This window comes from Paenibacillus lacisediminis (assembly GCF_046567315.2).
Map to the genome: position 1 here is coordinate 1 of NZ_JBKIAX020000005.1, position 57,671 is coordinate 57,671.

Sequence of the window (57,671 nt, forward strand, 5' to 3'; positions counted from 1 at the left end):
CGGAAACGAAGCGGTGGTGGAACTGGAATTGCCGGAGGAAGCGGAAAGAGGAGAAGGGTACGCATACGCGCCGGGGATGGTAGACGGAGCGTTGCAGGCGCTGATCGGGGTAATGGCGAGCGATCCCGGAAGCGGAGAAGGAAAAGCGTACCTGCCGTTTTTTACGGAAGAGGTGAAGTTCCTGCACCGGTTGCCGCGGCGGTGCATAGGGCATATCCAGTTTACCGGAAGCCTGGACGATGGCGGCATTCTGCGGAGCGACATCGGTATTCTGGACCAAGAGGGCCGAGAGTTGGTATTGGTGCGCGGCTTCTGCGTTAGAGCGGCGGGAATAGCTTTCGGCCTTGAGGGTGTTGCAGCTTCCGAACGCGCATCCGGAGGGACAGCAGCATCTTCGAAGCCGGCAAAGCCGGAGTACACAACTGCTGAAGAAACGCTTCCGGCCTTGCAGAATGCGGAGTCTCGTCTTTTATCTCCGGCGCGGCTCCTCGGCCAGCATCTTCGGAAAACCGTGGCCCGCAGACTTGACAGCGCTGCAGATCAACTTTCCGGCAAGGATACGTTTTTGTCCGTAGGACTGGATTCCGCAGATCTGGTGGAGATGGCTGGGGAACTGGAGCGAACGTTTGCTATAACGCTTTTTCCAACCGTTTTTTTCGAATATCAAACCATGGACGCACTGGGCGAGTACATGCTTGAAAATTTCGGAGATCAGGTCATCTCCACACTGGAACGGTTGGATGTAATGAATGATGTGCCAGCCGCTCCTGAAACGGCGTCTGCCTTACTTTCATCGTCGTCCTCCAATCCGCCGGACCATGCTATTGAGAATGATGCCCCGTCCGATTCGATTTGGAACACTTCCGAGGCGCAGTCCGCGGCCGAACAGCGGGAAGAACAACTTTACGGTGAAGGAGCCCGGGACGAAATTGCTATTATCGGCTTGGCCGGGATGTTCCCGAAAGCGGCCAGTTTAGAGGAATTTTGGCGGAATATTCGCGACGGCGTTGATTGTATTGAGGAAATTCCGGAGTCCAGATGGGAGATCGATCGCTATTTCAGCTCCGACAAACAGGCGGAAGACGGCATTTATATCCGAAAAAGCGGGTTTATCCCCGGACTGGAGCAATTCGATCCTGCTTTCTTCAATATTTCTCCGAAGGAAGCCAAAGAGATGGATCCGCAGCAGAGAGTTTTTATAACGGTATGCTACCAGGCACTGGAAAATGCGGGCTATGGCGGGTCTAAGCTCTTCGGAACCCGGACCGGCGTTTATGCCGGTATGGCCTATAGTCAATACAAGGATCAATTTGACCGGATGGGACCTTTTACGGGGATTGGAAACCACGAAGCGATACTGTCCAACAGGGTGTCCTATTTTCTCAATCTGCAGGGTCCGAGTTTGACTGTGAACACGCTGTGTTCCTCATCGGCGGTGGCGATACATTTGGCTTCCAAATCTTTGCTCAACGGTGAATGCGACTATGCATTGGCCGGCGGCGTCTTTGCCGTACTGAATCCCAATTATTATCTGGGCGGCAGCAAGCTTCAAGCCTTCTCTCCGGACAGCGCCTGCAAAACTTTTGACCGCAAGGCAAACGGTTATGTACCCGGAGAAGGAGCCGGGGTGCTTTTGCTTAAACCCTTAAAAAAGGCCATTCGTGACCGGGACTTCATTCATGCGGTGATCAAGGGATCAGCGGTTAATCATGACGGGCGATCCAACAATCTTACCGCGCCGAATGCCCAGGCCCAGGAACAAGTAATCGCTATGGCGCTTAAGGATGCCGGAGTCCATCCGGAGTCCATCAGTTATATGGAAGCCCATGGAACGGGGACATCCCTCGGCGATCCGGTGGAAATTTCAGGTCTGACTAGAGCCTACAGACAATTCACGGATAAGAAAGGATTCTGTGCCATCGGTTCCGTCAAGACGAACATCGGACATCTGGAGCCAGCTGCCGGTGTTGCCGGCATTGCCAAAATCGTAATGGCGATGAAGCATGAAATGATTCCGGCCAGCCTGCATTTTGAGGAGCCGAACCCGTTTCTCAATTTGGCTCAAACACCTTTTTACGTGAACGACAAACCAAGCCGCTGGGTAAGCCAGGGGCCGCTGCGGGCGGGTCTAAGCTCATTCGGGATGGGAGGAACGAATGTCCATCTCATTCTGGAGGAATACCGCTCAAACCGCTGCAGCGATAAAACCCAACCGCAACGGAATCTCTTCGTTTTGTCGGGGAGAAGCGAACAGGCGTTGCAGGCCTCTGTCGATCGTTTCGTGAACTTTCTTGATTCCGGGAAAAATCCGCCTTCATTGAAGGATATTTGCTATACGGCATCAACCGGCAAAGGTCACTATGCCCATCGTCTGGCTGTGTTCGCGAACTCTGTTGAAGAACTGCTTGAAAAGTTGCGCAGGGTCCGGCAGTCCATCGCGCAATCATTTACGGTGGGCGGAGATGCTCAAGGGTTGATTTATTACTCCGGGGGGCGGAAACGGCCGGTATCCTTTCATTTCGGCGGGCCTTCCATCCTCCCGGCCGGGCGGATCGCAGAATGGCTTCCTAACATGAGTGACGCCTACCCTGCCGTGAAAATGGCGGCAGATGTTTGCACCGCCGTTTTGCAACAGATGGGAGAGGAAGGAATCGTTGCGCGACTGAAGCGGATCCGCGGCGGAGCTGCCGAAAGTATGCCAGAACAAGTTCTGCTGTCTTTTGCGTGGGAATATGCTTGGACCTCGCTCTTTGAATCATGGGGAGTCCGTACCGTTTGTGCGACGTACAGTGAAGGTGGAGAGTTTGCAGCCGCCGTGGCGTTGGGTTTGCTTAGCCCTGAAGAAGCGCTGCAAACGCTGATCCGGGGGATGGGGAAGGCCTCTCCCGCACTACGGCAGGCGCTGAACAAAAACCTGCCCGGCGCGGAGGATTTGATACTGTGTGCAGGCGGAAATGCGGCTGGATTCGACCGTGACCGGTTAGTCTGTCCCGTATTGACGCAACACACCGATCCTGTCCGGTATGCCGAACAGGCCATCGCCTGTCTTTATTGGGCTGGGGCAGAGGTCGATTGGGAGGCGTATTATGCCGGAAGCATATGCTATAAGACAGAACTGCCGGAGTATCCGTTTGACACGAGCGCTTACTGGACAAACAGCTTGAACGCGTGCACAGAAACCGATAAATTGGCGCGAAGCGTCGAGATACGCGAAAAGCGCCGCTTCCTGAAGCCCGCGGAAAATCCGGTTTGGAACGACCATCGGGTTAGGGGCATGAGGGTGCTTCCCGGCGCCGCGATTCTCGATTTTGCGGCTTCGGTTTTCCGGAACGAAGGAAACACGGAAACACTTGTATTTGAGGATGTGGTATTTCATCAACGCTTCGAGGGCGGCATCGGTGAAGAAGCCGGACTGGAATTAAAAGCGGACAACATCCTTCAGGACGGCCGCGGCGTCCAGTTTCAGGTTATAGGTATCGACCGTAATCGCAGCGAAAAGGAAGAAAACGTATGTATGTCAGGCAGAGTTCTGCCAGTAACCGTGGAATCGGCAATATCGCTCTCGTTGGAGGATATCCGTGAACGATGCAGCCATGTGGCCGATCCCGAGACGATGTATGCGATGTATGAAGGCATCGGTATCACCTATTTGTCCTGGTACAGAACGGTTAAGGATCTGCGGGTCGGAGACGGGGAACTGCTCGCGCGGATCGAACATGAACACGATGCCGATTCTCTCCTGCACCCTGCTGTTTTGGACGGCGCATTGCAGTCAATGCTTGGGCTGTTCATGGCCAATGCCGCAGACGACAGGACAGGATACCTTCCATTCCATATCAGGCGAATGACAGTACACCGTCCTCTTCTTCGGGAATGTTATTGCTACGCCAGGCAGACTAGAGACGGGAGTCCGGCTGGAACCGGGGTATTGGCAGACATCTGGTTATCGGATCGGGCGGGGAATGTGCTGGTAAAAATCGAAGGCTACCGCATGAAGATGTTCGGTACCGGTCAGTCTGCGCCTTCTTCGGATCGCCCGGCGACGAACCGGCTGTTTCATGGCATAAACTGGGTCAGGATAAACCCCGATATCGCAGTAGAGCCATTCCGGCCCGCAGGATGGATCATTTTGGGTGAATCGTCCGGATTAACCGGTTTGTTGGCGGACAGATTGGCGAAAGCCGGCTCCCCCGTTCATTTTCTTTCCCCAGGGGAGACATTGCCCGCTGTACTGGAAGAATTGGGAGAAAGCACGGCTGTTCTGGATGTTCGGGCGTTTACCGAAGCAGCTGTTGGGAATGTGCGGGACCAAGATGGGGAGGAGCGGTTTTTGCTGCCATTATTTCGCTCTCTGAAAGAACTATCCAGCATCAGGCGAACCGGGCCGCTTCATTATTATCTTGTTACGAACCGCGGGGTGTATTTGCCGGGCAGAACGGAGGCCCTCGAGCCGTATAAATCTTCGCTATGGGGGTTGGCCAAGGCTGCAGCCCTGGAAAGCGCGGCTTTGCGCATGCATTGTGTGGATGGTGAGTACGATAACCGCAGACTGGACAGCCTGCTGGCGGCTTTGTTGAAAGCGCCGGAGGCTGCGGTGTGTAGAGAGGGTGAAATCTATGTTCCGCAAATTACGGCAGCGGTGACGCAAGATCCTCCGGCTTCGGCAGCAGACTTGTTTAAACCGGGCGGTGCTTATGTAATTACCGGCGGGCTTGGGGGCATTGGCTTGGAGACGGCCAAATATTTGGCCGGTAAACAAGCGGGATGGATTGTCTTAGTGAACCGATCGCCCCTGCCAAATCGAAGCGAATGGGACCGCATGCTTGCTGCGGGGAACGACAACCAAGATCTGATCCGGAAGATCCGAGCGATTCGGGAAATCGAGGCTTCTGGGGCGAAAGTGATTCTGCTGCAGGCGGATGTGGCCAATGCCGCCGGACTGCAGCAGGTCCTGACACAGGCGAGAACTGTCACCGGCCCGTTTCACGGCGTATTTCATGCAGCGGGATATATTAAGGACAGCTTGATCCGATTCAAGTCTGAAAATGACTTCCGCAGCGTTCTTCTTCCCAAGATTAACGGTATACAAAATCTTAACAGTTGTACTGAGAATGATCCGCTTGCTGTATTTGTCGCCTTTTCTTCCATTGCTTCGGTAACAGGCAGCGTGGGGCAAACTGATTATTCAGCGGCAAATGCCTATATGGACGCGTTTATCGCCGCTCGCAGATTATCTGGAAAGCCGGGTATATCGCTGAACTGGTCGATCTGGGGAGAGGTCGGCATGGGCACTGCGTTTGCGGAAATCCACCGTTCGCGGGGAGTAAGACCGCTAGGTACGGAAGAGGCGATGGAAGCCTTGGAAAGCAGTTTCTTCCGGGAGGATTATCAGCTGATCATAGCCGATCTGATGGATGTGCCGTGGGTAGTGCGGCAGCCGGAAATTCAGCTGCCAAAGAACCCGCAGATACCCGTTCCCGAACCTGGCGAGGAGCTCCCGGAAGCCGGCGAAGCGTTGGAATCGCTCGCGCTCGACTTTGCGGAACATTCGATTAAGACGTTTTTGAGCGAAAATCTGGATTACCAGATAGAGGATATCGATCCTCATGCCGCTTTTACCGAACTGGGCGTGGACTCCATCCTTGGCGTAAAACTAGTCAGACATCTGGAAAAACTGGCCGGAGCGCCGCTTGAATCCACGCTGTCATTCGATTATCCCAATGTATCCAGGCTTGCGGAGTTCCTGGTGGAGCATTTCGGGCCTTCCTTTGAAACCGCGGCGATCAAATCCGGATACAGGAGACCCTTAACGGCCCAGCATGAAGCCTTGGGATCGGGAACAGGGCCTGACTCGCTGATGAACGGCTTGTCTGAAAGCCCCGCCCCCATCAAAATAATTGCGGATGCCGCAGATGCTGTAAGTGCGGGAAGTAACGGGGGCACGGGACTGGCCGACAGAGAAGAAGATATCGCTGTAATCGGGATGTCATGTCGCTTCCCCGGAGCTGATTCGCCGGATGAATACTGGGATTTGCTCCGCAACGGCAAGCACGCCATTTTCCCGTTTCCGAAGGAACGGATGCATGATGGGAGGCAGCGCGAACTGCTGGAATTATGTACTGGCGGTTACATCCGGGATGTATATCATTTCGATCCCCATTTCTTTCATATCTCTCCTAAAGAAGCGGAGTTCATGGATCCGCAGCAGCGGCTCCTACTGAAAACAGTGTGGGAAGCGATGGAAGACGGAGGGGTGGCAGGCCGGATAAACGACGCTGAGGTGGGTGTTTTTATCGGTGCAGGCAGCAATGATTATAAGGATCTGGCTGGCAGCTTCGATTCGGCTATTGGCACGGGAAGCGCATTGTCCATTCTGGCTAATCGCATTTCGTATATGTTTGACTGGAAAGGGCCTAGCATGGTCATTGACACGGCTTGTTCCTCTTCGCTAGTTGCCATCGATTCGGCCTGCGAAAGCCTTCGTAGGGGCGATTGCAAGATGGCTGTGGCCGGAGGGGTCGGGCTCATTCTGACTCCGTTTACTACCATGGTGTTCCGGGAAGCCGGGATGATTGCTCCTGACGGGAAGTGCAAGACCTTCGACCGTTCGGCTAACGGTTATGTTAGAGGGGAAGGGGCAGGAGTTCTGCTGCTGAAGCCGGTGCACCGGGCGCTGGCCGATGGCGATCCCATTCATGCGGTAATTAAGGGCAGCGCGATAAATCAGGATGGCAAAACTAACGGCTTGACCGCCCCGAACGTATTCTCGCAGAAGGAAGTTATCGCCAAAGCTCTCAAGCGTGCTGGCGTTACAGCGGAGGAAATTTCATATGTCGAAGCTCACGGTACCGGCACTTCATTGGGAGACCCGATTGAAATCAAAGGTTTGAAGGAGGCCTTTGCCCCTTTTACCTCCAAGCGAAATTTCTGCGGAATCGGGTCTGTCAAGACGAATATTGGCCATCTAGAGACGGCGGCGGGAATCGCGGGCGTCATTAAGGTGATATTATGCTTACGGCACAAGGAACTTCCGCCGACCCTGCATTTCAATACCCTTAATCCGATGATCGAACTAAACGATTCGCCGTTTTATGTGAACGATAAGCTGCGGTTCTGGGACACTGAGAAAACACGGAGAATCGCATCCATCAGCTCATTCGGATTCGGAGGAACGAATGCCCATGTCGTTCTTGGCGAAGCCCCTGAGCGGGGGACCGAAGAAACCAAAGAACAGGAATGCGATAGGCTATTTGCCTGCTCAGCCCGTTCCCGTGACGGTTTGATACGGCAACTGCGCAGATACGAGACATTTCTCGGCAGCCACCAAAAACTCTCTTTGGCGGATGTCTGCTACACGGCTCTGGCTGGCAGAAAACATTTTCCTCATCGGGTTGTCGTTACGGCAAACAGCGTGGAAGATCTGCATGGGAAACTTGGACGTTTACTGGTGGAATTCGGGCCCGGAGGCTCCGATCCTGTGTGTTATGCTCACTGCAAAATTCCGGAGAAGAGAAGTGACGCATTGTCGTCCAAGCAGGCGATTGACCGCTACTTGGAGGAATGGTACGCCTTCGGAGGACCGGATCGGCGGAAACTGCTGATGGGAGAGTTGGCAAATGCCTATCTCAAAGGTGTGGATATCTCTTGGGGCGGTTTTTTCCGGGGGGAGAACTGTCGTGTAGTACCGCTTCCGGGATATCAATTCGAGGAGGAGGAGTATTTTTGCGCTCTTCCCGATGGACAAGGACGTTCAAAAAATGTGGCACAGAACGGGAGTTACTTGGAGCGGGCCAATGAAGACGAGACAGTATCCCCAGCTTTGGAATTCCATGAGCGTTCTCCCAAGCCGTCGCTGCTGCCGAATGAAGAGTTGGTGCGGCGGATTGCAGGAATCTTCGAACGGGAGCTTACGGAACGGTTGAAGTTTAAACCGGATGATATCGATTTGGATGCGGGCTTGAACGAGTACGGTTTTGACTCCATTTTTGCTGTCCAGGTCCTGAAGGTGTTCGAAGATTACGCCGGAGTGCCCTTGGACCCTACATTGTTGTTTGATTTTTCCAGTATCCGGTCGTTCTCGGCGTACTTGGCGGATGAGTATGAAGAAGCCTTTCAAACGGTATTCGCATCCGAACGATTTGCCGCACTGGTCGTGCCGGCCGGCGAAGAGTCGGGAAACGATGAGCAAAAACCAGGTCCTGCCGGATGCCGGGAGCCGCAAGTTCCGGATGAGATTAATCAAGTTCCGGCGGTTCAGGCCGACTCTGGGAAATGTCCAGGTTCAGACTCAGATAAACCTTCTGTCTTCGGGGAATGGTCGGATTCTGATGGACTGTCAAAACCCATGCAACAGTTTGCACCATTCCAGGTTCGAACCACTGATGTGGCCGTTATCGGTATATCCGGGAGATTTCCTGGTGCCGACTCACTGCAAAGTTTCTGGGAAGCACTGGAGCGAGGATATGACGGAGTGAGGGCGATGCCGCTTTCGAGGCTTGATGGACTGAAGCCGGAAGCCAGGCGGCAGATGGCGTTGGCCCAGGGCGGGTTCCTGGAAAATGTGGATGCTTTTGATCCTGCATTTTTTGGAATATCGGACGAGGAAGCCAAGTATATGGATCCGCAGCAAAGGCTTTTTCTTGAGGTTGTATGGGAAGCGATAGAGGATGCGGGATATGGAAACAGACAGTTGTCCGGCACGAAAACCGGCGTATATCTGGGTGTCAGCACCAACGACTACGGCCATGTCATCGCTTCGGGGGCCAATGGCGAATTCAGCCCCCACGCGGGAACAGGAAATTCTTTCTCCGTGGCGGCAAACAGGGTTTCCTATCTTCTGAATCTGAAGGGCCCCAGTATGGCAGTGGATACTGCCTGTTCCTCTTCGTTGATGGCCGTACATTTGGCTTGCCAGGCCCTGAAATGCGGGGAAATCAGCACGGCGATCGCGGGCGGAGTAAATCTGATCTTAAGTCCCGGCCCCCAGAATATTTTCGAAAAGGCGGGCGTCATTTCCCAAAACCAGCGGTGCAGGTCATTCGACGATTCCGCGGACGGATATGTTAGGGGCGAAGGCGCAGGTGCGCTGGTGTTAAAACCGCTGGATAAGGCTTTGGAGGACGGAGATCACGTGTACGCGGTCATCAAAAGTACGGCTGTCAACCAGAACGGGAGCGCTAATCGTCTGACGGCTCCTAACGGCAGCGCTCAAACAGATGTAATCTGCGAGGCATGGGATGCCGGCGGCATCGATCCCCGGACGCTCACTTATTATGAGGCGCACGGCACGGGCACTAGCCTTGGCGATTCAATTGAATTCAGGGGAATTACCCAGGCTTTTCGCCGATACACTGATCAGTCGGCCTTTTGCGCATTGGGAACTGTCAAGACGAACATCGGTCATCTGGAGCCTGCCTCGGGGGTTGCCGGCATTCTGAAGATCATTTTGATGCTTAAGCGAAAACAGATTCCGCCAACTCTTCATTTCTGCAAGCCGAGCAGTAAAATCAATTTTGTGGAGTCCCCAATATATATCAACGACACGCTTATGGAATGGTTGGCGCCTACGGGAGTGTCGCGGCGGGCTGCGATCAGCGCCTTCGGCTTCGCCGGCGCCAACGCCCATCTTGTAATCGAGGAAGCCCCACCTGCTTTCCCGGCCGAAGAGGAGAATATTCCGACAGAGCAGTTACTGACTTTGTCGGCAAAATCGACGGAAGCGCTAAGAAGCAGAATGAGGGACCTGCTCAAGGCAGCGGAGCCGGAGCCTGGAAGCACGTTACACGATTTATGTTATTCCCTTAACAGGGGAAGAGACCATTTCAGACACAGGCTGGCCTTAGTCTTGCACAGCACCGCAGATCTAAGGCCAGAATTGCAGCGGTGCCTGGCATCTCCGGATCTGGCCGGGCTGAAAGAATACAAGGATTCCCGGCAAGCTCCAAGGAAAACCGTGTTCATGTTTACAGGACAAGGCAGCCAGTTTAAACAGGCCGGAGCGGAATTGTACCGAATTGAACCTGTATTCAGGGCGGCGATGCAGAAATGCCAGCGGATCCTGGAATCTCAATTGAAGCTGCCGCTTACGGATTATCTGTATGAATCTTCCGTTCCGGGAAAACTGCTCAACAGTACCTCCATTACGCAGCCGCTCATTTTTTCCATCGGCTACTCGCTGCTGGAGCTATGGGATTCATGGGGAATCCGGCCGGACGCCGTTATGGGGCATAGTCTGGGAGAGTATACGGCAGCCGTCGCTGCGGGTGTCATGTCTCTTGAGGATGGGCTGCATCTTGTTGCTACGCGCGGGAGACTTATGGAGCGTTTATGTCAACCCGGCGTTATGTACACGGTGTTTGCATCCAAGGAGAAAGTTGCCGGCTGGCTTGAGCGTTACGAGGGACATCTCTGGGCGGCAGCTTATAACGGACCGCAGAGCACGGTCATAGCCGGCGGGAAGGAACAGGCGGAAGCTCTGGTCTCTGAACTGAAACAACTGGGGATCGACTGCTTTCCGTTGGCTGTATCCCATGCTTTTCATTCGGATATGATGCTCCCCATGACGGAAGAGTTCAGGAATGTTGCGGCGGGAATAAGCTACAGTCCTGCACGTATTCCCATATTGTCTAACGTAACTGGGGATTTCATGGAGATCGGGGGCTATAACGCCGACTACTGGGTGCGGCATATTTTGCAGCCTGTCGATTTCCATGGGGGAATCAATAGGTTTCTGCAGGCAGGATACAGTCATTTCTTGGAATTGGGAGGAAGAAATATTTTAGCCAAACTGGTGAGTTCTATCACATGCGATCAACAGGTTAATATATTATCATCACTAGAACAAGAGAATAGCAATTATGGAAGTATGATGAAAAATATCCAACATTTCTATTTAAACGGATATACCGTAAACTGGGACGGCGTGTATGCCGGCAGGAAGGGAAGACGGATCCCGCTCCCCGCTTATCCGTTCGAAAGAAAGCGGTACTGGCAGCGTGAGAAGCCTAGGTTGCTTCAGGAGAGTGAACCGGCTACTTCATCCCAAAAGCTAAGGTATAAAGGAATGAAGCTATGACCTATATTATGGAACGAGTGTTTCAGGCCGGCGATCCCTCAGTATCACATCATTGTGTGCAAGGGGATCCGGTCGTCCCGGCGGCGGTTTATTTGAATGCGGCCTTGAGCGGTATGCCGGATGACGATTCGTTTCTACTACGGAACATATATTTTCATAGTCCGCTCATTCTGGAGAAAAGCGCTGGGGCCAAACTGCTCCTAGAGCGAACTGGTAAGCCGGCTCGCAGTTTCGCTGTTTACAACGGCGAAACAACTGGAGTGGAACGAACCAAGCATGCCGAAGGAAGCCTTCGGCCGATGGTTTCCAGAGATTTCGGACAGATTAGCACGGAAGGAGCCGCCTTTAGGTGCGGAATGTCGGTCAGGCCGGAAGATTACTACCGTCTATTCGGGGATGCGGGTATTAGTTATGGCCCGTTTTATCGTAATCTCATCGAAATCCGTTTTAATGACAGCGAGGCCATTACACGGATCAGGTTGACCGAAGCCGCCCTCGGGTATTCGGAAGGCGGAAGTCCGATTATTCATCCGGCGCTGCTGGACGGAGCTTTTCAGTCGCTAGGGATTTTCTCCCTGCATAGGAACAGTCCGTATCTTTATGTTCCCTTTTATATCGAATCCCTCGAAATCAAACGCGTAGCTTTCGGAGAGCATTTCTGCGCCGTACAGTTTAAAGAGGGAAACGATGCATCCCCCGTGCAGAAGTACAATGTGGCGATTTGCGATAGGGAAGGCAATATCGGGGCCAAGTTGACTCATGTGTATCTGAAACGGCTAAAAGCGTTTTAATCCCAAAAACTTAAAGTGGGTGTCGGGTTATGCATTCCAATTGGTATGAGATCATTCTTGCCGCCGACGGCGATCCGGTGCTGGACCAACACCGGATTCAAGGCAGCCGAATCTTTCCGGGAGCCGGCTATCTGGAAGCGATGCTGGCCACCACAGCAGACCCGGCCGATATTTCGGGAACAGGTCTCGAATTACGGCGCGTGATGTTCTATGTTCCGCTTATCTGTCCTGAAAATACGGCTACGCAGCTTCGGATCGAACATCATCCGTCTGACGGAGATTTTAGCATCTTTAGTTTTGCAGAGAGCAGACTACTGCGGAAGCATATGGATGGGGTAGTGCTCAACACTTCCGGCAATCAGGGCGGGGAGGGGGGGGCACCTTTTAAATGGAAGGAAGTTCAGGCCAGCCTTGGCTGCAAGATGGGGCCGGACCGCTTCTACTCACGGATGGAACAGGCGGGGCTTCACTACGGGCCGTTTTTTCGGACCGTATCAACGGTATATTGGAACGAAACGGAAGCGATCGTCGAGTTGGTGCCATGGATCGGAAATCGCTCCGACTCAGAGTGGGAGGAGTATATCCTTCACCCCGGAATTCTTGACGGCGCCTTTCAGGCAACAAGCGTGTTTTCGCTTGCCGATCCCGCAGATTCGCTGTATGTACCGTTCTTCATTCAATCGCTATCTATTTTGTCTCCTCTTCCAAAAGGCTGCGTATGCCATATTACGGTTCTAGGCAAACGTGACCGCAGTCAGGGCATCAGGCGTTACAATCTGAAGCTGTATGATCGGAATGGCAAACTCTCGGTCGTGATTGAAGGGTTGGCCTTGAAGTCGCTGCGGACAGTTGGAGATTCACCGGCCGGCACGGCGGAAGGGACGCCGGAAGAGAAGAATCGGCTGGAGCCCCCCCCCACCGTTTCCCCTTCATTCCTGCCAGGATCGAACCCGGAGGAGCGGTTGACTCAATGGATTTCGAGTCTGCTGGCGGAAGTGTTGGATGTAGACGAAGGAGAACTGGACGGGTCGCTTGCCTTTCAGGAAATGGGGCTTGATTCTATCAAGGCGGCAGATCTGTTATCCCAAATCGAGTTATCCCTGGACATCGTGCTTGACCCACTGCTTCTGTTCGAATATTCGACCATTCAAGATCTCGCGGCTTATTTGCACGGACAGAACGGAGCGACTGCAATAGAGGTTTTCGGTGAAGCTGTCAACCATGACGGTGTGACCATCCCAAAGATGGCGGCTGCATCGGAATTCCCGGTTGCGGCGCTTGACGAGCGGCCGGCTGGGGAAGATCCGGTTGAGGCCGTTCAGGTTCCTTCGTCGCCGTTGATTTCTCAGACGCCGGACACCCCTTCGAAAGGCGGGGGAAACTGCTGTGACGGGGGAATTGCAATTATCGGAATGGCCGGACGCTTTCCCGGTGCTGAAGACGTGGAGCAGTATTGGAGGAATCTTGCGGAAGGCCGCACCTTTATCGAATCTATCCCCGAGAGCCGTTGGCACAAATCCGAAGGTCCGGGGAACGACGAACGGGAGGTTCCACCGACGCGTTACGGGGCCTTTCTGAGGGATATAGACAAGTTTGACCCCCTGTTCTTTGGCGTTTCGGTGAATAAGGCCGCTCTTATGGATCCGCAGCAGCGGATTCTTCTGCAGACCGTATGGCAGGCGGTGGAGGATGCCGGATATGCAAACGGCAGCTTAACCGGCTCCCGCGCCGGGGTGTACATTGGGGTTTGCAACAATGAATACATCCACCGGGGCAAACGGGACTTAAGCCAGCTCAATCCGCATTTGGCTTCGGGGAATACATTGTCGGCGCTTGCCAACCGAATCTCGTATTTTTTGGACGTAAAAGGTCCGAGTATGGCTATTGATACGGCCTGTTCATCCGCAATGACCGCCTTGTTCAATGCATCGCGAGATATAATGGCCGGATACTGCGACTACGGAATTGTCGGCGGAGTCAATCTTACTCTCTCTCCCGTAACTCAATTGCTGTTTGAGAAGTCGGGCGTTCTATCCGCCAACGGTAGAGTGTGTTCGTTTGACGACGGCGCGAGCGGGTATGTTCGCGGTGAGGGAGCCGGGGCGGTGCTGTTAAAGCCGCTCAAGAAGGCTCTGGAAGACGGTGACAATATCCATGCTGTGCTCAAGGGGGTTGCGGTTAATCATGCCGGGACGACTAACGGCCTGAATACTCCAAGCTCCATAGCCGAAAAAGAAGTGATTTTGGAAGCCTGCAGGACCGCGGGTATTTCTCCGGAATCGGTCACTTACATTGAAGCGCATGGAACGGCGACCCCTTTGGGGGATACTGTGGAATTCAGAGGATTGAGCGATGCTTTCCGGTCGTACACAACCAGAAGGGGCTTCTGCGCTATCGGCTCTGTCAAAAACAATATCGGCCATCTGGAGGCGGCTTCCGGAATTGCCGGCCTGATCAAGCTGATTTTGCAGCTTAAGCATCGTCAGCTTCCGCCCCATATTCATTTTTGCAAGCCTAACCGCAAACTGCAGTTTGCGGTGTCGCCCTTTTATGTCAATGACCGATTGATTCCGTGGCATTCCGTTAGCGGACCGCTTAGGGCGGGGATCAGTTCCTTCGGATTCGGAGGAGCCAACGTCCATGCCATTCTGGAAGAAGCGCCTGAACGGCCCGGAGGGCTGGAAGATGCTCGGGAAAGCCCTCCGCCGATCCTTACCCTTTCCGCCAAGCATTCCGATTCGCTTGAGGCTATGTCCTTACGTCTCGCAGAGTATCTGGAGAGAAACCGCCAGGTAAGTCTGAATCAAGTGGCTTATTCGCTGAACACCGGAAGGGGGCGCTATGATCATCGGCTGGCCCTGCCGGCGGAAGACAGGGCATCCGCCATTGCCGCTCTTCGCCGCACTCCCGGATCGAACGGTCTTTATTCCTCGGGAAAATCGGGGAGGGGCGGCAAACCAAGAATTGCCTTTCTGTTCCGTGGACCCGGAGGAAAAAAGAAAAGACATGCAACCTCTGGAGAATGGCTTACAGCCCACCCTTTTGTCCAGAACTGGCTGTACTGTCTGGGGGCTCCAGAGCTGCTTGATCCGGATTATTCATCCGCGAGTTTCGGATGCGCGGCCAGTCTACTGCTCATGGATATCGGCTTCGACCCCGAGATGATTGTCGGCGCGGAAGAAGGGGTAGTTGCGGCGGAAATCGCGGCGGGTAGTACTTTTCTTGGCGAGGCCGATCATAGCGATCCGGCCATTGATTCCCGGGAACGGCTCCGCCCCGGTGAAACTCCGTTCAAGTTAAGACCGTTAAAGGTGTTGGAGCCTCAGGCTCCCGAGCGCGACACAGAAATGCCGGAATGGATCAAAGAGCAAAATTTCGACGTGGTGATAGAACCGATGCGAATTCATAGTCTTAGTTCGTTTGCCCAGACTGTCTCCCGAGGCTATTGCGCGGGTATCGACATTAATTGGAATCGGTACTACCAGGGACATAAATGGCCCAAGACGAGTCTTCCCACTTACGTGTTCAAAACCAAGCGTTACTGGCTGGAATGACCGGAGACTTAAACTCTTATTGGAAGCGAGGCTCTACTAAGGATGGAATTGAATGAAATCATTAAAGAATGCCATGATATTATCCGCGATCCAAAAGCTTATCTTCGCCAAAGGCAGGAAGAAACAGGCTGCCGGTATATGGGCTACACCTGCCCGTTTGCTCCCGGTCCCGTGATACATGCGGCTGATTATGTTCCTGTCCGGATATTCGGCTTCGAGAAGAAGCTGGAGCAGACGGACAAATATTTACCGAGCAACTGCTGCGAATTCGCCAAAAATATTACAGAATTTCTGGGATCAAGCGAATCCGATTTTCTGGAGGGCATGTTATTTACGCATTGCTGCGATACGCTTCAGGTAGTAACCGACATTTCCGAGCGCATTTTAAGCAAGCCTGTATACCGCTTCAATCTTCCTACTCACATAGACAGCGAATCCGCCCTTATGTTTACCAATCGTCAAGTAACGGAGTTGGCGAACGCATTAAACGCCGGAGGCCGGACTGCTTCCGAAGATTCTATCGAACACAGTTGGGCGATTTATAGACGAAACGGTGAATTGCTGCGCAGGCTGTACGAACTTAGAGCCGAGAAGCCCGGCGTTCTTTCGGGAACAGACGCTATTGCCCTGATGATCGCCGGTCATTTCATGCCCAAAGAGCAGCATAATCTTTATCTCGAACAGGTCATAACCGAACTGGAAAACCGGGAAGGCAAAAGAGGAGTGCTTAATGTCGTCTTGTCGGGCTTTAATAACGGTGACGTCGAACTGATTCGGCTTATCGAATCCTGCGGCTGCAATGTGATTTACGATGATCTATGCGAGACGTCCCGGGGAATCCCACATGGCGAGCCGGCAGCGGGTTATGCCTTCCCCGATTCGATAAGCGGGGACATTGCTTCGTGTTATTGCCCCGCTAAAACCTGTACACAGTCGGATTCGCCCAATCGGCTGCTGCAGAAAATTCGAGATACCGAAGCAAAGGGCGTCATCTTTTTTCTGCTTCCTTTTTGCGATCCGCAGGCCATCGAATATGCCGGATTGAAACGCAAATTAAACGCCGAAGGAATCCGGTCCTTGGTGCTGGAACCCGTATTCGGCAGTCGGAATTCCGCCCAGTTGCACACAAGAATCGAGGCTTTTCTGGAATCTTTACAAATATCGGTCAGGTAAAACACATTATTGCAAAAGGGAGGATACGAGCCATGGGTTCAATATTTAGCGCCAAAAGAAAGACTATCTCCACACTGCCTCGTTCGACTAAACTGGTTAATCAAATGCTGATGTCCTATTACCGCAAAATTCACAAGGCCAAAGAAGATGGCATTCCCGTAGCTTGGGTAAGCGTTGATTTTCCGGCTTACCTGCTTTCGGCGATGGATATCATTCCGGTATTTCCCCAAGTGCAGGCCTCCTTTCAGGCACAGCGCAAAAAAGTGAAGAAAATGATGCTGGAACTAGAGTCGAAATGGGAAATCCCGGCTAATATTTGCGGCGAAGTGAAAGGGATGCTCGGTGCCGTCCTATTCGACAGCGAAATATCGTTTGATATACCTAAGCCGGATGTTCTGCTCTCCGCAAACAGTTCATGCAGCATTATGACCAAGGGTTTTATGTATTTAAAGGATTACTTGAATACGGAGCTTCTGTTCAGCGATTTTCCCTTTGTGTACGGGGAATTGGGCGAGGATATGGTCGATTATTCCGCTGCGCAAATCGAGCGGGTAGTAGAGAGGCTGGAACAGAAGTTTAGCCGGACGCTTGATTTGGACAAGCTTACGGAAATTCACGCTAACTTCTATACCTCGCTCAAATTATGGGAAGAAATTTGTAAACTGAATATGGAAGTGCCTGCACCGGTAGAATGCCTGGATATGTTTCTTTTCTCTACCGCGATGATGATTTTTGGTGGAGAACCCGAACTGAATGAGTTATATAGGGTGCTTTATAATGAGATCTACGAACAAATCGAGTGGAACAGAAAGCAGCGGGAGCATCAGGAGAAATACCGTATCCTCTGGCACTATCTACCCATTTATTCGCAAAAAAACTTCTTCAAAGAATTGTTCGAAAAGTACGGGATAACGGTAGTGACCGGGACCTTCTTCCCGTTGTCCGATCATCCCGCGGTCAATTATTCGTTTCAGTACCCGATTACTCCGGAGCAACTGCTGGAAGCGAAACAAAGCATACCCGTAAGCTTGGTCAGCATGGACCGGAAGGAACATTTTAAAGAAATCGCATTATCGGTACTGGAGCTGGATGTAAACCGAACTATCGATTTCAAGAACGATAAAATTATGGATCTGATCAATAATTTTAATATTAACGGCGTCGTGATGCATTGCGATAAAAGCTGTAGGCCGCAGTCTCTGCCCCAGTATGAATTAGTACGGAAGCTCAACGAACAGCTTCATCTTCCCGTTCTGATCTTTGATGCAGATACGATGGATGACCGATATTTTTCTCCTTCTCAGGTTTTAACCCGTTTCGAGGCCTTTGTAGAAAAAATGCAAGCCGCCTCCATCAGAATTTGATCGCATTCTTAGACAACGCGCAAACAAAGTCAATAATAAAAATGCTCTCTGCCCAACAAATAGGAATCGGCGTATAATAGTCTGCGAAGAAATCTTCGATGGAGGCTAGAAGATGAAGATTGTGAATTTGAACCCGAATCCCGGCAGCGGGGCCAGACTGGTCGGTTATTTGCACGATATCGAAAAAGAGAGCATGGGCAACCGCTTGGAGCGGCCCTGCATGGTGATCTGCCCCGGCGGCGGCTTTGAAATGCTCTCCCCGCGTGAAGCGGACCCGCCGGCCACGGCTTTTTTTGCCAAAGGGTATCATGTGTTTACGTTGTATTATTCCATTCGCGAGGAAGCGAGTGAACTGCGGCCGGTCACGGACATTTCGCTGGCGATCGGGAAAATCAGGGAAAACGCCGCGGAGTGGGGCATCATTCCCAATAAGATCGCCGTTTGCGGTTTTTCGGCAGGCGGGTATGTGGCGGCTTCATCGGGGACCTTATGGGACCATTCCAAGCTGCAGGAGGCCACTGGCGGCAAAGGCGAACAAGGCCGGCCGGATGCGATGGTGTTGTGTTACCCGGTTATTACGGCAGGCGAGTTTGCACACCGGGGGTCCATTGAACGTCTGGGTCCCGGATGGAATGAGGCGGAAAGAGAAGCGGCTTTTTCGCTGGAAAAACAAGTAAACGCTTCGACGCCGCCAACCTTCTTGTGGCATACGGTAGAAGACGCTGCCGTGCCGGTGGAAAATTCCATGCTGTTTGTTTCAGCGCTGCGGCGAGCCGGCGTACCGTTCGAATGCCACCTCTACCAGAACGGCAGACACGGCATGTCGATGTGCAGCACGGAGGTAGGCGATCCCGACGATCATCTCGCCACCTGGTTTCCGCTCTGCCTGGAGTGGTTGGGCCGGCAGTTTACATTTGAATATTAAACGGTTTTGTTTCCCGGAGGTTGCCATGTGTAAGAACATGGCAGCCTTTTTTTAGTTCGGAACAAGGTATGATGTGGAATTTCTGTATCCCTCTTAATAGCAAATAATAGAAAATTAGAGCAAGATTGTGATAATGCTATAAATATAAAAAGGAGTGCCTTTCTATGAAAAAAGAAAAAAGACAACGATTAATTAAGCAATTGGTGAGCGAAAATGAAATAGAAACCCAAGAGAAATTAGTAGAATTGTTGGCAGAACAAGATGTGATGGTAACGCAAGCTACGATTTCACGGGATATCCGTGAGCTGAATTTAATCAAAATAGCTTCTCCGAAAGGACTTATGATATATCATGTTTCTTCAGAAATGCCTTTGCAAACGGATTTGAAGTTAAAGAGGAAGTTGCAAGAAGTTGTTGTAAGGATTGATTATGTTGATCAATTAACGATTATTAAAACGTTGCCTGGCAATGCGCATGTTATCGGTGTTTTATTGGATGATTTAAATTGGAAAGAAATGGCGGGTTGCATATGCGGGAATGATACCTGTCTTGTCATTTCCCGGAACCGATCGGAACGAAAGATTTTAGAAGAAAGATTTAATTTGATTTTTAGATAAAATGAGCTAGTAGATGGTCAATTGAGAATACGAGATTACTTGAAAAGAGCGCAGGCTGCCTGAAGCGGGCATTCCTTCGCTCTTTTTCTTGTTATTCATCATATATGCGCAGTATAAAATAGATTTCGCAAAAAAATGGAAAAAATCCTTTATAAAAATACAGATTTTTATGATTTTAAAAATAAAATTGTGCAATATTTCACGACAAATATGCTGGCGTTTTCACGAGGCGGAAAGCATGGACCCTTTATGATGTCCTTGTAAACATCAAAGCATACAAAGGAGGTACATCAAATGGAGCATCCAATGCATGTTGCTTCGGAAATTGGGGAATTACAAACGGTTTTATTAAAACGCCCTGGACAGGAATTGGAAAATTTAACGCCGGATTTTTTACAGCCACTATTATTTGACGATATCCCCTATTTGCCGGTGATTCAAAAAGAACATGATTATTTTGCCCAAACATTACGCAATCGGGGAATTGAAGTTCTTTATTTGGAAAAACTCGCGGCCGAGGCATTGGCGGATAAGAAATTGAGAGAAGAATTTGTTGACCGTGTTTTAGAGGAAGCAAGGGCTGAAGGAGATGTTTCACAGCAAATTTTAAAAGAATATTTACTTTCCTTCGCCAATGAAGATTTAGTTCAAAAAATAATGAGCGGGGTACGGAAAAACGAAATTGAAACCAGCAAGAAAATACAACTCTATGAATTTATGGAGGATCATTCCCCGTTTTATTTGGTTCCCATGCCGAATTTGTATTTTACCCGTGATCCCGCAGCGGTTATTGGTGATGGATTAACGATTAATAAAATGAGAGAAACCGCACGCAGACGTGAATCATTGTTTATGGAGTACATTATCAATCATCACCCGAGATTTGCCGGACATCATGTGCCGGTTTGGCTGGATCGCAACTATCAATTTCCCATCGAAGGCGGCGATGAGCTCATTTTGAATGAAGAAACGATTGCCATTGGCGTGTCTGCCCGCACTTCAGCTAAAGCCATCGAACGCTTAGCCCTAAATCTATTTAGCCGCCAAGAAAAGTTCAAGCGAGTGTTAGCCATAGAAATTCCAAAATGCCGGGCATTTATGCATTTGGACACCGTATTTACGATGGTTGATTATGATAAATTTACCATTCATCCGGCGATCCAGGGACCGCAAGGGAGTATGAACATTTATGTTTTGGAGCAAGGTCCGGATGAAGAAACGCTTAAAATTACCCGTCACACTTCTTTAATGGAATCACTAAAAGAGGTATTGGGCTTAAAGGATTTGGTTCTCATTCCTTGTGGAGGAGGAGATGAAATCGCCTCGGCTCGCGAACAATGGAATGACGGATCCAATACACTGGCCATTGCGCCAGGGGTAGTTGTTACGTATGACCGCAACTATGTATCAAACGCTTTATTGCGTGAACACGGCATCGAGGTCATTGAAATATTGAGCTCGGAATTATCCCGTGGCCGTGGGGGCCCGCGTTGCATGAGTATGCCAATCGTTCGCAAAGATATTTAAATTACGGAGAAAGCAGGGATAAATATGGAAACTATGAATTCAAGCTTAAAAGGCAGAAGTTTTTTGGCAGAGATCGATTTTACGGAACAGGAATTGTTGTATCTCCTGGATTTAGCGGCGGATTTGAAAGAGAAAAAGAAAAACGGTATTCCTCATCGTTATTTGGAAGGAAAAAATATAGCTCTTTTATTTGAAAAAACTTCTACTCGTACACGGTGCGCATTTACGGTAGCTTGTACAGATTTAGGCGCGCATCCCGAATATTTGGGGAAAGGTGATATCCAGCTCGGTAAAAAAGAATCCGTAGAAGACACGGCGAAAGTGTTAGGCCGGATGTTTGACGGCATCGAGTTCCGCGGCTTTGCCCATAAAACAGTGGAATTATTAGCTCAGCACTCGGGTGTACCGGTATGGAACGGTTTAACGGATCTGTGGCATCCCACCCAAACGCTCGCGGATTTGTTAACCATCCGGGAACATATAGGGCACTTGCGGAACGTAAAGCTGGTTTATGTTGGCGATGGCCGGAACAATGTGGCCAATAGCTTATTGGTCGGCGGTTCAATCGTTGGCATGGAAGTTCGGATTTGTGCGCCAAAATCATTATGGCCAGCACAAGAAGTCGTTTATTTGGCCAAAAAATTTAGCGACCGGGTTATGGTAACCAGCAGTATTGAAGAGGCCGTTTCCGGCGCGGATGTAATCTACACGGATGTTTGGGTATCTATGGGGGAAGAAGATAAATTTGCTGAGCGTATTGAACTGCTTTCCCCTTACCAAGTAAATAGGCAAATGATTAAAGAAACGGGGAATAGTGATGTGATTTTCTTGCATTGTTTGCCTGCCTTTCATGATCTGGAAACCGCGTATGGCAAAGAAATTTACGAAAAACATGGATTGAGAGAAATGGAAGTCACCGATGAGGTATTCCGCAGCAAGCATTCCAAAGTATTCGATCAAGCGGAAAACAGAATGCATACCATTAAAGCGATTTTAGCGGCTACTTTGGGAAGTGAGCGCAATGGGTGAAGATAAGAAATTGGGATTATTTACTTTAACAGCGCTTGTTGTCGGTTCGATGATCGGCGGCGGAGCGTTTAACCTGGCAAGCGATATGGCCAAAGAAGCCGGCGCCGGAGCGATTATTATCGGGTGGATTATCACAGGAATCGGCATGATTGCGCTTGGATTATCCTTCCAGAATTTAACTAATAAAAGACCGGATTTGGATGGCGGTATTTTTAGCTACGCCAAAGCTGGATTTGGAAACTTTATGGGATTTAACAGCGCATGGGGGTATTGGGTAGCCGCTTGGCTTGGCAATGTAGCTTACGCGACCTTATTATTTAGTGCGTTGGGGTATTTTTTTCCCATTTTTGATGGAGGTCAGAATATAGCCTCGATTATTGGGGCGAGCCTATTGCTCTGGTGTGTTCACCTGCTGATTTTACGAGGCGTACAATCGGCGGCGCTTATCAACTTAGTAACTACAATCGCGAAATTAGTACCTGTGTTTGTATTTATTATTGTGGGAATTTTTGCTTTTCGAATTGATATATTCATAGATGGATTTTGGGGACAAGGCGGTACTTTTGCTTGGGGGGCGGTAGGCAGCCAAGTTAAAAGCACAATGCTTGTAACTCTCTGGGTCTTTACCGGTGTTGAAGGGGCAGTGGTGCTATCCGGCCGCGCAAAAAATAAACGTGATGTCGGGAAAGCGACCGTCATTGGATTGATAGGCACACTTATTATTTACGTGTTGATTACATTATTATCTCTCGGGCTGATGCAGCAAGCGGATATTGCCCAGTTAAAAAATCCGGCTATGGCTTATTTATTCGAAAGTGTTGTTGGAAAATGGGGCGCTGCATTCATTAACCTGGGTTTGGTTGTTTCCGCCTCAGGCGCTTGGCTAGGATGGACTTTGCTTGCATCTGAAATTCCCTATTTAGCCGCTAAAGATGGTGTATTTCCAAAATGGTTTGCAAAAGAGAATAAAAATAAAGCTCCTGTAAATTCATTATGGATTACCAATGGTTTAATTCAACTATTTTTATTAACCTTCATGATTTCGGATCAAGCGTATAATTTTGCGTTTTCTCTAGCATCCTCAGCCATTTTAATTCCTTATGCGTTTTCGGCGTTCTATCAATTGAAGTATAGCTTGCGATCCAAAGAAAAAGACCGAACCATCAATATAATCATTGGTATAGTCGCAAGTATTTATGGAATTTGGTTGGTTTATGCGGCTGGGCTGGATTACTTGTTATTGGCCATGACCTTATATGCACCTGGCATTTTCATCTATTATAAGCTGCAAAAGCAAAATCATCCCAAGCGAATCTTTACTCGGGCGGAACTGATCTTATCCGTTGCCATTGCTGCTTTGGCAGTATTCACCATCTATGAATTAGTTACAGGGAACATTACGATTTGAAGTTTTTGGAAGTAAAAAACTATTGGAGGGTTAAAGCATGGCACGAAGAAAAATTGTAGTGGCACTAGGCGGAAATGCGATACAATCCGGTAATGCTACGGCAAAGGCACAGCAAGAAGCATTGGAAAAAACAGCGGAACAACTTGTAAAAATTATAGAAAATGATGTGGATGTCGTATTTGTCCATGGGAACGGTCCGCAAGTGGGGAATATTTTATTGCAGCAAAAGGCGGCCGAATCGGAAAAAACGCCCGCCATGCCGTTGGATACTTGCGGTGCGATGAGCCAAGGCATGATCGGCTATTGGATGGGAAATGCGATTGCAAAAGTATTGAGAAAACAAAATATAAATAAAGATGTGGTAACCATCGTAACACGGGTGGTCGTCGATGAAAAAGACGAAGCCTTTAATAATCCCACAAAACCAATCGGGCCTTTTTATACAGAGGACGAAGCAAGAGAGTTAATGAAGGAGACCAAAGTGGTTTTTAAAGAAGATGCAGGAAGAGGATGGAGACGGGTTGTACCGTCGCCAACGCCTGTAAGCATTCTTGAATATAAAGTGATCGATTCTTTGGTAAAGGCCGGGAATATCGTCATTGCTGTAGGCGGCGGCGGAATTCCGGTCATTCATGGTAAAGAAGGATTAACGGGGACTGAAGCGGTCATTGATAAAGACTTCGCCGCTCAGAAATTAGCAGAATTAGTAGAGGCCGATACGCTTGTCATTTTAACGGCAGTGGATTTTGTGTATGTGAATTTCAATAAGCCAAATCAAAAAAGGTTAGAGTCTGTAACCGTTGATGAATTAGAAGGATATGTAAAAGAACAGCATTTTGCGGCGGGAAGCATGCTTCCTAAAATTAAAGCTGCCATCAATTTCGTGAATGCAAATTCAGAACGAAAAGCTATTATTACATCTCTAGATAAGGTCAATGAAGCGTTGGAAGGAAAAACGGGTACGGTTATTTTTAAGCAAAAGGGACCTGTGCATGCATAAATAAGATTTTTAGATACTGCTTTTCAAACCATGGTCGAATTTGGGCTCATATTTCTCCCGAATTCGGCCTGCTTGTTTCATTGATTAATTCCGGTTTATGATAAAATTCAAATTAATTCCATTATACAACAAGAGAGGTGTATTTATGAACAAAAGGAATGTGATAGAAAATTTAAAGCAGTTTGACTTATTTGCTGATTTATCAGAAAAAAAATTACAAAGCTTAACGGAGTTTGTCTATTGGCGAGCTTATAAGAAGGGGCAATTCTTATTTTTGGAAGGGGATTCAAGGGAACGCATTTACCTTATGTTAGATGGCTTTGTAAAGTTGGAGCGGGTCAATCAAAGTGGAAATTTACTCTATGAGGACTATGTAAAACGATATTCAATTTTTCCTTACGGCGGTATGTTTACGGATAAAAGATATAATTACTCGGCAGAAGCTTTGACAGATGTAGATGTGTATTATATTCCTGCAGCGATTTTTGAAGATATGTTGAAAGCCAATCAAAAACAATTAATATTTGTTGTCCAGCAGTTTTCTTTGATCTTAAAACTTCATGAACATCGTGTACAGTATATTACAACACCCAATGCACAGGATCGGGTAATTCAGTCGCTTAATTATTTAAGGCAGGATTTAGGGGAACAAAACGGTGAAGAGATTGTCATTTCATGTCCACTGACCACCATCGAAATCTCCAAAATATCCGGAACGTCACGAGAAACGGTTAGCGGTGTGTTAAATCAGTTAAAGAAAGATCATATTATTACGGTTTCAGGTAAAAAAATTATAATACATGATCCTGCTTATTTCGAGAAGATCTCGATATGAACGAAATAAAGGGTAGAACGAATACATTTCTTCGCGATGGCGATTGCGAGGTGTAACGATGTATCGTTCTTCGGTTAAGGTTTGGAAAGAAACAAACTTGCCACGGAGATCGTCAGACACATTGGCGGACCGGACAATGTGAGCAGCCTGATTCACTGCATGACCCGGCTGCGGTTCACTCTGAAGGAAAGCAAAAAGGTGAGCGAATCGGCGCTCAAAAGCCTAAACGAGGTCATAGGGACCACCGACAACGGCGGCCAGTATCAGATTATTATCGGAAACGATGTGCCCAAGGTTTATCAGGAAGTGATTAAACTGCTGCCGGCGAATACGAGTGCTGTCGCTGCCAAAGGCACCGAACCCAAAAAAATGAACATTGTTCTAAGAGTAATCAACGTATTATCCTCAGCTATGGCTCCTATCGTGCCTGCACTGGCGGGCGCAGGTATTCTTAAAGTGATTTTGTCGCTGCTGGTCAACCTGCTGATACCGTGTGATCAAACGTTTCAATATACGGTTGTTTCCCACCCAAGAGTAATCGCTTGAACGGTTAGTCGCTGGAACGGTTCTATCGTCGAGAGCCGGTAGACTGGACTCTGGACTCTGGGTTCGGTTTTGGCCGGATCAAATGCAAAAGTGCATTTGATTTACGGTATATTACTTTTTTAGAGCGGTTGAGATGCAAAAGTGCATTTGATTTGGGACTATTCGATAAAAAAGAGATTTTTGGCGGGAAATGAACTGCACTTTCGCATTTGAACCACCCGTTTCGAGGAGTTTCGACGAAAATCGCATGCACTTATGCATTTCGTGCTTTTCGTGGGATATGGCATCGCTCGAATTGGCAAATCAAGCAGCCGAAGCCGTCAAGCGATTATCGGCGCCTATTTTGGAGGAGCATGGCCGCTAGTTAGTGACAGGCGGCCATGCTCTTTAAGCTTCAAGCGCTTAACGGCCGGTATCCGCCGCCGCCCGCTCAAGGCTGTGTTTACGTTCCGGCTTTTGTTCCCAGTCCTTTTGCTTCCAGTTCGGCTGTTCCCGCCGCAGCTTAAGCATAAACGTACTCCCCACGTCCGAACTGCCGGCAAGCGTAAGGTCGCCGCCTTGGGCGCGGGCGAGCAGCCGGCTGTAGGTCAAGCCGAGTCCCAGCCCGCGCACTTTCCGCTTCTTGGCTTGCCCGCGGTAGAACTGCTCAAAGATATGCGGCTGCTCCTCCGCCGATATGCCGCTGCCGTTGTCGCGGACGTGGATATCCAAGTATCTGTCGTGCGGAATCAGCCGGATAGCGACACGGAGCGGGCGTTCGTCCGCCGCGGCTTGCAGGGCGTTGTTCAGCAGATTCACCACGATTTGCTGAATCCGCAGGGCATCCCCGAGGGCGACAAGCTCCTCCCCGCCGGGTTCGATCGTCACGGAGGCTTGCTCTTCCTCATGGAACAACCCCCATTGATAGACGATTTCCTCAATAAGCAGCTTCACATGAAGCGGGCTGTTCTTCACTTCCAGGCTGCCAGAGGAAATGGCATTGTAGTTGAGCAGGTCGGCAACCATCCATTCCAACCGTTCCGATTCTTTCAGGGCGATATCCAAAAATTCCTCGGCTTCCTCCCGGTTCACCACCCCTTCGCGCACTGCCAGAAGCAAACCTTTGATGGAGGTGACCGGGGTTTTCAACTCATGGGTTACTCCGGCAAGCTGCAGCGCCCGCCACGCTTCCAGCTGCTTAAGGCGGACGGCCATGTCTTTAAAGGAGCCGATCAGCTCCTGGATTTCGCGCTCCGGCGTGGCGATATCCAGGTTGACGTCGTAAGAGCCGGCGGCGATCTGCCTGGCGCCTAGGGCGACGCGGCGAATCGGGCGCGACAGCTTGCGGGATAAAGCGTAAAGCGTGATCCAACCGCACAAAATGAGCGTCAGCAGCAGCAGCACGACCAAAACGATTTCGTTTGGACTATAGGTCAGCGAGCGCTTGGATTGAAGCAAAGCGACCTGTCCTTTTTTTTCGCCCCCGCTCATGATCGGAGTCGTTACCGCCATAAACCGGTTGTCGCGCGACTCGGCCAGATCGTCCGTCAGCTTATGCTTTAGATCTGTATTGCTGATTTTCGGCTTGGAGAACACGAGTTTCCCCTGATTATCGGTAATAATCAGACAAAGCTCGTCTTTGTCCAGATTGAAATAAACAAACCGGCTTTTCAACAAATGCTCAAAATCGGGCGGAATGACAATTTCCCCGTTTGGGGAGGTAACCCGTTCCGATATTTCCTGGCCGAGCAGTCCGGTCGTTTTCAGCCGGCTGTCCCTCGCCGTTTCCCGGATCCAATACACCGCGGCCACGGTGATAATGGCAAGACCCAGGCACAAGATGGCAAAATACCGCAGGGTCCAGTAAGACAGGATCGAGGTTTGCTTAGGTTTTGGTTTTATTCTTTGACCCATAATTGATACCCCATTCCCCGCAGTGTGCGGATTTCACCGTCTTTCGCCGGCCAATGCGACAACGCTTGGCGAAGCCGCTTAATCGACAGATCGACGGCCCGGTCGCTCCCATCATAATCCATCCCCCAAACCTGCTCGATCAACTGTTCACGGGTAAAAGTCCGGTTGGGCCGCTCGGTCAAAAAAAGCAGCAAAGCCAACTCACGGGGATTTAACGCGACCTCGGCCCCGTTGACCAAAACCTGCTTGGCGGCCAAGTCGATGTGCAGGTTGCCGTAAATTCTTGTGCTGCGTTGGTCATTCCAATGCGGCGGCCGGCGCAGCACGGCGTTGATCCGGGCGATGACCTCCTCCGGGACGAACGGCTTGACCATGTAATCGTCGGCCCCTCCGTTGAGGCCGTTGAGCCGGTCCGATATTCCGTCCCTCGCCGTTAGCATAATAACGGGGCAGGCGCTCTTTTTTCGGATCGCGGTCAGCAGGTCCATTCCGTCCGAATCGGGCAGCATGAGATCCAGCAATATCAAGTCCGGGGCCTTGCGGTCGAATTGCTCCATCGCCTCCGCGCCGGTGGCGGCCCTGACGGGGAGGTGGCCTGCTTTTTTCACGTATGCGGCGAGCACGCGCGAAATCGCTTCCTCGTCTTCAATAATAAGAATGGTCTTCACGGAAAGCTCCTTTTTCTCCAAATCTCGTTGTTTACATGAATACCATATGCCGGACCCGTCCGCAAGCCCCGGACCCACGGGAATTTTCAAAAAATCCAATTTACGGAAAAAATATTGTTCTGACATCATCCCGACACATTCAACTGGTAGTTTATGTGATAAATAGGGATTAGGAGGTTTTCTGAAAAATGAATAAACAAACGAGAAACTGGATCATCGCGGGCGGAACCGCTGCAGTGATTTTGATAGGAGTCGGCGGTTATATGTTTATGGACAGTTACCTGGGGAACAAGGTGGAGATCGTGGAAGCCATTCCGGCAAGCGGGGCTGTGGCCGAAGCTTCACCGGACGGAGAAAAACCGGCCGTAACCGCCGAACAGTTGAACGGGGAATGGAGCATTACCGACGCTTCCAAGGTTTATTTTTCCGTGACGACTTCGCGCGAAACCGTAAACTTTGAAAATGCCGCGGTCAGCGGAGCATGGACGATCCAGCTGGACCAGCCCGAAAACATGAAGGCCGAAGGGACCTTGGAGATGAGCGAAGTCAGCTCCGGGAACGGCCAGCGGGACGAACATATTAAAACCGCGGACTTTTTTGATGTAGCGCAGTATCCCCAGGCCACATTCACCGCCGCCTCTTTTGAAGGACTGCCCAGCGAATGGGAGGAAGGGACGGTTTACGACTTTAAGATGGCCGGAACGATCAACGTCAAAGGGATTGACAAAGAGGTCACATTTGATGGACAAGCGCTTTACCAGGACAACCAGGTGAGATTATCCGGCACAACGACCGTGACCTTCGCTGATTTCGGCTTGCAAAATCCGCATAATGTCGTCTTGGAAACGGAAAACGACATTTCGGTCCGGCTGGAACTGGTGCTTGAGAAATAGATACACGCCAAACAAACATAATTGGCCGGCGGGGTGAATAGGATCAATTGATTAAGGAAAATGATGCCGTACTTTCGGCAGAGGAGTGATTGATCCTTATGGAGAACCGTATTCCTGATGAACCTCGTTCCGGAGGCGTGCCTATTCCCGAGCCCATTCGTCCGGACGGCAGCGGGGCGACGGATCCGGGGCCCCGGGACGTCATGCGGGACTTGGAAAATCCGGATATGCTGGTTCCTCCGGTCACGGACCAGGGGTTGATTCCCAATTTGAAATTTTCGTTTTCCGACACGCACATGCAATTGGATCACGGAGGCTGGTCACGGGAAATCACGATACGCGAGCTTCCCGTCGCGACAACGCTGGCTGGCGTGAACATGAGACTGACGCCGGGCGGGGTGCGGGAGCTTCACTGGCATCAGCAGGCGGAATGGTCGTTTATGATCGATGGCAAAGCCCGGATCACGGCTGTGGATCAAGACGGGAGAAATTTTATCGCCGACGTTGGCGTAGGGGACCTCTGGTATTTTCCGCCCGGCATCCCCCATTCGATTCAAGGGTTGGAAGAAGGCTGCGAATTTCTGCTCGTGTTTGACGACGGACATTTCTCCGACATAAATACGCTGTCGATTTCGGATTGGTTTGCCCATACGCCCAAAGAAGTGCTGGCCGCCAATTTCGGGGTTCCCCGCAAAGCGTTCGACCATATCCCGAAGGAGCAGGTATATATTTATCAAGGCCGGGTCCCCGGCCCGCTGGAAAGCCAAAAGATTACTTCACCGTACGGCGAAGTCCCGGTCAGCTTCAAGCACCGGATGTTGGCGCAAAAGCCGATAAAGACCCCGGGAGGAAGCGTCCGCATCGCGGATTCTTCCAATTTTCCCATATCGAAAACGGTCGCCGCCGCCCTGGTTGAAATCGAACCCGGAGGCATGCGCGAATTGCATTGGCATCCGAATAATGACGAGTGGCAATATTATTTGTCGGGCCAAGGCAGGATGACCGTTTTCGCCGGACACGGAGCGGCGCGTACGTTTAACGTCCGGGCGGGGGACGTGGGTTATGTGCCGTTTGCCTTCGGGCATTACATCCAAAATACGGGCGACAAAAGCATCTGGTTTTTGGAAATCTTCAAAAGCGACCGGTTTGCGGACATCTCCTTGAATCAGTGGATGGCTTTAACGCCCAGAGAGCTGGTGCAGAGCAACCTGCATGCCGGCCCATTGCTGATGGACGCGCTGCGCAAAGAAAAGTGGCCGGTGGTGAAATATTAGTGAGCAGGTAAGGTTACTGCTCTGATTCAATTACAGAACTGACAATTTGCTTGATGGATTTACGCAAACGGCAGATTCTTGTAGTGGTTGCCGTATGGGAAATTTCATTCGAAGCGGAAATTTCGGCTACGGTTTTTTTATGAACAAAATAGTCCAAATAAAGCGCGTATTCCTGATCCTTGAGGTTTACGAGAATGTCTGCTTTCATGTTCTCAATATCAATCTGACTATCCTGCAGCCATTCCATCTCTAGTTCCGCAGAAGGACTTGAACAGGTAGTGTTGTCGGCAAGGATTGCTTCATGCTTTTGTTTGGAGCCATAGGTGCGAAATGATTTTCTTACCAAATTTTTTGCCGTTGAAAAAAGCCATCCTTTGACACAGGGATGGCTCTTTAATTTCTCGGCATGTTTGCCTGCCAGTAGAAATGTTTCTTGAGTGCAATCTTCGACTACATCGCGGAATTGAACGTCGTTTTTTACTAAGTGCTTGCAAAATTGGTATACCTCTGCATAATATTGCTCACAGATTTGGCGAATAAAATCATGGCTACAAGTAGAAAGTTGACACATGGATTACTCCTCCTATCTGTTTATAGCGGTAACAGGAACAACCGCAAGCACAGCGATTGGTAAAAAATGATTAAAATACATAATAATTAATAATTTACTAAATTATCTCAAAATTCATTTGTTTGTTCAGTATATTTTGTCACATATCCTCTGGTTTATATCTGAGATACCGACCGCTTCTCTTTATAGGCCATGAACATATTTTTGTAAATATCATTATTTTCCAACAAGTCTTGATGACAACCAACCTGAGTTACTTTCCCTTGATGCAGCAAAATGATCTTGTCCATTTTCTCAAGAATATCGGCTTTGTGGGTAACCAGAATAACGGTTTTGTCCTTAAGTCTGGTGTCCAGCAGCCTGTTGATGTTCAATTCTGAGGAAACATCCAGATTGGAGGTTGCTTCATCCCAAATAAATACGGATTTATCGCTGACAAGGGCTCGCGCCATCGCTATTTTTTGTCTTTGCCCTCCTGACAGCATGGACCCGTTGGGACCTACCTTGATCGGTTCTGCATGGGTGGCTGCGAACTCGGACAATTGGCTGGCTTCTACCGCTTTTTGAATGTCCTCTTCGTCAGCCGTCGAGCCAAACGCAATATTGTCCAGCAGTTTAGCGTCGAACAAATAGACCTGCTGGGATACGACTGAGAACTGAGCGCGGTATTTTTCCAATTCCCAAGCTCGTATATCCGTTCCGTCAACCCGGATCGTTCCGGCGTCAGGGGTGTGGAAGCGCAAGATAAGTTCAATGAGGGTAGTCTTGCCTGAACCGTTTTCACCTATGAGCGCGACCTTTTCCCTGGCGTTAATTGCAAAACTGATATCCGTCAGAACCGGCTGTCCGGACGTATAAGCGAAGGAGACATGGTCAAATTCGAGATGTTCTTTAATTATTTGCCGCTCCTGAACAGGCGGATTTGACATTTCCTCCGTCGTTACGCTGTCGGTTTCTTCTTCATCCCATTCAAGAAATTCATAGAAACGTTTTGCTGAAGGAAGGATGCCCGCAAGCATGTATCCAACCATTAGGATGGAGGAAATAGGCGCCGTTACGTAAGCACTGTAAGTGATAAAAGCAAAAATGCTGCCGACGGTAAGCTGGAGCTCGAACACGAGATTGGCGCCGATGATGTAGAGAAAGGTAATCAAGAGCTGCAGGAGCACGGATTCGAATGCTGCATTCCAGGCTTCCAGCAGAGCTGCTTTTTTCTGATTTTGAACTACGGTATGCAGTTTAGTTTCGAATTCCTTTCGTTTGTCATTCACCATTCCGAAAAGCCGCAATTCCCTGATGCCTCCGAATGTATCGGCGAACCAGCCGGCAAACTCACCGGATGATTCAATGTACGTATGAACCAGGCGTTTTCTTCTTTGAGAAAAAAACTTGACCGTAATAAATCTCACCGGAATAAAGGCGATTACAGCCAGGGCGAGCCTCCAGTCGATCAGGAAAAGACCAGCCATCCCTCCGATCATGCTGAACATTTGCGCAAAGACAAAAAAGACACCGCTGTCCGCAACGGCAGCCATATTTCCTACATCGGTACTAATGTGATTAAATAGCTGTCCGTCGTTGGTCCGGCTAAAATGGCGCAGCTTCAGTCTGGAAAGATGATCGTAGGCCTGATCGTAGAGGCCGCAAGTGATTTGGAGACTGATTTCGGCGCGGATTTTTTCTTTGAATATCCCGAACAGCCGATCGGCGGCAACAAGCCCCAAAGCTAAAGAGGCGTAGCCGGCGATGGCCATAAGATCATTTTGAAGAAAACCAGCGTCCATAATTTGTTTGGAAGCAAGGGGAATGAGCAGATTGGCCCCGGTAGAGGCCAAAAGGCAGACAAATACTGCAATTATAGGCTTAAGATGAGGCCTGAATAGGCGCATCAGCCTTAAAATAATCTGTTTATCTGTCATCAATCTCTCATCTCCTTCATGAGGCTTTCTTACTAATAGATTTGTTGTCATTCAACAAGTTCCAAAGTTTATGGTCAATCACCGATCTGATTGTGAACATTTACCAACAATAGAATGTTATAGTCGGTTAAAAATAAGTAGTGAAAATTACCCAGAATATATGTGATTTTCCTCTATCTATGGAATTAGTAAAAGTGAAAGCGAGAATTGCGGATCACTTATTCATAATGGTCACCTTGTTTCAAAGGCATGTATGGTGTCGCAATCTATAGGGCTCTTGAGCCGGGACGGAAGACGAGCCTGCTTTAAGGGCACTTTCATAGATTGAATCTGACTAAAGAGAGGGGGACAGAACATGAAGAAGCTGGGCAAAAAATCGAATCTTGTTCAGGAAACGCTTGAAGCCTACGCAGCCTGCAATTGCAGCTATCCTTGCATTGCCTGCAGCTGCACGTCTACTTCCGCGCCAAACGCAACAATGGTTCAAGTGAACAAAATTCAAACGGAAATGGACTTCTTGCTTATCCGCTCACTCTAAAAGTTTGGGTTGGATCAGTCAGCGGCCGGGGCGAATTGCCTTGGCCCCTGACTGCCAATAAAAAGGGAGGGCTGAAATTGATGAATAAACCTTTAATTCATATATTTCATACACCAAAACACGGTTATTTGTTTGATGCGAATACAAACGCAATTGTCCAGCTTGAGGATTCCGTTCTGAATGCGGTACAGGCCGGTACGCATGAAGATGAGGACAAGCCCAAGGCGGCGGAATGGAATGAACTGGTTAGCAGAGGTTATCTTTCAGCCCGGCGGGACTTCGAAATGCTTCACCCGATGGATGAAACGCTGGAATACGACCTTGACCGGCGACTGCGAACAATGGCTCTTCAGGTTACGCAGAACTGCAACCTCAGGTGCAAATACTGCATTTATTCCGGAAGCTATGCCAACCGAGTGCATTCCAATAAGAGAATGAACCGGGAAGTCGCGTTTCGGGCGATTGATTTTTTTATAAACCATTCCGTCGACTCACCGGCAATTAACCTGGGGTTTTACGGAGGAGAACCGCTGCTGGAAATCAAGTTGATCAAGAGCTGTATTACATATGCCAAAAAAAAAGCCGCGGGCAAGACGATTACGTTTAATCTCACCACGAATGCTACACTGTTTGATTTGGAGACCATCCGATATTTGAGCGACAATGATGTCAGAATGACAATCAGCTTGGACGGACCTGAACAAACCCATAACCAGAACCGGGTGTTTGCCGTAAACGGCTGCGGTACCTTCGAAACCATCATGGACAATCTGGAACTGATTAAAGAGCATTTCCCAGCCTATTTGTCCAAGATCAGCTTTAATGCGGTGGTAGACCCAAGTCAGGATTTCAATTGCGTCAACGATTTTTTCTGCAGCTATGAGATGATCAAGGATATGTTTACCTCGTCGTCTCTGATTAACGATACTTACAGCAAAAATGAGGTCCCAATCACTCCGGAATACAGCAAGTCCATGAATTATGAAATATTCAAGTTATTTTTGTGGAGACTTGGAAGACTGGAACAGAAGCATGTATCAAAGTTTGTTATGCCGTATGACGCGCAGCTCACGTCCGGCATTCACAACAGAATTAAAGTTTCTTCCGCCCGTTTTACGAAGGATCACCCCTCCGGACCTTGTATTCCGGGAGTACAGCGCCTGTTTGTAGATGTTGACGGCAATTTATACCCCTGCGAACGGGTAAGCGAGACCTCGGAGATAATGAGGATCGGAAATATCACGGACGGGTTTGATGTGGAGAAGGCACGTAAGATTTTGAATATAGGCCAGTTAACGGAGAAACAATGCCGGTCATGCTGGGCGTTTAGATTTTGCACGCAGTGCGCGGCTACGGCCGATGGTATTCATGAGTTATCCTCCGCGCTTCGTCTGCAGAATTGTAGCCGAATCAGGTCATCAACAGAGGCGATGTTTAGAAGCTATTGCGTGCTGCGTGAACTGGGATATGATTTTGAAGATTCGCCGGAAGAAGCGCATCTATAAGTCTTTACCGGAAAGAAGGGATGAAGGATGAAGAAACGAGCGGTTGTGTATCCGTATGACAAGGAATCGGCCCCCCTTCTCAGATTCAGGGAATTGCTGGTGGAATATGAGGTTGTGGCTGCCCTTGCACCACCGGGTTTTGGCTTGACGGGGAAGGATGCCGGCATCGCCATTGGCGGTGAAACGATTGGGATTAGGGTAGGTGAATCTATCGAGCATATCTTGGAAGACGTGGATGCCGTGATCGTTCCTCAACCTGAGAACCATGTCGGCTTTGATGTCATAGGCTCGGAATTAACAAAGGCAGCGCTGCGGGGAAAAGACCTTGTGTTTCTCTACAAGCCTGCAGACTCGGAGTATGACGAGCTTTTAAGAGTATGCGCCGCCAACGGCACGTCATGCAGTTGCTTGGAGAACGGACTACGGAATGGAAACTGCGCAACTTACCGGCCTGACAATGAACAATTGCTGCCCATCCATACCCCGGTTTTGTTCGTAGCGGGACTGTCGGAACGAACGAATAAATTTGACATCCAGTTGGGGCTGCGGAGGTATTTTCTCGAAGAAGGGTACCGGGTCAGTCAGATCGGCTCCAGAGCTTATTGCGAAATTTTCGGATTTCGGTCGTTCCCGGCTTATATGTTAGAGTCCTCGGCAGAATCCAGCAAAATCATATATTTTAACCGTTTATGCAAGCAGATCGAAAGGGAGGAGAAGCCGGATATTTTGATAATTGGGATTCCCGGTGGCATCATGCCCTACAATGCGACGTTTACCAATAAATTCGGCGTCCTGGCCTTCGAGATATCCCAGGCAATGTCTCCCGATGCTGCCGTATTGAGCCTTCTATTCGAGGACGTGGACCCTTTATATTTGGACAAGCTCCATACATCGGTTAAATACAAACTTGGCTTTGAGGTGGACTGCTTCAACTTGTCCAATCAAAAGTTCGAATGGAATATAAGCAGGCAAGAGGGTGTCATGAATTTCATGACGGTGGGAACACAAGGAGTGGACAAGAAAAAAAGCAACCTCTCCGATTCCCGATTTACAATATTTAATTCCTTGAATCAATCGGATATGACGCAGCTTTCATGTCATCTTGAAGGGAATTTGCTCCGCTACGCTGCAATGCAGGAAATGTAAGGGGGGGACAAAATGACGACTGCAATCAAAGAACGGGTGAAGGAAGATCTGTTCCGGCTTCTTGTCGAAGTGTTCCGCGCCGACCCGCAAAAGCTTGCTTCTTGTCATGGAGACGAGGAACTGCTTGGTGCAGGGATTGGTTTTTCGCCGGCGGATTTATTGGTGTTGTTTTTTGAAGTCGAGAAGAGATTTAACGTGCGCATCCCGGAAGAAGCCATTGTTAACGGTCGATTCAGCACTTTAAATCAGATCGCGGAGCTCTTGTCCGCAGAAACGGAAATAGAGAAAACCAGCGAGCTCATCTAAAGAAATTTATTCCACATATTTCATGATATGGCATACACTTTTTTTGGGAATTTGACGATATTTAAAGTAAATGGCTGCCCATGCCAAATTTGATGAAGTACCGGAGGTCAAAGGAATGATGCAAGGAATACAAGCTTCGTTTGGTTTGTCCCAGCGGATTTATTCGTCAAAGGTTGCCAAGCCGGCCCCCCAATCGGGCTTCGACAGCAAGCTGGATCAGACGGGTACGGAACGCGTCGCTGGGGAACTGATGCAAAAATACCAGGTGCCTGTATCCATTCGGGCCGTCCCCAAAGGGCAAAAGGAGGTAACCTCCGAAATTATGCGCGGAGCGCTTGGCACCATCACAATCGCCCCTTCGATTGCGGAGAAGATGAATACCGACGCCAGCGTCAGAAACGAGGTGGAGCAGCATATCCAGCGTTATTTTCGCGATCAGCAAAGCCTTGAAATTCAGCTTGCGGCGACCGGAGATGTGCCGACCGCTTCAGGAATCATCATTCATGAGGATGGAACTTGGACGCATTGGTCCGGCTGCGCCCCTTCACCCGAGAAGATGGCGCGGATGAGGAGAGAGGAGGAAGCAAAGAAGAAGGAAGAGCGCGAGGAGCAGGTTCGATTGGAACTCTACATGAAACGCTCCAATCGAGATCGTTGGATGGCCATGAAGGCCGATATGCTTGACTCCGGTGCCTTAATGAACGTTGTAAACATTACAGCAAATGAAGAGTACTCCAATATTCCGCCTCAGTTGGTGGCATTGAGCCTTGCAGGTGCCCTGAACAGGCCTGAATAACGGCCGGCAGTAAGATGGTATAGGGAGGAAGATGGACTTGAGTTCATCGCGGGTTCATGTGGCGATTATTGATGAGGGAGTGGTGCCTACTGCCGTCCCGTTTAATCTGCTGAATCACATTGAGATAACAGCCGATCTGAAGGCCAGAAAGCTGGACCCTGCTCAAGTCATTCCCAATAGTCATGGCACGTTGTGTGCGGCAATAGTCCAGTCTTATTTCCCCGGCGCTGTGATCAGTAGTGTAAGGATATTAGATCATTCCAGAGGTAAGGCAGAGCAATTGTATGCTGCCCTTAAATGGTGTCTGGACCATCAAGTGAAAGTAGTTAATATCAGCCTGGGAAGCCAGCATTTCCGGGACCGCCTGCCGATGAGCCGAATCATTAATGAAATGGCTTACCGGGGACTGATCATGGTCTGTGCCGGGCAAAATGATGGAATGATTGCGTATCCGGCCTCTCTGTCCAATACAATCGGTGTGAAAAGTGATCCGGGAGGTTCGCTCAAGCAAGGTGAGTATTTGTTTCATGATGGCCCGGAGGACGGAATTGATATTAGCGCCTATTCAGAGCATTGGCTAAGCCTGTCCTCCGGACAGCGTGTTCAGTGCCCTCCATTCAACAGCTTTGCGGCACCGTTGATAACTGCGAAGGTGTGTGAGATCATAAGTGAATCCCCTGCCTGCGGCATTAACGAAGTCAAGATTCGTCTTAGAGAGCGTGCGGCCCGAAAGGAGCAAAACGCAGGACAGGGGTTATTATTGAACGGAGGATACCCGGACTGGATTGGGCGAGCCATCATTTTCTCTGTAGAACAGGAACGCCTATCGACTCAAGCGCCATATTGGTTTTCCGTTGCCAATGAACTGCAAAGCACTAAGGAAGAAGTCGTGGCAGCAGCGGGTAAGGAGGCGGAGGATAGATCCAACAGCGATGTAGACACTTGGGTGATCAAGGATGGCGGCAACCTTAAGCCGTTTTATCTTCCCGATCTGCTCAAGCTGGCACAAAAGCATGGCAAAAATCTCATTTATTCGGGGGATGGCGGGCTGCAACCTAAGCTCTTGGTTCAGAGGGCGGCTTACCGTTCATTCATCAAGTATTGGGACAGCGGCTGGACGGAGCAAAGGCTGCGGAAGTATGGAATAAAGGAAGGCGTCGACGTGGCGCCTCAACCCTTGCCGGACGTTCCTTTTGTTCAGGTTGTTGCCGATCGGACAATGGATATGCTGAACTGCCTGTACGGGGTACAGCAGACTTTTGCCGCCGAAGGCTATCATGCTTGGATATGCGTGGACGATTCGTCGGCAGCATTGCATGGCTTTCATTATTTCCCAATATATTTGCTTCGTGAGAAATCAACTCAGGTTGCTGCTTATTTGGCAGAGTACATACATAGAGCAAGTGTAGATATCGTGGTATTCGGATTATACCGGGAATCACCGGTTCAATGTGAATCTGATCAGGCTTTTGAATCGGACATTCGCCTGGACATCGGCCCGGATAAAGTTACCCTGGCTGCCGAAGGCAAAATCATGAGATTGCCGCCCCTGGAAGAAGGGGTGGCTGACATCAAACGAATTTATAATGGTTTGAAGCAATGGCTGGTGGACCCGGACTGAAGGGTCAGCACTACTTCCACATCGGCCATCTGGACTACGAGTTGCTGGATTTCCTCCGCATTTCCGTGCCTTTGGGCGATGCTGGGGAGAAGGATGCCGATGATTTTGACCGATGCATGTTCCGGACTATCCAGCGTTTCCCCATCCGCCCACGGCACCTTAGGAAGCACCAAATCCTCCAGCAGGACGGACACGCCGGGAAGATCGCCAAAATCCTCGGGTTCGAACGGTTCAAACGGGCCGGAAACAGGTATGTATATGGTTTGTGTCCAGTCGAGCTCTCCGGGACGGGCTCGGACCACAAGCTGCAGAGGACGGGGGGCGTCATCGTAAAAATCGCAAAAAGCCGCGATCCGCATCCGTTACATTCCTCCATTTCCTTTAATTTGACGCTCCAGTTGGGAAAGCACCCTTTGGGTTTCGCTCGACCATCCTGGAGCCGTTTGCTTTTGCCGCCGATTCGCGGCCTGGGCTGCGGCGATTAGACTGCCGTGCAGCACCCGCCGCTGGATTTGATCGAGCCGCTGCTCGGCCAGCGTAAGCGGGACCTGAAATTGTTCGGCGATGTAGGGAATCGCTTCGCCGCGATGGTCCGGCACGGACAGCTTGGCGAACATGTAAAACGGCACGGAGGCATATAGCACGAACTGCTCGGCTTCGCTTTCCTGGGCGTTTTTGAACAACGCGTTCATGTGCCGCTGATCCCCGGCATGCCGGAGCACATGGCACAACTCATGGAAAAAGATAACCCGGGCTTCCGTCGCATCCTTGTATTTGTTCAGAAAAATCACTTTCTCTTCATTATCGGAAAAGGATGGGCAAGATTCATACACCAGCTCCACGCCAAAAGCTTCGGCAAGCCGCTCAATGTCGAGATCAGCCGGACTCGTAATCCCATAGTTCAGGCATTTCGTGTTAATCCACTGCTCCAGAAGGGTCTCATGATAATAGGCGTATAACATCCAAAAACCACCTCGAATAAGAATGTATGTTCGGTTTGAAGTCCGAAATAAGGGCCCCGCAATCAGGGCCGTAACGTGCATTATGTAAAAACCGGATGTTGATCGGCATTCCTCTTGATTACTTCGGTTCATCTCTGCCCAGCAGCTTCTTTTTCTGCTCACGGTATGCTTTTAAGGCAGCTTCCATCATGGCGATTTCATCGGCCGTATACGCTTCGGGGCCGCCAAAAAAAGACATATTGCTCCCTTTTTCCCCGGAAGGGGACGGGTCCTGCGTACGGCCCAGCAAATAGTCGGCGTTCGTATCCAGGGCGTCAACGATCTTCCGAAGTGATTCCGGATCGGGCTTGCGGTCGTTCGTCTCGTATCTGGACAGCTGCGCCACCGACATTTCCGCTTTGGCAGCCAGGTCTTTTTGCGTGAGGTTATTTTGTTCTCTTAAGATTTTGATCCGCTCGCCTAGCGTTTGCATACATACTCCTCTTTCGCCGTTTAATTCAGTATATCATAAATTGACAGAATGGTAAATAAGAAAAGATGTTTTTGAATGGGATGACGAAATGGCAAAATTAACAATGCCCTGCGCTTGAACTTTAATGAATTCCGTACCTATTTTACCCTGTTCGATAGCAATTATAAGAGGAATTAGGTAAATGAGTTAAAGCAGCTTACTTTGGGAGATATACCTAAAGTAACCTTTTTTCTATACGTTCGTCTATATAATAAATGGAAAAATTAAGGTGATTACAAAATTGCCAAAGTGGTAATTTGATATATTGACATTGCCAAAATGGTAATTTATAATTAGGATACAACTTACCAAATTGGTAAAATTGAGGAGGGGAAATAGATAAGAAGGAGGTATGCAAAACGGCAGCGGACAAGCAGAGGTGTCCGGAGTTACCAAAATGGCATTGATTTAGAACCCGTTTTTATAGATCAGAGAACCGCGGCATTCATTTTAACATAATGGACAGGAGGGCTTCTAATGGGAAGAAGACGGATTCATGTATATACTACATTTTTTAGTTCGGTGCCGGTTGATGAGGCGGCCACCCGGTTGGCGGTGGAAAAACGGTTGGAGGAAGTGAGGCAGTTCCGGCAAATCGGAATGATCCGGCAGGAGGCGATGATTACGCCCGGATATGAACCACGGTATCATGGCGCTACCTATCAAGTCAGCAAACCAACCGAGCACCTGGCGATTCGGAATGCCGACAAGGAAGCGGAGCTGATCCGGAAATCGGAACTGCTCGACATGGCGATGGAGAAACTGTCGGCGGATCAGCGGGAAGTGATCGAGCGCAGCTATCTCAGCCCGGAAGGGGAATACGATTTTATCAGTTGCGGCGAAATGGGCATCAGCGACCGGACCTACCGGCGGATCAAAGCCAGCGCCATCCGCATATTGGCGGCGGCGATGAGGCTTGAGGTTTATGAGGAGCAAGAAGAGGCGAAAAAAACGAAACACGAGGTCGGCTGATGCCGGCCTCTTTTTAACCTTATAGCCAGAATTTACAAAATTTCGGGTATGGTAGAGGGCGATGCGCAGTTAGAGAGGGGAGGAGAAGAGGGACCTGGGGGCTAAGGGACACCAGTGCCGTTATTTGCGAAAAAACGGGAGTTTGCAAAATGTAAACGGACACAGATGATCTTATTTACCTCAAATCGGCCTGGATGAACGGGTTTAGAGCGAAATAGGGTCGCCAGTGTCCGTTAGGCTGGGAAATACCTGGGAAATGGGCGGAAAAGGTCGCTAGTGTCCGTTAGAGCAGCGTACACTGGATGTAGACTACAGATGGAAAGAGCCGAGGTACTTGACGCTACTGTTTCATGAAAGAAGGGGAAGGTTACTCAAAGAACCGAAGAAGGAACACCCATCCCTCCAATCGCTCCAAAGTAGAAGCCAGAGCCATTAAAGGACGCCGTCAGGCGTTTTTCTTATTTTTCAGATGAGAGGGAGCATCTTACCTGTGTTTTTGCGGGGGGATGCTCGAAGTCACGCGCAATACCGGCAAAAAGGGCTCAACCTAGAAAGCGGTGATGACAGCCGGCTGCCGGAACAACCAGCGTTGGCTGATTGTGGGCTGGCCGTGGCTGGCTGTTGGCTGACTGTTAGTTGACTGGCGGCTAACCGTAGGTTGGCCGTTGGCTCACCGCCGGCCTTCAAAAAATAGCGGAACTTTATGTACTTATATTCCGGAACCTAGCACGTTTATCTCCATTAGCGACATTTTATGTACTTATTTTCCTAAGAATGGTCCGGAACATGGGCATTTTCTTGCGACGAGGGAAAATAGCGGCATAAATTCCCCCTATTTCTCTCAAATGGATGGATGTGGCTGGAATAAGGACGTTTTTTGTACTTATTTTTTACGCTCGAGCTTTACGCCGAAGAGTTTCTCAGGCAGCGTGGTTTTTGCAGAAACTTTTTCGGGCATTATACCTTTTCTATGCGCTTTTCACGCACTTGTCCGTTTGCTGTCCGGTGAATGTCCGCCGCTTGTCCGCTGCTTGTCCGTTCGCTTGGGTTTATCCGTGATAAATTGGTAATGTGGAAATCAGGGACACCTGATCTGATCCCGACTATAAACTTTGCAAAAGCCGCTGAGCCATCAGCGGTTTTTGTTTTGGAAGGAAGGATGCGTGTGCGGAAAAAGAGCAATAGCCCGCCGATAAAGGCTTCGGCGCAGGTCTGGGCTCAGCCGGAACGCTGCCGGGACTGCATTTGGGGACGTTTTGAAGGAACCAGACAGTTTTGCAGCCTTCCGCGCTGCGTGATCGATGAGTTTCACCTGGAAAGGAGGTGAGCATCATTGCTAGAGATGCAGTAAGCGTAATTCGCGGCAAACTGCTGGAATCCGTGCCGGAGTTGAAGGAAATATACGATTCGCCTCCTCCGGCCCAAGCGGGAAGCACGCTGCCTTTTGCGGTTGTGCGGCCGGTCGGCGGGGACAGTGCCGGCAGTCTTTGGAAAGGGCTCAGGCTTTTAAATGAAATCGATCTCTATGTATCCGCGGCTGTCCCGGAGGAATTGAATCGGCTGGGCAAACTCGTCGTCAATGCACTCGACAAGCAGTTGCTGCAGGCGGAAAGTGGAGAGCTTTGGGCCGGTTTGTATATGGGGATGTCGAGCTCAGTAGACGTCATTGACGAAGAACGCGGGGCGGTAAAGCGCGGGATGCAGATTGCGCTGCTATCGCCGCAGCCTGTCGCGGAGCCGGTGCAGATTACCGGCGATTTGTGGCTTACGGCGTTAGCCGACTGGACGAAGCAGACGCTTGGTCCGGAGTGGGCGGCGTTCTGCGGTGCTTGGCCGCCTGGCCATGCAAGGCCCGCAGTGCTGTGGCAAATGATCGGCATGGACGTGCGGACGCTTGGCCCGTCATCCTATGAGATCGAAAAGCGGATGACCGCGTTTTTTCGGGCCGAGGATGCCGATCGGGAGCACACGGGCATGTTGAAGTTGCTTGAGGCGTTGGGCGCTGTGGTGAAAATCCCGCTGGACCGCGCGGAGCGGACGTTTCTGCGCATCGGCGAGCCAAGTATGAGCGTGCTGGCGGCCGGCTCGGGAACCGGGGCGGCAACGGGGACGACAGCGGCGGTGGGGCCGCTGACCGTTTCGCTAGTTCGGCGCACCGCCAAACCGGCGGAGGAAGCGCCGCTCATGCAATACGTCCATTATCAATCCAATATGAGGTGAGGCAAGTGGCAGGGAAAAAGGGAACGACAGCCACCAAGGCAGTACAGACGAAGGCGGCTCAAGAAGCTGCTGCTGCGAAAGTCGTGGAAGCTGGAGCTACAGTTAAGAGTTATCCGCTTCATGAACTGATGGCGGCGTCCGAAAAGCTGCTGGGGGTCAAGCCGGAGGTGCTGGCCGGAGCTGTGGCTGGGGCCGGGGCCGGAACTGGCAAAGAGATGATGCAAGTGGAGATGCAAGTGGATGAGGCCAAGCGGCTCGTCAAACAATTTTTGGGGAAGAAGGTGCTGTAAAAATGGCAGGAGGAACATGGAGTTTAACAGATCAGCCGGTATTGCCGGGACTGTACATGAATTTTGTGAGCGCGGCGGGGACCGCGATTGGGTCGGGAGCGCGCGGTGTTGTTGTCGCTCCGGTCAAAGCCCACTGGGGACCGGTGGGACAATTCACGGAGGTGGCGAACGAAGCGGCGATCCGGGAGCTGTTCGGGGATGACGACTCCGATGGCGCATCCGCGCTGACGACGCTGTATCTTGCACTGTTGGGAGGGCCGAAAAAGCTGCTCGCCTACCGGATCGCCGCCAGCACGGCGACAGAGGCGTCGCTGACGCTGAACAATGCGGAAGGCGCCGCTTCGATTTTGCTCAAGGCCAAGTACCCGGGCAAACGCGGCAACAGCTTCAAGGTTACGGTTCAACCGAGCCTGTCGGTTTCCGGCAGCAAGGAATTGAAGCTGTATGAAGGTTCGACGCTGCTGCGGACGTTCCCGCTGGGCAGCGGATCGGCCGAGCTTGCGGCGGCCGCGATCAACGCGGACAAGGCCAACCTCTGGATTACGGCGGAGGCGGCTGGCGAAGGTACGTTGGCCGATGTGTCCGGTGCGGCTTTGACTGGCGGGGAAAGCGGCATTTCCGGCATCACGAACGCCGATTATGTGGCGGCTATCACCGCTTTTGAAACGCAGGACTTCCACGTACTAACGCTCGACGGGGTGTCGGATCCGGCACTGCGCACTAGTATTGTGGCCTGGGTGAAACGCGTCCGCGAAGAGGGCAAAGGCGTTCTCGCGGTGCTGGGCGGCTCGGCAGCCGACGATACCGGGGCCGACGCGGTGAGCAAAGCGATCACGCGCAGCGCCGTCATCGATTATGAAGGCGTCGTCAACGTCGGTACCGGCGCGGTTTTGAACGGCAAAGAGTACAGTTCCGCGCAGATCGCCGCTTGGGTTGCCGGTTTGATCGCCGGCCAGTCGCTCAAGGAATCGACGACGTATGCATCCTCGCCTTTCGATGATGTCACGCGGCGCTGGACCCGCTCCGAACAGGAGCAGGCGGTGCAAGGCGGGGTTTTCCTGCTCGTCCACGACGGCCGCAGGGTGAAGGTGCTGCGCGGTGTGAACAGCTTGATTTCTCCACGCCAAGGCCAGAACAAAGGCTGGAAAAAAATCCGCAAAATCCGCGTCATCGACCAGATCAACGCCGATTTGCAGCGCACCGCCGAGGACTATTACATCGGCAAGGTGAACAATACCGAGGAAGGCCGGCTGGCCCTGATCGGCGCCGGGAAGCAGTATTTGCAGACGTTGGCCGCAGAGAGCGTCATTGAGGCGTCGGGCTTTGACGTCACGCTTGATCCGCGTTTCTATGGCAGCGCGCCGCAATTTGTCCCTGAGGATGATCAGGTTTTCCTGGCGTGGAAGGCGGACGACACCGATGTGATGGAACAAATTTTCGGCACGTTTTACGTGCAATAATTTTTGAGGGGAGAGCTTATCTATGGCACAATTTCTTGATCCCGGCCGCGTGATTATGGGCACGTACGGGCAAATTTTTATTGAAGGCCAGTGGCAGTCGAATTTGAATCACCTGGAGGCCAACGTCGAAGCGGAGAAAAAGGAACTGAATCTCGTCGGCACCGACTATACCGTTTACAAGCTGGGGCGCAAAAAAGGGACTGGAACGATGAGCGGCTACAAAGTGACGTCCGACATGATCGCGCGGGGCTTCCAGAAGTTTTCGATCATCCATAAGCTGGACGACCCGGAAGCCTACGGCTTCGAGCGGATTCAGCTGAACAACTGCATGGTGGACAAAATCCAGCTGGCCAACTGGACTGCGGGCGAAGAAGTTACTGAGGAAACGCCGTTTACGTTCGAATCGTACGAGCTGCTGGACCCGATTGTGGCGTCTTAATTTTGGTTATTAGGCCAGTTACGAAAAAGAAGGAGGAACCATTTTGAGTCAGGATGGACTGTTGAATGAGCAGGAAATTTTGGACGGTCTTTTTGAGACGGCGGCGAATTTGCCGGAAGAGACCGTTTTTATCGGGCGGCTGGGTTTAAGGGTCACGCTGCGCGGACTTACGTCCAGCAAGGTGGATGCGATCCGGGAGCGGTGCACGATCCGCAAGACAACGAAAGGCCAGGTCACGGAAAAAATCGACAGCGAGCTGTTTAACGCCGCATTGATCAAGGAAGCGACCGCCTCGCTGGAAGTGGTTAAGAAGCGGGAGAACGGCGGGGAAGCACAAAGTTTGAAGCTGAGTGGCTGGGGCGACGACCGCCTGATCAGCCGGCTGAAGCTGTCCGGCGGGGAAGAGGCGGTGCGCCGCCTGCTGCTGGCCGGGGAACTAGACGCCGTTGGCGATAAAGTGCTGGAGATTTCCGGCTTTGGGGTCGACATTGATGACCTAAAAAACTGATCGGCTCCGGCGGCACGACGACGCTGTTGTTCCATTTATGGACACGGCATCATCTGCGCCCCGGGGAATACTGGTCGCTCCCCAAAGGAGAGCGTCTGCTGCTTAGAGCGTTTGCGGAGCGGGAGCTGGAGATGCAGTAAGCGTCTCTTGGCTCCCGGTTTTCCCGGTTCCGGGCAGACAGGCGAAGTACGGAGAAAGGAGGTAACGAATGGCCGACAAAGAGATCTACGAGCTCGATATCGAGATCGATAACCGCGACATCGACAAAACGCAAAAAAAGCTGCGTTCCCTGGATAAGCTGCTGCAGCAAACCCAGCGCCGCGCCGGGCTTTTAGGCAAAACGCGACTCAAACCTATCGTCACGCTGGACGACCGTTTTTCTTCCGCCGCCCGTAAAATCGGCGACACGCTAACGCGTCTGCACCGCACCACGGTCAAACCGGTCGTCCAGCTCGACGACCGCGCGTCCAAAGCGGCTGTTAAGCTTTACGCCACGCTTGCGGCGCTCAGCGCCCCCCGTTGGCGCGTATCGGTCGCCGGAGTCGACTGGAAGACCGCGGTTGGGGATTCTTTTACGAAATGGATAAGCTCCGACGGTAAAAGCACGATGCAGCGCATCTCCTCGTCGATCGCCAGCGCGCTTGGTGATGGATTGAAGGAGAAGATCATACAGGAGTTAGGGTTTATAAAGGTGCCCGAGAAAAAGAATTCTGGACAAGGTGGAGATGGTAAGAAACAGAGGAGCGGAGGTTCGGGAAATCCGAAAAGGAAAACCCCTCCGTCTTTCGATTTTTTGGGGGTTCCAAAGCTTGATGCTTTTAATTTTCTATCTCGCCAGATGACTAAGATATTCCCCAATAACATTTCAGGTCAAACTGGCGGTCCATCAAGCCAATTCCAAAATTGGATTCGTAAAGCACCAATGTATGCAGAAGCAGGGATAAGATCGGGTCAATCTTTCTTTAAATCTTTTTTAACCATGCTTGACCCTCTACAAATAGCTGAAAAGCTGGGAGCTAGCAAATGGGGGCCTGTTCAGGCAACTCAAAAAGTTTTTTCCGGACTGGGGATCGAATTCAAATCTAAATCCGGTTCTCCACAGGAATCAGGGGAATCCTCAACTTCTTCCAAAAAGCAGTCTCCTCTGCAGGATGTTTTGGATGGAACTTTCAAGGTCTTAGACTTTGGGGGAAAGGTCATTCAGGAGTACTTTAAGGATCGTTATAAGGAACTTCTTGACCTGAAACTAATAGAAGCGAAGGATTCAGTTAAAAATTGGTGGCAAGCTAAATGGCCGGGGTTTCGATCACGCCTTGAGCCTAAAATTTCTCCCCAAAATATGAGACGATTAACGAATGCGGGTACGAAAAGTCTCAGATTTTTAGGGAATGTAGTCACCCCAGTTGTAAAAAGATTAGGGGGATATGCCGGGGTGCTTATGGACGGCATCGAGATATTTTCGGCCAAGCCAGGCAAGGAGAGGTATCAAAAAGTTACATCTGCCATTTTGGGAGGAGTGTTAGGAGCCCTCGGGGGAGGGCTCGGAACTTTGACTTCTCCAGTTACCGGTCCAGTTGGACCTGTTGTAGGTTCTGCCCTTGGAGCTACTGTCGGAGGTTTATTAGGCGATCCTTTAGGCAGCTATATTTACGATTTATTTCATGGGAAAATCGAGCAAAAACCTCAGGCATATTCCGACCGTGAAATGGCACCCAGCGTGCAGGGAATTACTCCGCCTGAACCATTCGTTCCTAAGGTCATGGGGACGCCTGTTCCTAATTTTTATGAGTTGCCTGAGGAACTAAGGTCCAAAATTGGTGGTCCCGGTTACTTCAATAAACCGGCAGCTCCGGTCAACGTTTCCTTATCCCAAGGCGCCATCAATCTCACTGTCAACAAAGATGAGTTAGACTATGAAGAATTGGGAAAGATAGCGGGCCAGAAATTCGCCAATGAGGTCAGGTTCGCCATGCAAAATCTGAAGTAAGGGGGCGATGAGGAAGATGGAAATCCATTTGAAAGACGGAGCGGGCAATGACTTTTATTTTCCGGTGAATCCGGACGAAATTAGGATTTCCCGCGGCAAGGCGCTGGAGACGGTCAATATTTTGTCGCTGGGGGAATACGATTTTCCGGCTGGAGAGAAGGTGAAAGAGATCGCCTTCTCTTCTTTTTTTCCGGCGGTCTATGATCCGGGATACTGCAACTATGAAAAGCTCCCCGACCCGCAGGAGGCGATGAATCAGCTGACCACGATGATGAACGGCAAATCGCCGGTGCGGCTAATTATTTCCGGTACGGCGGTAAATGTGCTCGTTACGATTGCGGCGCATAACAGCAGCTTTAAAGGCGGGGAGCCGGGTGACGTTTACTTCGACCTGACCACCCGGACTTGGCGGGAAATGAAGGTTCATACGGCAGCTTCGGCGGGGGCTTCGGCCAAAAAATCGACCCGTCCGGATACGAAAAAGCCGGCGAAAACCTACGTCGTCAAATCCGGCGACACGCTGTCCAAAATCGCCAAACTGGAGCTCGGCGACAGCTCGAAGTGGCAGCAGATTTACAAAGCGAATCAGAAAACGATCGGCAAGGACCCGAACAAAATCAAGCCCGGTCAAAAGCTGGTGATGCTGCAATGAGTTACGAAGTGGTACTGCAGAACAAATATTATTTGCGCGAGCTGGTGGAAGGGATCTCGCTGAAGGATTCGCTGGACCAGATTTCTTACCAGGGGACGATACAGCTGAAAATTCCTGCGTCTTTTCCCGGCATTGAACCGGGGCAGGAAATCCGCATCAGCGGAGTGCCGTTTAACGGGGACGGCGGCGTTTCAGGCGCTGGCGGCAAAAGCATGGTGCATCTGCTCCACCCCGGCGTCGTTTGGGAATGCTCAAGCTCGATCAAGCAGACAAAGCATATGACGGTGACGGTGTACGATCGAACGATTTATTTGGCGAAATCGGAGGATGAGTGCCTTTTTCCGGCCGGGGGAACGGCCAGCCAACGCCTGCGAAAATACGCTGCGGACTGGAACATCAAGCTCGATTCGGTCCCCGACACGAAAACGAAACTGAAAAAAGCCGTCTACCGGCCGCAGACGCTTTACAGCATGATCATGTCCGATCTTAAAGAGACGGTTAAGGCTGGAGGCAACATGTACATTCCGCGGATGATGCCTGCCGGACTTACGCTTTTTCAAGTCGGCAGCAACAAAACGGTCTGGGTGCTGGAGCAGTTGGAAGAAGCGACGCAAAACCGCACGCTGGAAGGCGCGGTCACGCGGGTGAAGGTTATCGGCACCGAGGATCAGAAGGAAAATGCGCCATCCAAAGTGCTGGCCGTAGCGGATGGGGAGACCGCCAAATACGGCGTGCTGCAGCGGATTGTTCAGGACGAAAACGTCAAAACCGCCAGTGCCGCCAAAAAGTTCGCCGAATCCATGCTGATGGGTCTGGGACAGACCTTTAGCGTCACCTGTGTGGATCTGAACACGGTTCGTGCCGGGGATAAGGTGAATTTTAACGGATTGAATTTGATCGTGACGTCGGTCTCCCATGAGTTAGGCGAGCCTGGTCATATGACGCTGGAGCTGGCGACGGAGGCCGACGTGAAAAGGAGGTATTTTCTTGACAACTGATCCATATGCGGCTTTGGCCGTTTCGCTGCGGGAAAATGCCGCGAGGAAAGCGGCGGAAGCTTTGGCGGGCGTTTCGGCCGAACTGGGGACCATTACGAGGTCGGGGCTGAAGCTGGACAACTTTAAGCATGAAATCCAGGATTATTTGGTCGCAGAATTTCCGGGGACGTTGAAGCTGCCTGAGTTAGCGCTAACCGGGGAGGCTGGCTGGCTGGATGACGAAAGAGAACGCATCGTGGAAGTACAGCAAGGTGAATTCTCTTTTGAACCCTCGGAAACCGCGGGAGTGGCGTTGACCTTGCGGTACCAGCCAGGCGACCGGGTGCTGGCGCTGCCGATTAACGGCGGGAATGATGCGATCGTCATTTGCAGGGTGGTGAGCGGGAATGGCTAATCTTTTTCCGGAAGCGGTGGTGGATGCGTGGTCCTCTGCCGAAGAAGAAACGCCGGAAACGACGAATGATGAGGTGGCTTTTGGGCGAAGCTGGCGATTTGATTTTGGGGCCGGGGAGTTCGTAATGACGCCCACGCGAAAAATAGCCCGGGCCGACGACACCGCCGCCTGGGTGGTATGGTGTGAAAAAGCGATCCGCACGCCGCGCTACCGGCATTTGATTTATTCGCGGTCGTACGGGCAGGAATTCGAAGAGCTGATCGGCAGAGGCTACAGCCGCGCCGTCCAGGAAAGCGAGATCGAGCGGATCGCAACGGAGACGCTGATGGTGGATCCCCGCACTTTAAGCGTGGGGGATTTTTCTTTTTCGTGGCAGGACGATGGATGCCGGTTTAGCTGCCGGGTGAAAAATGTCCGGGAGGAAGAGATGATCGCGGAAGGGAGTGTGACATGATGGCAGAGTTGCCGCTTTATTTGCAGGATCAAACGGAAGAACAAATTATGCAGCGGATGCTGGCTCGGGTGCCTTCGGATATCGATAAATCCGAGGGTTCTTTTATTTGGGACGCCGAAGCCCCGGCGGCTTTTATGCTGGCGGAGGCGGCGGTTTGGGCCCGTCAGGTGCTGGAGCGCGGGTTTGCAAGCACGACGTACGGAGAGTACCTCGATTTGCGGGCCGCGGAGCATGGGGTGACCCGGCGGCCGGCTGTGGCGGCGACGGGCATGGTCAGGTTTACCGGGACGCCCGGGAGGACGGTTCCGGCGGGAACGATCGTGGCGACGCCGGCCGACGAGGTTACGGCGGAAGCGTCGATCGAATACGAGACGACGGTGGCGGTAACCCTGGATGAAAACGGTGGGGGAAGTGCCACGATTCGGGCTGTTGTTGCCGGGCAAGCGGGCAACGTGCCGGCGGGCGTGATCGAGATTATCGCGACTCCGGTGAGTGGCGTCACGGCGGTGACAAACCCGGAAGAGACTCGGGGCGGCGCCGATACCGAGTCGGATGAGCTGCTGTTGGAACGTTTTTATTCCCAGGTGCGAAACCAGGGGACGAGCGGAAACAAAGCGCAGTATATGAAATGGGCCGGAGAGGTGCCCGGCGTCGGCGGAGTGCAGGTGGATCCGTTGTGGAAGGGGCCTGGGACGGTAGGGATTTTTTTGCTGGACACGGAAAAGCGGGCGGCCAACGAGGAAATTGTGGCGGCGGCGCAGGCTTACATCGATCCGACCCAGGATGGACAGGGAGAAGGCATGGCACCGGCGGGACCGATTGTCACGGTGCTGGCGGCCGAAGAGGTGCCGATCGACATCCACGTCAAGCTGACGTTGGCGAGCGGGGCGACGCTGGCCGAGGTGCGTAAGCGGATCGAAGACGGCGTGCGCGCTTATTTGAAGCAGCTGGCTTTTACCGATCCGTTGGTGCGTTTTACCCGGATTGCAGCGATTCTGCTGGATATTCCGCCGATTATCGACTACGCCGAGTTGACGGTGAACGGGAACGCGGATACCAATTTGGAGATTTACCCGGGACAGGTCGCGGTGCTGGGGACGGTGGAAGTTTATGAGTGAGTATGTGCTGACTAACATAAGGAGCATGGGCGAACCTTTGCTGGCGGATAAGAGTGGAGCTTTGCCGGGAAGTGCGGGCGAGTCATGGCCGGCAGGCACAAGCACCCCTTTACTTACAAGCCCGCGGGGGCGCGAAATGTTTTCCTATCTGCCGAGTTATTACGAAAACTCTCGGGTCATGCAGGCGGATGTGAATGCCAAAGGCGTTGAGCTGGATCGGCTATTTGAGGCGTTGGACGAAACGCTGGAGCAGTTTTTTGTGCGGACGGCCACTTGGGGCCTCGACCGCTGGGAAAACGAGCTCGGCATCGAGACCGATCCTAGTAAGCCGCTTGACCAGCGCCGGGCCGTCGTTGAGTCCAAGCTGCGGGGCAGCGGGAAGTTTTCGGGGCGGCTGGTGAAGAGTGTGGCGGAGGCGTATTACGGCGGGAAGGTGGATGTTTTTTTTCAGCCCAGTGAATGGAGCTTTACGGTGAAGTTCGTGGATAGTGCAGGGATTCCGCCAAACCTGAACGATCTTATAGCCGTTATCGGAGAACTTAAACCGGCGCATTTGGCATTGAAGTTTGAATTTTCTTATTTGCTGATTCGCGACATTCACGAGGTGCTGACTCTTAATCAGATGAAACAAATCTCATTGAACAAATTTGCAGGAGGTGATCCGGTTGGCCAGTAATACACCTAATCTCAACCTACTCAAAAAAGACCCGGCAACCGATGGAAACGATACGTTTAACATCCAAACGATGCTAAATGACAACTGGGATAAAATTGATGCGGCGGTGGGGGAAGTTCGAGAAGAATTGAAGGACATCAATGTTCCCGATGCTTCCCTCACACAGAAGGGCATCACGCAACTTTCCAGCGCCACGGACAACACTGCCGAGGATCGGGCGGCAACGCCGAAGGCGGTCAAGGCGGCGTATGATGCTGCAACAGCAGCGCAGGTAACGGCGAATGCTGCGAATACGGCGGCGGCTTCAGCCGGCAACGCCGTTGGCCCACTGTCCTCCTTGCTCACATCGGCGAAGGGCAATGTTGTAAGTGCGGTGAATGAGCTTTTTACAAATGTCAATGATGGGAAAAACGTGATCGCTTCCGCCATCATTGGCAGAGGTGGGACGGCATCAGGGAGCGATACATTCAGTCAATTAGCGGCGGCAATTCGCAATCTTAAGGGTAACGTGGCTATGGGGTCCTTTTCGCGTGTTTTCACCAGCGATCTTAGCATTACCGAATCAGTATCAGGATTGTCTTTTACACCACGGTATATATTTATTCGGCTCGATACAGTTGCATTCCCCGGAAATCAGACTAGATTTCTCGGACTTATCTCAAATCAGTCTCCATTAAATTTCATAATAGGCCTGGGAGCTAGAGCAGATCTAGTATCTTTTATTCCAACCAGCGGAGGATTTACAGTAACGGTGAACTTTGGCATAACTGACAGTAGGATCACACAACTTGGTAGTCAGCTCCACGACTGGATTGCGGTCGAGTAAATAACGAAGGGTGATATACATGATCAGGATGTTTCGTTAAAAAGAAAGAGCAAAGGCGATTGAATTTGCAGATGGCGAAATGGCTACGGGGTACAGGAAATTGCTAAGTTTACTGGGTTACGCGTTACGATCGAATATAATACAGACGGAAGCGTACGGGCCGGGCTCATTGTGGGGCCAACCGAGGCGCTCGTAGTTAAGTTGGGGCAGTACGTTTACAAAGAGAGTAGCGGGAAAATCGGAGTGTGCGATTATGAGCAGCTTATTCAAAAACACGAAAAAATCACCCAAACAATCACAGGGAGCGCCGCATAGGCGTTATTTTTTAAGATTTTTTTATAAATTCTCAGCAGAGTTGAGCATTTCTATACAAAAATCAGACTTATGTGCTTTCTATCTGCTTTGAATGTACTTAATAGATGTTTTTCTTATGCCTTCGGAGCCGATCCGAAGGCCATTTTTTTATCGAGAGAGGGTGAGGGTAATGGATATTACGGTAATTACTGCGGTAACGTCGGTCTTGGCCGCGCTGAGCGGTATTGCTTTAGGGTGGGCGGGGCGCGCAAAGGCGATGCGGCAGGAAGCGGAAGAGGCCGCGGAGCTGGAAGCGGTGCAGCGTGCCGATGTGGAATACATCAAGCGCGGCGTGGACGACATGAAAATCGAACAAAAGCTGCAGGGGCAGCGGTTCGAGGCGTTTTCCGAGCGATTGACGCGGGTCGAGGAATCGACCAAACAGGCGCACAAGCGGATCGACCGCTTGGAAGAATAGATTGTATCAAGGAGGTGATAGTTTTGGATGTTACTAAATATAATATAGAGCGCCGGTACATTGCCAAGCGATCCAACGTAAGACCCGGCACAAGGCTGAAGACGGGGACGCCGGAATTTTTTGTAGCGCATGATACCGGCAATCCCGGGGCGACGGCGGACAACCACTTTAACTATTTTAACTCGCAGACCGACCGCTCGGCCTCGGCCCATGTTTTTATTGATGATACGAAAATTTTGGAGATCATTCCAACCGGCACCGGTTCCGATCCGGCGGAGAAGGCCTGGCATGTGCGGTATGATGTGACCACCGACAACGACGCTTTCGGCTATGACGCCAATGACGCCGCGCTGGGCATTGAACTGTGTTACGGCGGAAAAATCAACTTTACCGAAGCTTACAATAGATACGTTTGGTATTTGGCTTTATGCTGCGACAAGTGGAACAAAAATCCTTACACCTTTATTCCCACCCACAAACAGCTGGATCCGGCGCGGCGGAGCGATTGTGAGCAGGCCTTGGCCAGCGGCGGCAAAACTTTAAAACAGTTGCTGGATGACGTAGCCGCTGAAATCAAATCCACCCGATCCGCTGGTTCGAATCCGAACACCAATACGAACGAAAGTTTTACCCCATTGCCGGCCTCGATTGCGCAAGCGCTGATCGACAACTACGTATCCCCGGCATGGTTTGCGTCCCAACGGAAAAACGACGAAGCCGGTAAAACTCATTTTCATAACCTGGCGAACAACCTGCGTTTCGCTGCCGGAATCCCGCTTGCCAACGATGCGGCCGCCAAACCGCTCACCCGCTTTCCCAAAAGCAACGCCCAGGAAATCATTTTTCGCTGGCTCTCCCCCGCATGGTTTAAAGCGAAAGCCGAAGGAAACGACCCGCGGGCTCAGCATTTTCACAATTTGGCGAATTACCTGCGGCGGGCGGCGGGGATTCCCGAGGAATAAGAAAGGAGGCGATAAGGGATGCAAAATGAAATTTTGACCAATGTGCTGGCTTTTGCTTCGGTCTTATCGGTATTTGTTTTAGCTGTTGTGCAACTCGTGAAAACAACGATAAACCTGCCGAAAAATTGGGTGCCGTTCATCGGCGTGATCATCGGTGTGTTGATCGGCGCGGCGGCGTATCCTTTTACGGACATGGACCTGGTGTTGCGGCTGTGGGCGGGCGGCTTGGCCGGCTTATCGGCAACCGGGTTGTTTGAGCTTGGCAATAACCGGCCGGGAACGACGAAGGACTAATAAACCGCTGCGGCTAACGTTTCCGCCGAAATAGACCGTCACCTTCCTCTGGGGCGGTCTATTTTTTCTTTTTAATAATGTATACTGCCGCGTTTATCTTTGCACCAAGGATTCATCGAAAACAAGGTCTACGGAGCCGATTTTTTGTTCGGTATCCGTCTCCACATCAAATTCCCCGTTATGATCCTCGTCCAGATAAAAGCTTATGGTGGCGTTAGCGTTGGACGGAGTTTTGACCTCTGCCACCAAATCGAAGCGCCCTTCCCGATCGACGGTCAGCTTCCCTTCTCCGATAAAAGAATGCCCGTCTTCGATTTGATAGAAGAAATAAGTTTCCCTGAGATTCGAGACTTTTCCGGAAATTTGAATTTGCCGGGTGTCCAGAACCGTTCCCGGACGGGGGTTATCCAATTGCAGCTTAACTTCATTTCCTCCGCAGGCTGTCAGCATTAAAATGAGGGCAATCAGCGGCAAAACAAGGCCATTTCTCATCATTTTCCTCCTGAAGGTTGTTTTTTAGCTACTAAGATCACTTTAATGGATAGATTGGCGCCAATCAATAAACAACGAGGTGATTAACATGGCTTTGAAAGGAAAAAAGATTTTAATCGACCCGGGGCACGGGGGAAGCGATAACGGTGCAAGCGGCAAATTGAACAATAAAACGGTGTATGAAAAAGACCTGGCCCTCACTTTTGCCCAATCGGTCGCATCTTATTTGGAAAACGCCGGCGTTACGGTCGTAATGACAAGAAATAGCGATAAGAAAGTAGAAATTAATGATCGGTGGAAAAAGGGCCAAGATGAAAAAGTTGATGCGGTCATCAGCATTCATTGGAACGGCGGGAGCACAACGGCCAGCGGGACCGAAACCTATTACGCCCAGACAAGATCCGGCGATAAGCCGTTCGCTCAAGCGCTTCAAAACGGCGTTGTCAGTTACTTGGGTACGAAAGACAGAGGGGTGCTGGACGATACCAAAGCTGCAGTCGGTTCACTCGGCATTCTGCGATACCCGAGCGGCTCATCCTATAAATATCCGCGGGCGCTGATCGAGGTGGAGTATATCACGAATCCGACCGCGTTGGCTAATCTGGACTACCCTATCTATGAGGCCTCTCTCGATTTTGCGGCGGGGGTTCTCAAAGGGTTAAAGGAATATTTTGGAGGTTGACCGTTAATAGAAGCCCCGGGTCACCGGTAAGGTGATGCCGGGGTTTCTTTTTTTGGCGATAAACACGCAGGAACCGGCCAAGCAGACGCACAAGCGGGTTCTATGAAGCAGTCACACAATATATCAGGAAAGTGATAGATTTGGATAACGGGAACCGTCAATTTTGAAAATAACGGAGGGGAAATTATGCTGGCGAAGCCGCTGCAAAGAGAATTTCAGAGCTACTGCGGGCGTCATAAACCTATTTTTGAAAACCGGGTCATACAGAGTTTTTTTCGCGATGAGTCAAACATCATTCTTTTGTTGAAATCCCAAGCAGGACAAGCGGACCGCCAAATGGCGTTAGAAACCGGATTCCGCAAGCACTATTTTCAAATCCGCTTTACCCACTACCTCTCCTCTACCATAAAATATGCCGCCCTTGAACGGCTTCGTTTCTACCGAAAAATCGACCGCCGCAATCCGCTTATTTTCGATGTACCTTTGTCCGACGGCCGGGGAGACCGATCCTTGGGAGAAGCGCTTACCGGTTCCGTAGATTTGTTTCCGTCCGACCCCGCTGTTGCCTCTCCTGAACAATTTCAGGAGACCTTCACCAATCCTTGTTTGTTCAACGCTTTTTCCAAGCTGTCCGCCAAACAACAAATCATCGTCACCATGAGCTATGCGCTTTGCTATAAAGATCATGAAATTGCCGCCCAATTAAACATATCTCCCCAAGCTGTCAATAAAACAAGGAATCTGGCACTGAAGAAGCTGCGGCAAATGCTGACGGAAAGCGGTTAAAGCGATGGAAATGGAAAACGATTTATTCGACCTGGTCGCGCGAGCTCATAATGGCGACAAAGACGCGTTGACCCGGATTTTTGCCGGAAACTGGTTGAAGATGAGCATAAAGATTGATACGACCGGAAATTGGGTCGTATTTTTATTTTTATATGGAAACTTTTAGAAAATAATTTCGTTTATTAATATTGAGGAAAATAAAGGAGGTAGCGCGAACTTGTTTAAGAATACGGAATTTCACAG

The 57,671-nt window shown here is 50.7% G+C and carries 50 protein-coding genes (1 of these 50 running past the window's edge); 41 read left to right on the top strand and 9 right to left on the bottom strand.

Going from position 1 to position 57,671, the window contains the following annotated elements; all coding sequences use genetic code 11:
* Positions 1-16 precede the first annotated feature (16 nt).
* From ACLD72_RS11255 to ACLD72_RS11315, 13 genes are all read left to right on the top strand, one after another.
* Entirely contained in the window at positions 17-11,074 is an 11,058-nt protein-coding gene (locus ACLD72_RS11255) for an SDR family NAD(P)-dependent oxidoreductase (protein WP_458475767.1), read from the top strand.
* 8 nt (positions 11,075-11,082) lie between these two features.
* Positions 11,083-11,865, top strand: coding sequence for a polyketide synthase dehydratase domain-containing protein (locus tag ACLD72_RS11260; RefSeq protein WP_458475768.1), 783 nt, complete (start codon positions 11,083-11,085; stop codon positions 11,863-11,865).
* Positions 11,866-11,894: 29 nt separating this feature from the next.
* A complete protein-coding gene (locus ACLD72_RS11265) occupies positions 11,895-15,419 on the top strand; it encodes a beta-ketoacyl synthase N-terminal-like domain-containing protein (protein WP_411002662.1) in 3,525 nt (1,174 codons plus the stop codon).
* A gap of 42 nt (positions 15,420-15,461) precedes the next feature.
* Positions 15,462-16,592 (top strand): 2-hydroxyacyl-CoA dehydratase subunit D, encoded by a 1,131-nt coding sequence (locus ACLD72_RS11270; RefSeq protein ID WP_411002661.1) that lies wholly within the window; start codon positions 15,462-15,464, stop codon positions 16,590-16,592.
* 32 nt (positions 16,593-16,624) lie between these two features.
* Positions 16,625-17,956, top strand: a complete 1,332-nt coding sequence (locus tag ACLD72_RS11275; protein WP_411002660.1) for a 2-hydroxyacyl-CoA dehydratase subunit D — start codon at positions 16,625-16,627, stop codon at positions 17,954-17,956.
* A 112-nt stretch (positions 17,957-18,068) separates the two neighbouring features.
* Positions 18,069-18,881 carry an alpha/beta hydrolase gene (locus ACLD72_RS11280; protein ID WP_411002659.1) on the top strand — a complete coding sequence of 271 codons (813 nt, stop codon included), beginning with the start codon at positions 18,069-18,071 and terminating at the stop codon, positions 18,879-18,881.
* A 164-nt stretch (positions 18,882-19,045) separates the two neighbouring features.
* The gene (argR, locus tag ACLD72_RS11285) at positions 19,046-19,498 is read left to right on the top strand and encodes an arginine repressor (protein WP_411002658.1); all 453 of its coding nucleotides are present in this window, start codon (positions 19,046-19,048) and stop codon (positions 19,496-19,498) included.
* 294 nt (positions 19,499-19,792) lie between these two features.
* On the top strand, positions 19,793-21,025 hold the full coding sequence (arcA, locus tag ACLD72_RS11290) for an arginine deiminase (protein WP_411002657.1): 1,233 nt from the start codon (positions 19,793-19,795) through the stop codon (positions 21,023-21,025).
* Positions 21,026-21,049: 24 nt separating this feature from the next.
* Positions 21,050-22,054 carry an ornithine carbamoyltransferase gene (gene argF, locus ACLD72_RS11295; RefSeq protein WP_411002656.1) on the top strand — a complete coding sequence of 335 codons (1,005 nt, stop codon included), beginning with the start codon at positions 21,050-21,052 and terminating at the stop codon, positions 22,052-22,054.
* Positions 22,047-23,462 carry an arginine-ornithine antiporter gene (gene arcD, locus ACLD72_RS11300; RefSeq protein WP_411002655.1) on the top strand — a complete coding sequence of 472 codons (1,416 nt, stop codon included), beginning with the start codon at positions 22,047-22,049 and terminating at the stop codon, positions 23,460-23,462. The genes argF and arcD overlap by 8 nt, the downstream gene beginning before the upstream one ends.
* Positions 23,463-23,499: 37 nt before the next feature.
* Positions 23,500-24,462: a carbamate kinase gene (arcC, locus tag ACLD72_RS11305; protein WP_411002654.1), complete on the top strand. Its 963-nt coding sequence runs from the start codon at positions 23,500-23,502 to the stop codon at positions 24,460-24,462.
* A gap of 145 nt (positions 24,463-24,607) precedes the next feature.
* Positions 24,608-25,297, top strand: a complete 690-nt coding sequence (locus ACLD72_RS11310) for a Crp/Fnr family transcriptional regulator (RefSeq protein WP_411002653.1) — start codon at positions 24,608-24,610, stop codon at positions 25,295-25,297.
* An 81-nt stretch (positions 25,298-25,378) separates the two neighbouring features.
* Entirely contained in the window at positions 25,379-25,843 is a 465-nt protein-coding gene (locus ACLD72_RS11315) for a PTS transporter subunit EIIB (protein WP_411002652.1), read from the top strand.
* Positions 25,844-26,245: 402 nt separating this feature from the next.
* Here ACLD72_RS11315 and ACLD72_RS11320 read toward each other — a convergent pair whose 3' ends face one another.
* Together ACLD72_RS11320 and ACLD72_RS11325 are read right to left on the bottom strand one after the other, a co-directional pair.
* The gene (locus tag ACLD72_RS11320; RefSeq protein WP_411002651.1) at positions 26,246-27,736 is read right to left on the bottom strand and encodes an ATP-binding protein; all 1,491 of its coding nucleotides are present in this window, start codon (positions 27,734-27,736) and stop codon (positions 26,246-26,248) included.
* A complete protein-coding gene (locus ACLD72_RS11325; protein ID WP_411002670.1) occupies positions 27,721-28,404 on the bottom strand; it encodes a response regulator transcription factor in 684 nt (227 codons plus the stop codon). The genes ACLD72_RS11320 and ACLD72_RS11325 overlap by 16 nt, the downstream gene beginning before the upstream one ends.
* A gap of 188 nt (positions 28,405-28,592) precedes the next feature.
* Here ACLD72_RS11325 and ACLD72_RS11330 point away from each other — a divergent pair, with 188 nt between their 5' ends.
* Both ACLD72_RS11330 and ACLD72_RS11335 read left to right on the top strand, forming a co-directional pair.
* A complete protein-coding gene (locus ACLD72_RS11330; protein WP_411002650.1) occupies positions 28,593-29,297 on the top strand; it encodes a YceI family protein in 705 nt (234 codons plus the stop codon).
* Positions 29,298-29,395: 98 nt separating this feature from the next.
* Positions 29,396-30,571 (top strand): oxalate decarboxylase family bicupin, encoded by a 1,176-nt coding sequence (locus ACLD72_RS11335; protein ID WP_411002649.1) that lies wholly within the window; start codon positions 29,396-29,398, stop codon positions 30,569-30,571.
* 13 nt (positions 30,572-30,584) lie between these two features.
* Here ACLD72_RS11335 and ACLD72_RS11340 read toward each other — a convergent pair whose 3' ends face one another.
* Together ACLD72_RS11340 and ACLD72_RS11345 are read right to left on the bottom strand one after the other, a co-directional pair.
* A complete protein-coding gene (locus tag ACLD72_RS11340) occupies positions 30,585-31,142 on the bottom strand; it encodes an RNA polymerase sigma factor (RefSeq protein ID WP_411002648.1) in 558 nt (185 codons plus the stop codon).
* 155 nt (positions 31,143-31,297) lie between these two features.
* Complete coding sequence (locus tag ACLD72_RS11345; protein WP_411002669.1) at positions 31,298-33,061, bottom strand: ABC transporter ATP-binding protein; 1,764 nt, start codon at positions 33,059-33,061, stop codon at positions 31,298-31,300.
* Between the two features lie 355 nt (positions 33,062-33,416).
* Here ACLD72_RS11345 and ACLD72_RS11350 point away from each other — a divergent pair, with 355 nt between their 5' ends.
* The 6 genes from ACLD72_RS11350 to ACLD72_RS11375 all read left to right on the top strand — a co-directional run bounded on the left by ACLD72_RS11350 (position 33,417) and on the right by ACLD72_RS11375 (position 38,973).
* The gene (locus ACLD72_RS11350; RefSeq protein ID WP_411002647.1) at positions 33,417-33,599 is read left to right on the top strand and encodes a CLI_3235 family bacteriocin precursor; all 183 of its coding nucleotides are present in this window, start codon (positions 33,417-33,419) and stop codon (positions 33,597-33,599) included.
* 80 nt (positions 33,600-33,679) lie between these two features.
* Positions 33,680-35,104 (top strand): Cys-rich peptide radical SAM maturase CcpM, encoded by a 1,425-nt coding sequence (gene ccpM / locus ACLD72_RS11355; protein WP_411002646.1) that lies wholly within the window; start codon positions 33,680-33,682, stop codon positions 35,102-35,104.
* A 27-nt stretch (positions 35,105-35,131) separates the two neighbouring features.
* Entirely contained in the window at positions 35,132-36,250 is a 1,119-nt protein-coding gene (locus ACLD72_RS11360) for a TIGR04066 family peptide maturation system protein (RefSeq protein ID WP_411002645.1), read from the top strand.
* Positions 36,251-36,262: 12 nt separating this feature from the next.
* Positions 36,263-36,556, top strand: coding sequence for a hypothetical protein (locus tag ACLD72_RS11365; protein ID WP_411002644.1), 294 nt, complete (start codon positions 36,263-36,265; stop codon positions 36,554-36,556).
* 115 nt (positions 36,557-36,671) lie between these two features.
* Complete coding sequence (locus ACLD72_RS11370) at positions 36,672-37,352, top strand: DUF6033 family protein (protein ID WP_458475769.1); 681 nt, start codon at positions 36,672-36,674, stop codon at positions 37,350-37,352.
* Positions 37,353-37,389: 37 nt separating this feature from the next.
* Complete coding sequence (locus ACLD72_RS11375; RefSeq protein WP_411002641.1) at positions 37,390-38,973, top strand: S8 family serine peptidase; 1,584 nt, start codon at positions 37,390-37,392, stop codon at positions 38,971-38,973.
* On the opposite strand, the gene ACLD72_RS11380 is transcribed toward ACLD72_RS11375, so the two are convergent.
* The 3 genes from ACLD72_RS11380 to ACLD72_RS11390 all read right to left on the bottom strand — a co-directional run bounded on the left by ACLD72_RS11380 (position 38,934) and on the right by ACLD72_RS11390 (position 40,407).
* Complete coding sequence (locus tag ACLD72_RS11380) at positions 38,934-39,332, bottom strand: hypothetical protein (RefSeq protein ID WP_458475770.1); 399 nt, start codon at positions 39,330-39,332, stop codon at positions 38,934-38,936. The two genes, ACLD72_RS11375 and ACLD72_RS11380, sit on opposite strands and share 40 nt — an antisense overlap.
* A gap of 3 nt (positions 39,333-39,335) precedes the next feature.
* Positions 39,336-39,935, bottom strand: coding sequence for an ImmA/IrrE family metallo-endopeptidase (locus ACLD72_RS11385; protein ID WP_411002639.1), 600 nt, complete (start codon positions 39,933-39,935; stop codon positions 39,336-39,338).
* Between the two features lie 118 nt (positions 39,936-40,053).
* A complete protein-coding gene (locus tag ACLD72_RS11390) occupies positions 40,054-40,407 on the bottom strand; it encodes a helix-turn-helix domain-containing protein (protein ID WP_411002638.1) in 354 nt (117 codons plus the stop codon).
* A gap of 516 nt (positions 40,408-40,923) precedes the next feature.
* Between ACLD72_RS11390 and ACLD72_RS11395 the strand changes: the two genes are divergently transcribed.
* The 17 genes from ACLD72_RS11395 to ACLD72_RS11475 all read left to right on the top strand — a co-directional run bounded on the left by ACLD72_RS11395 (position 40,924) and on the right by ACLD72_RS11475 (position 55,468).
* Positions 40,924-41,418: an ArpU family phage packaging/lysis transcriptional regulator gene (locus ACLD72_RS11395; RefSeq protein ID WP_128634731.1), complete on the top strand. Its 495-nt coding sequence runs from the start codon at positions 40,924-40,926 to the stop codon at positions 41,416-41,418.
* 1,323 nt (positions 41,419-42,741) lie between these two features.
* Complete coding sequence (locus ACLD72_RS11400) at positions 42,742-43,638, top strand: hypothetical protein (RefSeq protein WP_411002637.1); 897 nt, start codon at positions 42,742-42,744, stop codon at positions 43,636-43,638.
* 5 nt (positions 43,639-43,643) lie between these two features.
* Positions 43,644-43,928: a hypothetical protein gene (locus ACLD72_RS11405; protein ID WP_411002636.1), complete on the top strand. Its 285-nt coding sequence runs from the start codon at positions 43,644-43,646 to the stop codon at positions 43,926-43,928.
* A gap of 2 nt (positions 43,929-43,930) precedes the next feature.
* Positions 43,931-45,388, top strand: a complete 1,458-nt coding sequence (locus ACLD72_RS11410) for a phage tail sheath family protein (RefSeq protein WP_411002635.1) — start codon at positions 43,931-43,933, stop codon at positions 45,386-45,388.
* A gap of 22 nt (positions 45,389-45,410) precedes the next feature.
* A complete protein-coding gene (locus ACLD72_RS11415; protein ID WP_036620917.1) occupies positions 45,411-45,827 on the top strand; it encodes a phage tail tube protein in 417 nt (138 codons plus the stop codon).
* 43 nt (positions 45,828-45,870) lie between these two features.
* A complete protein-coding gene (locus ACLD72_RS11420; protein WP_036620919.1) occupies positions 45,871-46,335 on the top strand; it encodes a phage tail assembly chaperone in 465 nt (154 codons plus the stop codon).
* A 208-nt stretch (positions 46,336-46,543) separates the two neighbouring features.
* On the top strand, positions 46,544-48,322 hold the full coding sequence (locus tag ACLD72_RS11425) for a hypothetical protein (RefSeq protein ID WP_411002634.1): 1,779 nt from the start codon (positions 46,544-46,546) through the stop codon (positions 48,320-48,322).
* A gap of 16 nt (positions 48,323-48,338) precedes the next feature.
* Entirely contained in the window at positions 48,339-48,974 is a 636-nt protein-coding gene (locus tag ACLD72_RS11430) for a LysM peptidoglycan-binding domain-containing protein (RefSeq protein ID WP_411002632.1), read from the top strand.
* Entirely contained in the window at positions 48,971-49,972 is a 1,002-nt protein-coding gene (locus ACLD72_RS11435) for an XkdQ/YqbQ family protein (RefSeq protein ID WP_411002631.1), read from the top strand. Before ACLD72_RS11430 ends, ACLD72_RS11435 begins: the two co-directional genes overlap by 4 nt.
* Positions 49,962-50,366 (top strand): hypothetical protein, encoded by a 405-nt coding sequence (locus ACLD72_RS11440; protein WP_251595846.1) that lies wholly within the window; start codon positions 49,962-49,964, stop codon positions 50,364-50,366. Before ACLD72_RS11435 ends, ACLD72_RS11440 begins: the two co-directional genes overlap by 11 nt.
* Entirely contained in the window at positions 50,359-50,820 is a 462-nt protein-coding gene (locus tag ACLD72_RS11445; protein WP_411002630.1) for a DUF2634 domain-containing protein, read from the top strand. Before ACLD72_RS11440 ends, ACLD72_RS11445 begins: the two co-directional genes overlap by 8 nt.
* Positions 50,820-51,938, top strand: coding sequence for a baseplate J/gp47 family protein (locus ACLD72_RS11450; RefSeq protein ID WP_411002668.1), 1,119 nt, complete (start codon positions 50,820-50,822; stop codon positions 51,936-51,938). Before ACLD72_RS11445 ends, ACLD72_RS11450 begins: the two co-directional genes overlap by 1 nt.
* A 136-nt stretch (positions 51,939-52,074) precedes the next feature.
* Positions 52,075-52,614, top strand: a complete 540-nt coding sequence (locus tag ACLD72_RS11455; protein ID WP_411002667.1) for a YmfQ family protein — start codon at positions 52,075-52,077, stop codon at positions 52,612-52,614.
* Complete coding sequence (locus tag ACLD72_RS11460) at positions 52,604-53,440, top strand: phage tail protein (protein WP_411002629.1); 837 nt, start codon at positions 52,604-52,606, stop codon at positions 53,438-53,440. Before ACLD72_RS11455 ends, ACLD72_RS11460 begins: the two co-directional genes overlap by 11 nt.
* A gap of 484 nt (positions 53,441-53,924) precedes the next feature.
* Positions 53,925-54,212 (top strand): hypothetical protein, encoded by a 288-nt coding sequence (locus tag ACLD72_RS11465; protein WP_036620935.1) that lies wholly within the window; start codon positions 53,925-53,927, stop codon positions 54,210-54,212.
* A 14-nt stretch (positions 54,213-54,226) separates the two neighbouring features.
* Positions 54,227-55,174 (top strand): N-acetylmuramoyl-L-alanine amidase family protein, encoded by a 948-nt coding sequence (locus ACLD72_RS11470; protein WP_411002628.1) that lies wholly within the window; start codon positions 54,227-54,229, stop codon positions 55,172-55,174.
* An 18-nt stretch (positions 55,175-55,192) separates the two neighbouring features.
* A complete protein-coding gene (locus ACLD72_RS11475) occupies positions 55,193-55,468 on the top strand; it encodes a holin (protein ID WP_036620937.1) in 276 nt (91 codons plus the stop codon).
* 93 nt (positions 55,469-55,561) lie between these two features.
* On the opposite strand, the gene ACLD72_RS11480 is transcribed toward ACLD72_RS11475, so the two are convergent.
* A complete protein-coding gene (locus ACLD72_RS11480; protein ID WP_458475771.1) occupies positions 55,562-55,960 on the bottom strand; it encodes a hypothetical protein in 399 nt (132 codons plus the stop codon).
* An 88-nt stretch (positions 55,961-56,048) separates the two neighbouring features.
* Here ACLD72_RS11480 and ACLD72_RS11485 point away from each other — a divergent pair, with 88 nt between their 5' ends.
* The 3 genes from ACLD72_RS11485 (at position 56,049) to ACLD72_RS11495 (ending at position 57,594) form a co-directional block, all read left to right on the top strand.
* A complete protein-coding gene (locus ACLD72_RS11485) occupies positions 56,049-56,642 on the top strand; it encodes an N-acetylmuramoyl-L-alanine amidase family protein (RefSeq protein WP_326044383.1) in 594 nt (197 codons plus the stop codon).
* Positions 56,643-56,828: 186 nt separating this feature from the next.
* Positions 56,829-57,428, top strand: coding sequence for a sigma-70 family RNA polymerase sigma factor (locus tag ACLD72_RS11490; protein ID WP_411002626.1), 600 nt, complete (start codon positions 56,829-56,831; stop codon positions 57,426-57,428).
* A 10-nt stretch (positions 57,429-57,438) separates the two neighbouring features.
* A complete protein-coding gene (locus ACLD72_RS11495; protein ID WP_458475772.1) occupies positions 57,439-57,594 on the top strand; it encodes a hypothetical protein in 156 nt (51 codons plus the stop codon).
* A gap of 71 nt (positions 57,595-57,665) precedes the next feature.
* Here the strand turns inward: ACLD72_RS11495 and ACLD72_RS11500 are convergent, their stop codons facing one another.
* Positions 57,666-57,671, bottom strand: the end of a protein-coding gene (locus tag ACLD72_RS11500; RefSeq protein WP_411002624.1) for a hypothetical protein. It continues 117 nt past the right edge of the window; 6 of the gene's 123 nt are visible here — the last part of the coding sequence; its start codon lies off the right edge, out of view — the gene reads right to left on this strand; it ends in the stop codon at positions 57,666-57,668.

Bases quoted from the DNA above. Each gene is read 5' to 3' on its own strand.
- ACLD72_RS11360 (WP_411002645.1), top strand. From the start codon at position 35,132: ATGAAGAAACGAGCGGTTGTGTATCCGTATGACAAGGAATCGGCCCCC.
- ACLD72_RS11365 (WP_411002644.1), top strand. From the start codon at position 36,263: ATGACGACTGCAATCAAAGAACGGGTGAAGGAAGATCTGTTCCGGCTT.
- ACLD72_RS11310 (WP_411002653.1), top strand. From the start codon at position 24,608: ATGAACAAAAGGAATGTGATAGAAAATTTAAAGCAGTTTGACTTATTT.
- ACLD72_RS11320 (WP_411002651.1), bottom strand. From the start codon at position 27,736: ATGGGTCAAAGAATAAAACCAAAACCTAAGCAAACCTCGATCCTGTCT.
- arcC (WP_411002654.1), top strand. From the start codon at position 23,500: ATGGCACGAAGAAAAATTGTAGTGGCACTAGGCGGAAATGCGATACAA.
- ACLD72_RS11385 (WP_411002639.1), bottom strand. From the start codon at position 39,935: ATGTTATACGCCTATTATCATGAGACCCTTCTGGAGCAGTGGATTAAC.
- ACLD72_RS11485 (WP_326044383.1), top strand. From the start codon at position 56,049: ATGGCTTTGAAAGGAAAAAAGATTTTAATCGACCCGGGGCACGGGGGA.
- ACLD72_RS11275 (WP_411002660.1), top strand. From the start codon at position 16,625: ATGGGTTCAATATTTAGCGCCAAAAGAAAGACTATCTCCACACTGCCT.
- arcD (WP_411002655.1), top strand. From the start codon at position 22,047: ATGGGTGAAGATAAGAAATTGGGATTATTTACTTTAACAGCGCTTGTT.
- ACLD72_RS11455 (WP_411002667.1), top strand. From the start codon at position 52,075: ATGTTTTCCTATCTGCCGAGTTATTACGAAAACTCTCGGGTCATGCAG.
- ACLD72_RS11345 (WP_411002669.1), bottom strand. From the start codon at position 33,061: ATGACAGATAAACAGATTATTTTAAGGCTGATGCGCCTATTCAGGCCT.
- ACLD72_RS11265 (WP_411002662.1), top strand. From the start codon at position 11,895: ATGCATTCCAATTGGTATGAGATCATTCTTGCCGCCGACGGCGATCCG.
- ACLD72_RS11390 (WP_411002638.1), bottom strand. From the start codon at position 40,407: ATGCAAACGCTAGGCGAGCGGATCAAAATCTTAAGAGAACAAAATAAC.
- ACLD72_RS11425 (WP_411002634.1), top strand. From the start codon at position 46,544: ATGGCCGACAAAGAGATCTACGAGCTCGATATCGAGATCGATAACCGC.
- ACLD72_RS11435 (WP_411002631.1), top strand. From the start codon at position 48,971: ATGAGTTACGAAGTGGTACTGCAGAACAAATATTATTTGCGCGAGCTG.
- ACLD72_RS11410 (WP_411002635.1), top strand. From the start codon at position 43,931: ATGGCAGGAGGAACATGGAGTTTAACAGATCAGCCGGTATTGCCGGGA.
- ACLD72_RS11350 (WP_411002647.1), top strand. From the start codon at position 33,417: ATGAAGAAGCTGGGCAAAAAATCGAATCTTGTTCAGGAAACGCTTGAA.
- ACLD72_RS11330 (WP_411002650.1), top strand. From the start codon at position 28,593: ATGAATAAACAAACGAGAAACTGGATCATCGCGGGCGGAACCGCTGCA.
- arcA (WP_411002657.1), top strand. From the start codon at position 19,793: ATGGAGCATCCAATGCATGTTGCTTCGGAAATTGGGGAATTACAAACG.
- ACLD72_RS11395 (WP_128634731.1), top strand. From the start codon at position 40,924: ATGGGAAGAAGACGGATTCATGTATATACTACATTTTTTAGTTCGGTG.
- ccpM (WP_411002646.1), top strand. From the start codon at position 33,680: ATGAATAAACCTTTAATTCATATATTTCATACACCAAAACACGGTTAT.
- ACLD72_RS11480 (WP_458475771.1), bottom strand. From the start codon at position 55,960: ATGAGAAATGGCCTTGTTTTGCCGCTGATTGCCCTCATTTTAATGCTG.
- ACLD72_RS11415 (WP_036620917.1), top strand. From the start codon at position 45,411: ATGGCACAATTTCTTGATCCCGGCCGCGTGATTATGGGCACGTACGGG.
- argR (WP_411002658.1), top strand. From the start codon at position 19,046: ATGAAAAAAGAAAAAAGACAACGATTAATTAAGCAATTGGTGAGCGAA.
- ACLD72_RS11430 (WP_411002632.1), top strand. From the start codon at position 48,339: ATGGAAATCCATTTGAAAGACGGAGCGGGCAATGACTTTTATTTTCCG.
- ACLD72_RS11495 (WP_458475772.1), top strand. From the start codon at position 57,439: ATGGAAAACGATTTATTCGACCTGGTCGCGCGAGCTCATAATGGCGAC.
- ACLD72_RS11475 (WP_036620937.1), top strand. From the start codon at position 55,193: ATGCAAAATGAAATTTTGACCAATGTGCTGGCTTTTGCTTCGGTCTTA.
- ACLD72_RS11450 (WP_411002668.1), top strand. From the start codon at position 50,820: ATGGCAGAGTTGCCGCTTTATTTGCAGGATCAAACGGAAGAACAAATT.
- ACLD72_RS11490 (WP_411002626.1), top strand. From the start codon at position 56,829: ATGCTGGCGAAGCCGCTGCAAAGAGAATTTCAGAGCTACTGCGGGCGT.
- ACLD72_RS11370 (WP_458475769.1), top strand. From the start codon at position 36,672: ATGATGCAAGGAATACAAGCTTCGTTTGGTTTGTCCCAGCGGATTTAT.
- ACLD72_RS11280 (WP_411002659.1), top strand. From the start codon at position 18,069: ATGAAGATTGTGAATTTGAACCCGAATCCCGGCAGCGGGGCCAGACTG.
- ACLD72_RS11260 (WP_458475768.1), top strand. From the start codon at position 11,083: ATGGAACGAGTGTTTCAGGCCGGCGATCCCTCAGTATCACATCATTGT.
- ACLD72_RS11465 (WP_036620935.1), top strand. From the start codon at position 53,925: ATGGATATTACGGTAATTACTGCGGTAACGTCGGTCTTGGCCGCGCTG.
- argF (WP_411002656.1), top strand. From the start codon at position 21,050: ATGGAAACTATGAATTCAAGCTTAAAAGGCAGAAGTTTTTTGGCAGAG.
- ACLD72_RS11340 (WP_411002648.1), bottom strand. From the start codon at position 31,142: ATGTGTCAACTTTCTACTTGTAGCCATGATTTTATTCGCCAAATCTGT.
- ACLD72_RS11335 (WP_411002649.1), top strand. From the start codon at position 29,396: ATGGAGAACCGTATTCCTGATGAACCTCGTTCCGGAGGCGTGCCTATT.
- ACLD72_RS11380 (WP_458475770.1), bottom strand. From the start codon at position 39,332: ATGCGGATCGCGGCTTTTTGCGATTTTTACGATGACGCCCCCCGTCCT.
- ACLD72_RS11445 (WP_411002630.1), top strand. From the start codon at position 50,359: ATGGCTAATCTTTTTCCGGAAGCGGTGGTGGATGCGTGGTCCTCTGCC.
- ACLD72_RS11270 (WP_411002661.1), top strand. From the start codon at position 15,462: ATGGAATTGAATGAAATCATTAAAGAATGCCATGATATTATCCGCGAT.